Annotated in this window: 54 protein-coding genes and 1 riboswitch; of the genes, 21 read left to right on the top strand and 33 right to left on the bottom strand. The window is 71.2% G+C overall.

The genetic code is table 11. The annotated features are described in order from the left end of the window. Positions 1-1107 (top strand): serine hydrolase (locus ACWCSD_RS07460; protein ID WP_449913556.1); only part of this gene is annotated, 1107 nt, incomplete at its 5' end. Here the strand turns inward: ACWCSD_RS07460 and ACWCSD_RS07465 are convergent. From ACWCSD_RS07465 to ACWCSD_RS07505, 9 genes are read right to left on the bottom strand one after another with little or no spacing between them, the layout of a single operon-like run. Beyond that, entirely contained in the window at positions 1102-2640 is a 1539-nt protein-coding gene (locus tag ACWCSD_RS07465) for an amylo-alpha-1,6-glucosidase (protein WP_449913557.1), read from the bottom strand. The genes ACWCSD_RS07460 and ACWCSD_RS07465 overlap by 6 nt on opposite strands. Then, entirely contained in the window at positions 2641-3462 is an 822-nt protein-coding gene (locus ACWCSD_RS07470) for a carbohydrate ABC transporter permease (protein ID WP_358288097.1), read from the bottom strand. Positions 3463-3472: 10 nt separating this feature from the next. After that, positions 3473-4402 (bottom strand): carbohydrate ABC transporter permease, encoded by a 930-nt coding sequence (locus ACWCSD_RS07475; RefSeq protein ID WP_358288100.1) that lies wholly within the window; start codon positions 4400-4402, stop codon positions 3473-3475. A gap of 3 nt (positions 4403-4405) precedes the next feature. Then, the gene (locus ACWCSD_RS07480) at positions 4406-5695 is read right to left on the bottom strand and encodes an ABC transporter substrate-binding protein (RefSeq protein ID WP_397166027.1); all 1290 of its coding nucleotides are present in this window, start codon (positions 5693-5695) and stop codon (positions 4406-4408) included. Positions 5696-5729: 34 nt separating this feature from the next. Then, complete coding sequence (locus ACWCSD_RS07485; protein WP_397166028.1) at positions 5730-6485, bottom strand: SDR family NAD(P)-dependent oxidoreductase; 756 nt, start codon at positions 6483-6485, stop codon at positions 5730-5732. Further along, positions 6482-7678 (bottom strand): ATP-NAD kinase family protein, encoded by a 1197-nt coding sequence (locus ACWCSD_RS07490; RefSeq protein WP_449913561.1) that lies wholly within the window; start codon positions 7676-7678, stop codon positions 6482-6484. The genes ACWCSD_RS07485 and ACWCSD_RS07490 overlap by 4 nt, the downstream gene beginning before the upstream one ends. A gap of 3 nt (positions 7679-7681) precedes the next feature. Continuing rightward, a complete protein-coding gene (gene gcvPB, locus ACWCSD_RS07495; RefSeq protein WP_449913562.1) occupies positions 7682-9238 on the bottom strand; it encodes an aminomethyl-transferring glycine dehydrogenase subunit GcvPB in 1557 nt (518 codons plus the stop codon). Continuing rightward, positions 9235-10566 (bottom strand): aminomethyl-transferring glycine dehydrogenase subunit GcvPA, encoded by a 1332-nt coding sequence (gene gcvPA, locus ACWCSD_RS07500; protein ID WP_397166033.1) that lies wholly within the window; start codon positions 10564-10566, stop codon positions 9235-9237. Before gcvPA ends, gcvPB begins: the two co-directional genes overlap by 4 nt. Next, positions 10563-12509 (bottom strand): beta-galactosidase, encoded by a 1947-nt coding sequence (locus ACWCSD_RS07505; protein WP_449913564.1) that lies wholly within the window; start codon positions 12507-12509, stop codon positions 10563-10565. The genes gcvPA and ACWCSD_RS07505 overlap by 4 nt, the downstream gene beginning before the upstream one ends. Positions 12510-12621: 112 nt before the next feature. Here ACWCSD_RS07505 and ACWCSD_RS07510 point away from each other — a divergent pair, with 112 nt between their 5' ends. The 4 genes from ACWCSD_RS07510 to ACWCSD_RS07525 all read left to right on the top strand — a co-directional run bounded on the left by ACWCSD_RS07510 (position 12622) and on the right by ACWCSD_RS07525 (position 15272). Further along, positions 12622-13260, top strand: a complete 639-nt coding sequence (locus ACWCSD_RS07510) for a GntR family transcriptional regulator (RefSeq protein ID WP_352326109.1) — start codon at positions 12622-12624, stop codon at positions 13258-13260. Between the two features lie 65 nt (positions 13261-13325). Next, entirely contained in the window at positions 13326-14297 is a 972-nt protein-coding gene (locus tag ACWCSD_RS07515) for a pirin family protein (RefSeq protein ID WP_449913566.1), read from the top strand. Positions 14298-14361: 64 nt separating this feature from the next. Beyond that, complete coding sequence (locus tag ACWCSD_RS07520; protein ID WP_397166037.1) at positions 14362-14910, top strand: MarR family winged helix-turn-helix transcriptional regulator; 549 nt, start codon at positions 14362-14364, stop codon at positions 14908-14910. Beyond that, positions 14907-15272: a hypothetical protein gene (locus ACWCSD_RS07525; protein WP_397166038.1), complete on the top strand. Its 366-nt coding sequence runs from the start codon at positions 14907-14909 to the stop codon at positions 15270-15272. The genes ACWCSD_RS07520 and ACWCSD_RS07525 overlap by 4 nt, the downstream gene beginning before the upstream one ends. On the opposite strand, the gene ACWCSD_RS07530 is transcribed toward ACWCSD_RS07525, so the two are convergent. The 6 genes from ACWCSD_RS07530 to ngcE form a co-directional block, all read right to left on the bottom strand. After that, positions 15265-15603: a nuclear transport factor 2 family protein gene (locus ACWCSD_RS07530; RefSeq protein ID WP_397166040.1), complete on the bottom strand. Its 339-nt coding sequence runs from the start codon at positions 15601-15603 to the stop codon at positions 15265-15267. The genes ACWCSD_RS07525 and ACWCSD_RS07530 overlap by 8 nt on opposite strands. Beyond that, positions 15600-16670, bottom strand: a complete 1071-nt coding sequence (locus ACWCSD_RS07535) for a low temperature requirement protein A (RefSeq protein WP_358288130.1) — start codon at positions 16668-16670, stop codon at positions 15600-15602. Before ACWCSD_RS07535 ends, ACWCSD_RS07530 begins: the two co-directional genes overlap by 4 nt. Before the next feature lie 84 nt (positions 16671-16754). Beyond that, positions 16755-17294 (bottom strand): superoxide dismutase family protein, encoded by a 540-nt coding sequence (locus ACWCSD_RS07540; RefSeq protein WP_397166044.1) that lies wholly within the window; start codon positions 17292-17294, stop codon positions 16755-16757. Positions 17295-17380: 86 nt separating this feature from the next. After that, positions 17381-18235, bottom strand: a complete 855-nt coding sequence (locus ACWCSD_RS07545) for a carbohydrate ABC transporter permease (protein WP_352326101.1) — start codon at positions 18233-18235, stop codon at positions 17381-17383. Then, complete coding sequence (locus ACWCSD_RS07550; RefSeq protein ID WP_352352001.1) at positions 18235-19152, bottom strand: carbohydrate ABC transporter permease; 918 nt, start codon at positions 19150-19152, stop codon at positions 18235-18237. The genes ACWCSD_RS07545 and ACWCSD_RS07550 overlap by 1 nt, the downstream gene beginning before the upstream one ends. Before the next feature lie 4 nt (positions 19153-19156). Beyond that, positions 19157-20605, bottom strand: a complete 1449-nt coding sequence (ngcE, locus tag ACWCSD_RS07555; protein ID WP_358288139.1) for an N-acetylglucosamine/diacetylchitobiose ABC transporter substrate-binding protein — start codon at positions 20603-20605, stop codon at positions 19157-19159. Between the two features lie 154 nt (positions 20606-20759). On the opposite strand from ngcE, the gene ACWCSD_RS07560 reads away from it, so the two are divergent. Continuing rightward, the gene (locus ACWCSD_RS07560) at positions 20760-22025 is read left to right on the top strand and encodes an alkyl sulfatase dimerization domain-containing protein (protein WP_397166048.1); all 1266 of its coding nucleotides are present in this window, start codon (positions 20760-20762) and stop codon (positions 22023-22025) included. A 33-nt stretch (positions 22026-22058) separates the two neighbouring features. Here ACWCSD_RS07560 and ACWCSD_RS07565 read toward each other — a convergent pair whose 3' ends face one another. Beyond that, on the bottom strand, positions 22059-23024 hold the full coding sequence (locus tag ACWCSD_RS07565; protein ID WP_397166049.1) for a hypothetical protein: 966 nt from the start codon (positions 23022-23024) through the stop codon (positions 22059-22061). Further along, positions 23021-23563: an RNA polymerase sigma factor gene (locus ACWCSD_RS07570; RefSeq protein ID WP_358288148.1), complete on the bottom strand. Its 543-nt coding sequence runs from the start codon at positions 23561-23563 to the stop codon at positions 23021-23023. The genes ACWCSD_RS07565 and ACWCSD_RS07570 overlap by 4 nt, the downstream gene beginning before the upstream one ends. Positions 23564-23655: 92 nt before the next feature. Here ACWCSD_RS07570 and ACWCSD_RS07575 point away from each other — a divergent pair, with 92 nt between their 5' ends. Beyond that, a complete protein-coding gene (locus tag ACWCSD_RS07575) occupies positions 23656-24099 on the top strand; it encodes an NUDIX hydrolase (RefSeq protein WP_397166051.1) in 444 nt (147 codons plus the stop codon). Between the two features lie 9 nt (positions 24100-24108). Here the strand turns inward: ACWCSD_RS07575 and ACWCSD_RS07580 are convergent, their stop codons facing one another. The 4 genes from ACWCSD_RS07580 to ACWCSD_RS07595 form a co-directional block, all read right to left on the bottom strand. Further along, positions 24109-24447: a hypothetical protein gene (locus tag ACWCSD_RS07580; RefSeq protein ID WP_449913569.1), complete on the bottom strand. Its 339-nt coding sequence runs from the start codon at positions 24445-24447 to the stop codon at positions 24109-24111. 202 nt (positions 24448-24649) lie between these two features. After that, positions 24650-25498 (bottom strand): hypothetical protein, encoded by an 849-nt coding sequence (locus ACWCSD_RS07585; RefSeq protein WP_449913571.1) that lies wholly within the window; start codon positions 25496-25498, stop codon positions 24650-24652. 461 nt (positions 25499-25959) lie between these two features. Further along, the gene (locus tag ACWCSD_RS07590; protein ID WP_397166057.1) at positions 25960-27174 is read right to left on the bottom strand and encodes an aminotransferase class III-fold pyridoxal phosphate-dependent enzyme; all 1215 of its coding nucleotides are present in this window, start codon (positions 27172-27174) and stop codon (positions 25960-25962) included. Beyond that, complete coding sequence (locus tag ACWCSD_RS07595; protein ID WP_449913572.1) at positions 27171-28091, bottom strand: carbohydrate kinase family protein; 921 nt, start codon at positions 28089-28091, stop codon at positions 27171-27173. The genes ACWCSD_RS07590 and ACWCSD_RS07595 overlap by 4 nt, the downstream gene beginning before the upstream one ends. Before the next feature lie 72 nt (positions 28092-28163). Here ACWCSD_RS07595 and ACWCSD_RS07600 point away from each other — a divergent pair, with 72 nt between their 5' ends. Together ACWCSD_RS07600 and ACWCSD_RS07605 are read left to right on the top strand one after the other, a co-directional pair. Further along, positions 28164-28748, top strand: coding sequence for a TetR/AcrR family transcriptional regulator (locus ACWCSD_RS07600; RefSeq protein ID WP_357998699.1), 585 nt, complete (start codon positions 28164-28166; stop codon positions 28746-28748). Positions 28749-28791: 43 nt separating this feature from the next. Further along, positions 28792-29430: a class II aldolase/adducin family protein gene (locus ACWCSD_RS07605; protein WP_387670789.1), complete on the top strand. Its 639-nt coding sequence runs from the start codon at positions 28792-28794 to the stop codon at positions 29428-29430. Positions 29431-29453: 23 nt separating this feature from the next. Here the strand turns inward: ACWCSD_RS07605 and ACWCSD_RS07610 are convergent, their stop codons facing one another. Then, a complete protein-coding gene (locus ACWCSD_RS07610; protein ID WP_397166059.1) occupies positions 29454-31022 on the bottom strand; it encodes a DUF885 domain-containing protein in 1569 nt (522 codons plus the stop codon). A gap of 23 nt (positions 31023-31045) precedes the next feature. Here ACWCSD_RS07610 and ACWCSD_RS07615 point away from each other — a divergent pair, with 23 nt between their 5' ends. Beyond that, a complete protein-coding gene (locus tag ACWCSD_RS07615; RefSeq protein ID WP_387670792.1) occupies positions 31046-32263 on the top strand; it encodes a DUF4032 domain-containing protein in 1218 nt (405 codons plus the stop codon). Here ACWCSD_RS07615 and ACWCSD_RS07620 read toward each other — a convergent pair. Further along, complete coding sequence (locus ACWCSD_RS07620) at positions 32257-32859, bottom strand: NAD(P)-dependent oxidoreductase (RefSeq protein ID WP_449913576.1); 603 nt, start codon at positions 32857-32859, stop codon at positions 32257-32259. The genes ACWCSD_RS07615 and ACWCSD_RS07620 overlap by 7 nt on opposite strands. Positions 32860-32913: 54 nt before the next feature. Between ACWCSD_RS07620 and ACWCSD_RS07625 the strand changes: the two genes are divergently transcribed. From ACWCSD_RS07625 to ACWCSD_RS07645, 5 genes are all read left to right on the top strand, one after another. Beyond that, on the top strand, positions 32914-33264 hold the full coding sequence (locus ACWCSD_RS07625; protein ID WP_358288175.1) for a winged helix-turn-helix transcriptional regulator: 351 nt from the start codon (positions 32914-32916) through the stop codon (positions 33262-33264). A gap of 137 nt (positions 33265-33401) precedes the next feature. Next, on the top strand, positions 33402-33776 hold the full coding sequence (locus ACWCSD_RS07630; RefSeq protein WP_352352017.1) for a roadblock/LC7 domain-containing protein: 375 nt from the start codon (positions 33402-33404) through the stop codon (positions 33774-33776). Positions 33777-33779: 3 nt separating this feature from the next. Continuing rightward, on the top strand, positions 33780-34604 hold the full coding sequence (locus ACWCSD_RS07635) for a DUF4388 domain-containing protein (RefSeq protein ID WP_397166062.1): 825 nt from the start codon (positions 33780-33782) through the stop codon (positions 34602-34604). Positions 34605-34636: 32 nt separating this feature from the next. Beyond that, positions 34637-35008, top strand: coding sequence for a roadblock/LC7 domain-containing protein (locus ACWCSD_RS07640; RefSeq protein ID WP_449913577.1), 372 nt, complete (start codon positions 34637-34639; stop codon positions 35006-35008). A gap of 26 nt (positions 35009-35034) precedes the next feature. Then, on the top strand, positions 35035-35406 hold the full coding sequence (locus ACWCSD_RS07645; RefSeq protein ID WP_352352019.1) for a hypothetical protein: 372 nt from the start codon (positions 35035-35037) through the stop codon (positions 35404-35406). Positions 35407-35448: 42 nt separating this feature from the next. On the opposite strand, the gene ACWCSD_RS07650 is transcribed toward ACWCSD_RS07645, so the two are convergent. The 4 genes from ACWCSD_RS07650 to ACWCSD_RS07665 form a co-directional block, all read right to left on the bottom strand. After that, positions 35449-36324, bottom strand: a complete 876-nt coding sequence (locus ACWCSD_RS07650; RefSeq protein WP_358288184.1) for an alpha/beta fold hydrolase — start codon at positions 36322-36324, stop codon at positions 35449-35451. 54 nt (positions 36325-36378) lie between these two features. After that, complete coding sequence (locus tag ACWCSD_RS07655; RefSeq protein ID WP_387670800.1) at positions 36379-37086, bottom strand: hypothetical protein; 708 nt, start codon at positions 37084-37086, stop codon at positions 36379-36381. Positions 37087-37261: 175 nt separating this feature from the next. Beyond that, a riboswitch (cyclic di-AMP (ydaO/yuaA leader) is annotated at positions 37262-37396 on the bottom strand. A gap of 165 nt (positions 37397-37561) precedes the next feature. Continuing rightward, on the bottom strand, positions 37562-37762 hold the full coding sequence (locus ACWCSD_RS07660; protein ID WP_352323331.1) for a DUF5302 domain-containing protein: 201 nt from the start codon (positions 37760-37762) through the stop codon (positions 37562-37564). Between the two features lie 47 nt (positions 37763-37809). Then, positions 37810-39264 (bottom strand): MDR family MFS transporter, encoded by a 1455-nt coding sequence (locus tag ACWCSD_RS07665; protein WP_449913579.1) that lies wholly within the window; start codon positions 39262-39264, stop codon positions 37810-37812. Positions 39265-39320: 56 nt separating this feature from the next. Between ACWCSD_RS07665 and ACWCSD_RS07670 the strand changes: the two genes are divergently transcribed. The 4 genes from ACWCSD_RS07670 (at position 39321) to ACWCSD_RS07685 (ending at position 42019) form a co-directional block, all read left to right on the top strand. After that, entirely contained in the window at positions 39321-39818 is a 498-nt protein-coding gene (locus tag ACWCSD_RS07670) for a PadR family transcriptional regulator (RefSeq protein ID WP_358288189.1), read from the top strand. Positions 39819-39902: 84 nt separating this feature from the next. Next, positions 39903-40898: a rod shape-determining protein gene (locus ACWCSD_RS07675; protein ID WP_449913581.1), complete on the top strand. Its 996-nt coding sequence runs from the start codon at positions 39903-39905 to the stop codon at positions 40896-40898. Further along, positions 40895-41464, top strand: coding sequence for a DUF421 domain-containing protein (locus tag ACWCSD_RS07680; protein ID WP_397166067.1), 570 nt, complete (start codon positions 40895-40897; stop codon positions 41462-41464). The genes ACWCSD_RS07675 and ACWCSD_RS07680 overlap by 4 nt, the downstream gene beginning before the upstream one ends. 90 nt (positions 41465-41554) lie before the next feature. Beyond that, a complete protein-coding gene (locus ACWCSD_RS07685) occupies positions 41555-42019 on the top strand; it encodes a hypothetical protein (RefSeq protein WP_449913582.1) in 465 nt (154 codons plus the stop codon). A gap of 15 nt (positions 42020-42034) precedes the next feature. Here ACWCSD_RS07685 and ACWCSD_RS07690 read toward each other — a convergent pair whose 3' ends face one another. Genes ACWCSD_RS07690 through ACWCSD_RS07705 form a run of 4 tightly spaced genes read right to left on the bottom strand, consistent with a single transcriptional unit; the run spans position 42035 to position 45700 of the window. Then, positions 42035-43249, bottom strand: coding sequence for an ABC transporter permease (locus ACWCSD_RS07690; protein WP_449913583.1), 1215 nt, complete (start codon positions 43247-43249; stop codon positions 42035-42037). Then, complete coding sequence (locus tag ACWCSD_RS07695; protein ID WP_397166152.1) at positions 43249-43995, bottom strand: ABC transporter ATP-binding protein; 747 nt, start codon at positions 43993-43995, stop codon at positions 43249-43251. The genes ACWCSD_RS07690 and ACWCSD_RS07695 overlap by 1 nt, the downstream gene beginning before the upstream one ends. A 59-nt stretch (positions 43996-44054) precedes the next feature. After that, positions 44055-45185, bottom strand: coding sequence for an efflux RND transporter periplasmic adaptor subunit (locus tag ACWCSD_RS07700; RefSeq protein WP_397166072.1), 1131 nt, complete (start codon positions 45183-45185; stop codon positions 44055-44057). After that, entirely contained in the window at positions 45185-45700 is a 516-nt protein-coding gene (locus ACWCSD_RS07705) for a hypothetical protein (protein ID WP_358288207.1), read from the bottom strand. The genes ACWCSD_RS07700 and ACWCSD_RS07705 overlap by 1 nt, the downstream gene beginning before the upstream one ends. Before the next feature lie 135 nt (positions 45701-45835). Here ACWCSD_RS07705 and ACWCSD_RS07710 point away from each other — a divergent pair, with 135 nt between their 5' ends. Both ACWCSD_RS07710 and ACWCSD_RS07715 read left to right on the top strand, forming a co-directional pair. Continuing rightward, on the top strand, positions 45836-46492 hold the full coding sequence (locus ACWCSD_RS07710; protein ID WP_352352030.1) for a response regulator transcription factor: 657 nt from the start codon (positions 45836-45838) through the stop codon (positions 46490-46492). After that, entirely contained in the window at positions 46489-47679 is a 1191-nt protein-coding gene (locus ACWCSD_RS07715) for a sensor histidine kinase (protein ID WP_397166074.1), read from the top strand. The genes ACWCSD_RS07710 and ACWCSD_RS07715 overlap by 4 nt, the downstream gene beginning before the upstream one ends. Before the next feature lie 5 nt (positions 47680-47684). On the opposite strand, the gene ACWCSD_RS07720 is transcribed toward ACWCSD_RS07715, so the two are convergent. After that, positions 47685-48632, bottom strand: a complete 948-nt coding sequence (locus ACWCSD_RS07720) for a hypothetical protein (RefSeq protein ID WP_358288212.1) — start codon at positions 48630-48632, stop codon at positions 47685-47687. After that, positions 48629-49366 (bottom strand): SbcC/MukB-like Walker B domain-containing protein (locus ACWCSD_RS07725; RefSeq protein ID WP_449913585.1); only part of this gene is annotated, 738 nt, incomplete at its 5' end. The genes ACWCSD_RS07725 and ACWCSD_RS07720, both read right to left, overlap by 4 nt.

Below are 49366 nucleotides of genomic sequence, written 5' to 3' on the forward strand. Positions count from 1 at the left end.
CTGCCAGGAGGCGCTGGAGCGCACGGCGTCCGCGCTGGCCGCGCAGACCTACCCGGCCGAACTCGTCGAGATCGTGGTCGCCGACGACGGCAGCAATCGGCGACCGTCACGGCGGCCGGCAAGGCGTTCACCCTCGCGCTCGGGGTGGACGGCACCGGGAAGGTCGACTACATCCAGTTCACCGGCGTCGCGCCCGCCAGCTGGCCGGAGCTGGACCAGCGGCTGCGCCAGGCCGCGCCGCGGGCCGGCTTCCTGGCCGCCGAGCTGACCGGCGATGGCCGCTGCCGCCCGGTCCACGCGGTGGCCGGCGAGAAGACGTTCCCGCTCGGCTCCATGTTCAAGCTGTACGTGCTGGGCGCGGTGGCCGAGCGCATCAGGAGCGGCGCGTTCGGCTGGGACACCGAGCTGACGATCAGGCCCGAGCTGAAGAGCCTGCCGAGCGGCGAGCTGCAGGACCGCCCGGACAACAGCAAGGTGACGGTGCTGGAGGCGGCCCGGCTGATGATCTCCATCAGTGACAACACCGCCACCGACCTGCTGATTCACCAGGCCGGTCGCAAGGCGGTCGAGCGGGTCGTGCGCTCGTGGGGCGGCGACCGGCGCAACGTGCCGTTCCTGACGACCCGGGAGCTGTTCGTGCTCAAGGGCGCCGACTACCCCCGGCACGCCGAGCGGTACCTGTCGCTCGGCACGTCGGCGCGCCGCGGCTACCTGGCCGGGGTCGTGGACAAGGTGCCGCTGTCGGAGGTGCGGCCGTGGACCGAGCCGCGCGAGCTGGACCGGCTGGAGTGGTTCGCCACGCCCGCCCAGGTCTGCCGCGCCTACGCCGGCCTGGCCCGGCTGAAGGACGCCCGCGTCGGCGAGGTGTTGTCGATCACCGACGCGGGGCTGCGGCTGGACAGGAACCAGTGGCCCGTCGTGTGGCACAAGGGCGGCTCGGAGCCGGGCCTGCTGGCCATGAGCTTCCTCGCCCGTACGGCCGCCGGCCGGACCTACGTGGTGTCCACGACGGCCGTGAACCCGGACGCCCCCTTCCAGCAGGGCCCGGTGGCCCAGGAGCTGCTGGTGCTGACGCGGGGGGCGTTCGGGCTGGTCAGGTCCTCATAGGGCGGCGTGGGCGAGGTCGACGAACAGGGCCGAGGACCAGCCGAAGCCGGTCGTGGCGCGGCCCGCCCGCCGTCCCGTGAGGGGGTTCCAGTACTCGTACAGGCCGCCGCCGTCGCGCACCATGGCCAGAGTGCGGGCGGCGAGCTCGGCGGCGACGTCCGGGTGGCCGGAGCGGCGCAGGCCGTCGATCAGCAGGTAGTTGACGTTCAGCCAGACCGGGCCGCGCCACATGGCGTCGGGGTCGAAGCGCGGGTCGTCGAAGGCCACCGTGGGGACCGGCCGCTCGCCCCAGAAGGCGGGCGAGGTGAGGTCCTGGACCAGCCGGTCGGCGATCTCGGCCGGGAGGCGGCCGGTGAGCAGCGGCATGAGGTCGAGCGGCGTCCGCACGTCGGCGTCGGCCGCGCCGGCGACCTTGGTGACGAAGCGGCGGCCGTTCCAGCGGCGTTCGACCATGCGGTCCACGAGCGCCTGGGCCCTGGCCCGCCACTCGCCGGCGTCCTTGCCGAGCGCGGCGGCGATGTCGCCCAGGCGGTCGTACTGGAGGGCCAGGTAGGAGTTGAGGTCCGGGGGCTCGGCGCGCGGGCCGCCGTCCCAGATGGGGCTGTCGTCCAGGCCCGAGGAGTACGGGTGCAGGTACTCGGCCAGGCCGTCGCCGTCCGGGTCGGAGTGGGCGAACCACCACTGCTGCGACCTGACCAGCGGCTCGTAGACCTCGGCCAGGAAGCCCGGGTCGGGGTCCACCTCGTGGATCTTCCACACCGCCCAGGCGGTCAGCGGCGGCTTGGTGACGGGCACGGCGTGCGCGATCGGCTCGCCGCCGACGTGCTGGGCCAGCCGGGCCAGGTCGGAGCGGGGCAGGTCGGTGGTCTCGGCGAGCACGCCGTGGTCGTGCACCACGTCGGGGATCAGGCCGTCGGGACGCTGGTTGTCGAGCAGGATGCGGATCTGCTCCCTGGCCAGGGCGGGGTCGGCGTGCCGCAGGGCGATGGCGTGGAAGTAGGAGTCCCAGTTCCACAGGCCGACGTAGCCGTACTTGGAGGGGATGAGGGATTCCCTGCCCTGGATGCTTACCAGGTTGACGGCCAGCGTCCACCAGGCCTGCTCGGCGCGTTCGCGCAGCTCGCCGGGGACGGCGGGCATCCGGGCGAACCAGGCGGCCCAGCGTTCGGCGGCCTCGGCCAGCACCTTCGCGCCGTCGGTGACGGTCCGCTCGCCGGCCAGGGTGAGGCAGCCGTCCACGGCGGCCTCACCGCCGTCCCAGACGGCCCTGGCGCCCTCGCCGACCGCGACGAGGGTGTCGGGGTCGGCGAAGGCCAGGGTCACGTCACCGTCGAACTCCACCCGGTGGGGCAGGGCCCGGCGCACGCGCAGCTCCCGGGAACCGGCGTAGAACCGCAGTCCGGCGCGGACGGTCGTGTCGTCGAGCCGGGTCTCGTAGAGCGCCTCGGCGACGCGCAGCGAGCCGTCGTCGGCCGCCATGACGAGCAGCCGCGAGCCGCGCTCGGTGAAGGGACGTTCGCGCAGGTCCAGCACTTACTTTCCTCCCAGGCCGGAGGCGGCCATCGAGTTGATGATCTTCCGCTGCCCGATCAGGAACGCGATCAGCGTCGGCACCACGGCGATCGCCGAGGCCGCCAGGATCTGCCCGTAGTCGGTCGCGCCGTGCTGCTGGGCGAACTGGCTGAGCAGCAGCGGGACGGTGGCCAGCTCCGGCGTGTTCAGGAAGATCAGCGGGAACAGGAACGAGTTCCAGGACGCCAGGAACACGATGATGCCGAGCGCGCCGAGCCCCGGCCGGATGTTGGGCAGGACGATGCTCCAGAAGCACCGCCACCGGCCCGCGCCGTCGATCCTGGCCGCCTCCTCCAGCTCGATCGGCACCGCCCTGATGAACTGGCGCAGCAGGAACACCGCGAACGGGTTCGCGATCGTCGGGATGATCAGCGACAGGTGCGAGTCGATCCAGCCGAACTTGGCCAGCATCAGGTAGAGCGGCACGATCGTCACCTGCGCCGGCACCATCTGCGTGGCCAGGAACAGCACGAACAGCACGCCCGAGCCCCTGAACCTGATCCGGGCGAAGGCGTAGGCGGCCATGGCCGAGGTGAGCAGGGTGAGCACCACGTTGAGGGCTGCGATGTAGAAGCTGTTCCAGTACGCCAGCCCGAACGGCATGGTCGACAGCGCGTCGGGATAGTTCTGCCAGGTCCAGGGGTTGGGCAGCCAGGCGGTCGGATCGTTGATCATCTGCCGCACGCCCTTGGCGGAGGTGAACAACATCCACACGAACGGGAACAGCATCAGCAGCCCGCCGACCGTGAGCGCGGCGTGCAGACCGATCTGCCGTGATCTCATGCGTACCGCCTCACGAGTCGTAGTGGACGAAGCGCTTCTGCGCGGCGAACTGGACCAGCGTCACGAGCAGCGTCAGCACCAGCAGGATCAGGGCGGCCGCGCTGCTCGGCCCGAACTCGAACTTCTTGAAGCCGAGATCGAAGATGTGGTACACGATCGTGCGCGCGCCCTCGTTGTCCTTCGGGTCCACCAGCACGTAGATCTGGTCGAACGCCTGGAACGAGCTGATCACCGCGACCACGCTGGAGAAGAAGATCGTGGGCGACAGCAGCGGCAGCGTGACCGACCGGAAGATCCGGAAGGAGCTCGCGCCGTCGATCCGGGCGGCCTCGACGACCTGCGGCGGGATGGTCTGCAGCCCGGCCATGAAGATCACCACGTTGAGGCCGAGCGAGGACCAGATCGTCACCACGGCGATCGCCACGATGACCCAGCCGGGGTCGAGCAGCCAGTCGGGGCCGCTGACGCCGAACCAGCTCCTGAGCGAGGTGTTCAGCACGCCGTTCTCGTCGCCGGCCAGGATGACCTGCCACATCAGGGCGACGGCCACCGAGCTGGTGACGACCGGCATGAAGTACACGACCCGGTAGACGTTGCTGCCCTTGATGCTGTTCAGGGCGACCGCGATCAGCACCGCCAGGGCGAGCCCGAACGGCACGGTCAGCAGCGCCAGCTTGACCGTGTTCCACACCGCGCGGCCGAACAGCGGGTCGGTGAGCTGGGCGGCGAAGTTGGACAGCCCGGCCCACGACTTCTCGCCGAGCCCGTCCCAGTTCATGAAGGCCAGCACCACGGCGAACCCGAGCGGGATCACCAGGAACACCACCAGCGCGCCGACCTGCGGCGCGAGGAAGATCGCGGCCCACCAGCCGTCGCGGTCGCGCAGCTTCTTGGCGGGCCGCGCGGCGGTCTTGCCGCGCGGCCCGGCGAGCACGGCCATCCGCTAGCCCAGCTTGCCGTCGACGAGGGTCTGCAGCTCGGTCATGCCCTGCTCGAAGCCGAGCTTGCCCTGCCAGACCTTCATCAGGTGCTCGTTGATCGAGGCGGTCAGGCCGGGCACCGCGACCTCTTCGGGGTAGTTCGCGAAGCCGGTGTCCCGGACGTCGAGGAACGTCTGGGCGTGCGCGGGGTAGTTGCCGTCCAGCACGACCTGCTCGGCGCCCTTGATCGAGGGGACCGCGCCGCCGTTCTTGAGCCGCAGGAGCTGGCCCTCCTTGCTGACGAACTCCGTCAGGAAGGTGAAGGCCTCCTTGGGCTGCTTGGTGCCCTTGTTGAGCGCCAGGTAGGAGGCCGCCACGGCGCCGGGCATCGGCTCGCCGGTCTCGGACGGGAACGGGACGATGTCGTAGTTGTCCAGCTCGCCGCCCTTCTTGACGATGTCGATCATCCAGCGGCCACCGGCGAAGAAGCCCGCCTTGTGCTTGATGAACTGGGTGTTCGCGCCGTTGCTGGCCGGCAGCACGTCCGCGCTCAGGAACGTCTTGTCCTGGTAGCCCTTGGCCAGCGTCTCCAGCGCCTTGCGGGACTTGGGGTCGGTGGTGGCGACGAACTTGCCGCCGTCCCAGACCTTGCCGCCAAAGCCGGAGACGACCGAGTACGTGGATCCGTACCAGTTCCAGTAGATGGACCCGCCCAGGCCCGCGGCCTTGAGCTTGGCGTTCATGTCCAGGTACTTGGCCATGGTCCACTGCTTGGACGCGTTGAGGGTGGCCGGGTCCTCGGTGATGCCGGCGGCCTTCAGGGCCTTCTTGTCGTACCAGAGGACCTCGGGGTTGGTGTCGTTCGGGACGCCGTAGATCTGGCCGTCCTTCTTGGCGCCGCCGTACACGCCCTCGAAGAAGTCCTCGGGCTTGCTCTTGGAGTCCGGGCCCGCGAGCTGGTCGTTGAGCGGCGCGACGACACCGGCGGAGACGAACTTGCCGATGTTGTCGTCGCCCACGAAGAACACGTCGGGAGCCGTGCCGCTGGTGAGCTGGGCGAGCAGTTTGGGGTGGTAGTCCTCGTACTTGGCGACGGACTCCAGCTTGAGCTTGATGTTGGGGTGACGCTGCTCGAAGTCCTTGGTGAAGGACTCGTAGAGCTTGACGTCCTCCGCCGATCCCCACGTGGACCAGCGGATGGTGACCTGCCCTGCGGCGGCGTTCCCGCTCACGCCTGGAACGTTCCCTCCACCGCCGCTGCAGGCGGTGGCGGCGGTGGCGAGCAGACCCAGTACGGCCAGCGCACGCTTCATGATGGGCTCCTTCGGGGGGGTGGTGCTGTTGGGGCTACGCGAGCCCGCCGCCGTCGACGACGAGAGCGGAACCGGTGATGTAACTGGCGGCGTCGCTCGCCAGGAAGAGGACGGCCTGGGCGATCTCCTCGGGGCTGCCCGAGCGGCCCATCGGCCGGTCGGCGGCGTCGGCCTCGAAGGCGGCCCAGTCCTCGTTGAGCTGACGGGCCTCGTCCCGCAGCATCGGGGTGTTCGTGTCGCCGGGGTTGACGGAGTTCACCCGGATCCCGGCCTTGGCGTGGTCGATCGCCAGCGCCCTGGTCATGTTGACGACGGCCGCCTTGGAGGCGCAGTAGGAGATCGCGTTCCCGCCGCCCTTGAGGCCCCAGCCGGAGCCCGTGTTGACGATCGAGCCGCCCTCGCTCATGAGCGGGATGGCGTGCTTGCACATCAGGAACACCGAGCGCACGTTGACCGCCATCACGCGGTCCCACTCGTCGGCGTCGAGGTCGAGCGCGGTGGTGCGGCGGATGATGCCCGCGTTGTTGAACAGGACGTGCAGACCGCCGTAGGTGTCCACGGCCGTGCGGGTGATGCGCCGGCAGTCCTCCTCCGCGGACACGTCCCCCTGGACGGCCACCGCGGCCGCCCCCGTCCGCGTGATCTCCTTGGCCGTCGCCTCGGCCCCGGCGCCGTCGATGTCGGCGACGACGACCTGGGCGCCCGCCTCGGCGAAGAGCAACGCCGTCGCCCGGCCGATGCCGGAGGCACCGCCGGTGACGATCGCGACCTTGCCATCGAGCCTGTTCATCCGTAGAACTCCTCACTTGCCGCACAAATGCGATAAATCGTGCTTTCGCGGTATCCGGTGATCACCCGTACGTGCCCGGCCAGCTTCCGGTCCAGTTCCTGGTCCCCGCTGTCGGCCAGCAGCGGCCGTCCGCCGAGCCCGGCCAGCTTCTGCTGGGTGGCCAGCACGACCAGCCGGTCGCCGGACCCGTCACCGAGCACCTCGTCGAGCACCCGCGGCGAGACCTGCTGGTTGCCGCGGCCGAGCACGAAGCCCTGTCCGCCGATCACCGACAGCACGATGACCGTCTCCCGGCCGCGTACCAGCTCGAACAGCTCCCCCTCGGTCACGTCGGCGGCCACCAGGTCGGCGCCACCGCCCGCGCGGGCCTCGACCACGTCCACGCCGAGCAGCGTGGTGGCGAGCCCGAGCTCCCTGCCCACGGCCGCCGTGGTGGCGCCGGGGCCGAGCACGTAGCGCGCCCCCGGCCGCAGCCGGGCCGCGACCTCCCGGGCGATGCCCTCGACCGTGGCCGGAGCCGCGTCCGAGGAGCCCGCCTTGCGTCCCGACAGGGCCGCGCGACCTGCCGGGACGCGCAGGCTACCGTAGAGCCGGGGGCTGACGAGCCCGCGGCGGTAGCGCTCCTCGTCCAGGTCGACCACCTCGGCCTCGACGCTGTCCGGCCGGGCCAGGAAGTCGGCGGCCACGAACCCGGCGGTGGCCGGGCTGAGCGCGAAGCACCCCGAGTACACCTTGACCCCGGCCGGGATCCCGAGCACGGGCGGCGCCTGGCCGCCCAGCTCCCGCACGGCGTCGAGCACGTCGCGCGCCGTGCCGTCGCCGCCGGCGAACAGCAGCAGGTCCACGCCGGCGAGCGCGGCGACGGCCGCCCGGGTGTCGGCGGCCGTGGTCGCGGCCGTGCTCATGCCATTGTCCTGGACGCCGGAGGGCGCCAGCTCGTACGGGACCGCGGCGGCGCGGGCGCTGTCCTCGCCCATCGCCCCCGCCACGGTCACCAGCCGGGCCCCGGGACGGCGGGCGAGCAGCGTGGCGACGGCCTGCGCGGCCCGCCGCCCCGCCTTGGGCTCGGCGCCCTTGGCCAGGGCCGCGCGCTGCACGTCGGCGCCGTCGCTGCCCTTGAGCCCCACGGACCCGCCCAGCCCGGCGACCGGGTTGACGACCAGCCCGATCACGCCGTTCCCTCCGGACGTCATGGCTCAGCCGCCCGCGGCCAGGTGCTTGCGCACGTACGCCCGCCAGGTCGGCGCCCACTGCTTGGGGTCGTCGAGCGGCGTCGGGTCGATCTTGTGGATCGTCTGGTTGTACGGCGCGCCCTTGACGAACTCCGGATCCCGCCGCGCCTCCGAGGCGACGTGCTCCAGGATCGCCGCGTACTCGTCCAGGTCCTCCCGCGAGTACGACTCCGTCGGCTCCAGCGTGAACGGCTCCGGCACCAGGTACGGGTGGTGGCTGGTCCAGTAGTGGACGCCGAAGTCGGCGGCGCGCACCCCGATCTCCTCCGAGTGCACCCCCGTCTCCTCCGACAGCTCCTGCCAGGAGTAGCGGACCTGCTCGATCCGGCGCTGGTTCCACGGCGCCGAGGCCCCGGGGATCTGCAGCACCTTGTGCATCAGGTAGTTGTTGTTCAGCGCCGATGTCTCGGCCACCTCGCGCAGCCCCTTCGCGCCCAGGGTCATGATCCAGGCGTAGGCGCGCACGATGTTCGGGGTGACGCCGAGGAACGGCCGGATCTTGCCGACGCTCTGCGCGGGCGTCTCCAGCCCGTAGGAGTCGCCGTCGAAGGAGACGACCGGGCCGGGCAGGAACGGCTCCAGCTCCGGCGAGACGCCGCAGGCGCCGGCCGCCGGGCCGCCGCAGGCGTGCGGCGTGGAGAACGTCTTGTGCAGGTTGAAGTGGCACAGGTCGAACCCGGCATCGCGGGCCCTGGTGATGCCGAGGATGCCGTTGGCGTTGGCCTGGTCGTAACAGGCCAGGCCGCCGACCTCGTGCACCAGGTCCACGAACTCCTTGATCCTGGAGTTGTAGATGCCGGTGTCCTCGGGGTTGGTGATCATCAGGGCGGCCGTGCGCGGGCCGACGGCGGCGCGAAGGGCCTCGATGTCGGGCAGGCCGTTGGCGTCCGGCATGAGGGTGATGACCTCGTACCCGGCGACCTTGGCGCAGGCCGCGTTCGAGGGGTGCGAGAACATCGTGGTGATGACCTGGTCCCGGTGGCCCTCGCCGCGGGCGGCGTGGTAGGCCCTGATCATGGCGATGTTGGCGTAGATCGCCGCCGAGCCCGAGCCGGGCTGGAGCGACACCCGCGACATGCCGGAGATCTCGGCCAGCATGCGCTCCAGCCGCCAGTAGATCTCCAGCACGCCCTGCACGGTGTCCTCGTGCTGCAGCGGGTGCAGCTCGGCGATCGCGTTGGCGAACTGGTCGTTGACCTTCGGGCTGTACTTCATCGTGCAGGTGCCCTGGCCGATGTCGATGTTGAGGTCGACGCCCAGGTTCTCCTGCGACAGCCGCAGGTAGTGCCGCACCACGTGCGGCTGCGACATCTCGGGCAGCTTCGGCGGGGTGGCCCGCCCGACGCCCTCGGGCAGCTCGACCTTCGGCGCGCCCGGCTCGGGCACGGCGATGCCGCGGCGGCCCGGGCTGGACAGCTCGAAGATGATCGGCTCGTCCCAGCGTGCCTGGTGGAAGCGGCGCAGCGGCGGCTTGGGCGCCACCGGCAGTTCCGCGAAGGACTCGGCTCCGTGCCCGCTCATGCCTGCACAACCTCCTGTACGGCTGCCGCGAGCCGGTCGATGTCGTCGATGGTGTGGCGTTCGGTCACGCAGACCAGCACCGTGCGCTCGTCCAGCGGGACGCCGCCGTAGATGCCGCGCTCGCGCAGCCCGGCGAGCAGCGCCGCGGAGTCGGCCACCTCGATCGCGAACTCGCGGAAGTGCACCGAGCCCGCGTGCCGGACGGTGACCGACCGGCCCAGGGCGTCCATCGCGTACCGGGTGCGGGCCAGGACGGTCTCGCCGAGCTCCTTCATGCCCTGCGGGCCCATGAGCGCGAGGTAGACCCCGGCCGTGATGCCCCACAGGGCCGCGGCCGTGCCCACCCATTCCTTGCCCTCTTCGCGCAGGGCGAAGGAGGTGCGGTCGTAGAAGACGTCGCCGAAGCCGTACTCGCCGGGGACCTTCGTCGGCGCGATGCCGAACAGGCGCGAGGGGAACTCGGCGACCAGCGGCTCGTGGTCCTGGGTGGCGATGTAGCCGGCGTGGCCGCCGCCGTAGTTCTGGTGGATGCCGAGCGACTGGATGTCGCCGCAGACGATGTCGGCGCCGTAGGAGGCGGGCGGGGCCAGCACGCCCAGGGAGATGGGGTCGGCGCTGACGACCAGCAGCGCGCCGGCGGCGTGCGCGTGGTCGGCCAGCTCCCGGCCACGGGTCTCGACGACGCCGTAGACGTTCGGGGTCTCCAGGTACAGGGCGGCGTAGGAGTCGTCCAGCGCGACCTCGCCGATCTGCCCGTCCTCGGCCACCGGGGCGAGCTCGATGGTGATGTCGGGGGCCAGGAAGTCACGCAGCTTGCTCAGCTTGTCGGCGCCGATCGCCCCGGTGACCAGCACCTTCGACCGCTTGGTGTAGCGGCAGGCCATGCGCAGCGCGGTGCCCGAGGCCTGGAAGCCGTCGTAGGTGGGGACGTTGACGACGTCCATCTCCAGCAGCTCGCCCATCATGCTGACGTACTCGAACAGGGCCTGGAAGCGGCCGTGGTCCTCGTACGGCTCGCCCGCGTACGCGGTCAGGAACTCGCTCCTGGAGTTGACCTCGTCGCAGACGGCGGGCACGTGGTGCGGGTAGCAGCCGTGGCCGAGGAAGCTGAGCGCCTCCTCGGTGTCGGTGTTCCGGGCGAACAGCCCCCTCATGTGGCGCACCAGGTCGCGCTCGGCGGTGAACGGCGCCGGCAGGTCGAGGGGCCGGTCGAGCCGCAGCTCCGCGGGGATGTCGGCGTAGAACTCGTCGACGCTCGACGCGCCGACCGCCGCGAGCATCTCGGCTCGTACGCCCGGCTCGGCGTTGGGTATGTACGGGTGCGTCACTTGTCTCCTTCGATCCTGAGCACGACGGCGTCGCGCGGGGCCAGCTCGATGCCGCCCCGCAGTTCGGCCCCGGTGAGCAGGTCCGTCCCCGGGTGCGGGAGCGTGACCGGCTGCGGGGCGGTGGTGTGGTTGAGGAGGAACAGGTGGCCGCCCCTCCTGACGGCCTCCACGCCCTGCGGCACGTCGATGCGGTCGATGCCGTCCAGCAGCGGCTCCAGCACCGGCGTCACGTCGTCGAGCAGGCAGCCGACGTAGGTGGCCGTGCCCTTGCGGGTGACGGCGGGCAGTCCGTCCAGGTCGCCGCCCTCGAACAGGGCGACGGGCTCGGCGCCCTCCAGCCTGATCCACTCGGCCCAGGTGCGGGCCTCGCCGAGGCCGGTGCGCTGGACGTCCCCGTCGGCGAGCGGCCAGAACTCCTCCACGGCGATGCCGAGCAGGTCGCCCAGCGGGCCGGGCGCGCCGCCCTCGTGCACCTGGTCGCTCTCGTCCACGACGCCGCTGAACGGGCCCACGACGAGCCTGCCCTGGTACGCCTCCAGCGCCTTGGCCTGCTCGGCGGTGCACATGTACAGGTTCGGGGCGATGACCAGCTCGTACGGCGACAGGTCCCGGCCGGGCGGCACCAGGTCGACCGCGATGCCCCTGGCGTGCAGCGGGGCGTACCAGGCGAGCAGCAGCTCCTTGAGCCTGAGCCGGTTGGACGGCATGGACTCGGGGGCCTCCAGGGCCCACCAGCTCGGCCAGTCGAGCACGAGCGCGACCTGGGCGCGGGCGTCACTGCCCGCGACCTCCGACAACCGCCGCAGGTCGGCGCCGAGCGCCAGGGTGTCCCGCCAGCCACGGGTACGCGTCCCGCCGTGCGGCAGCATCGCCGAGTGGAACTTCTCGGGGCCGTACTTGGCCTGCCGCCACTGGAAGAACATCACGCCGTCGGAGCCGTGGGCGAGCGCCTGGAGGCTGTGCAGGCGCATCATGCCGGGCGGCTTGGGGACGTTCACCTCGCGCCAGGACACCGCGGACGGCGCGGACTCCAGCAGCAGCCAGGGCCCCTGCCGCAGCGAGCGCATGAGGTCGTAGCTGAGCGCCACCTGCACGTGCGAGGTCGGGTCGGCCGGGTCGGGGTAGGCGTCGTCGCTCACCAGGTCCTCGGCCGCGGCCCACTTCCAGTAGTCGAGGCCGTGCAGGATGCTCATGAAGTTCGTGGTGACCGGGACGTCCGGCGTGATCGCGCGCAGCGCCGCCTTCTCGGCCAGGAACAGCTCCAGGAGGGCGTCGCTGCAGAAGCGCCGCCAGTCGAGCAGCTGGGCGGGGTTGACCGGGCCCGGGGCCGTCCTGGGCGGCTCGACCTGGCCGAAGGACGTGTAGTGCTGACCCCAGCAGGAGGTGCCCCAGGCGGCGTTGAGGCCGCCGACGGTCGCGTACCGCTCTTCCAGCCAGCGGCGGAAGTGGGCGGCGGACTCGGGGCAGAAGCACTCCAGCGTGTGGTCGGCGTACTCGTTGCCGATGTGCCACATGGCCAGCGCCGGGTGGTCGCCGTAGCGCTCGGCCATCGCGGTGGCCATCCGTACGGCGTGCTCGCGGTAGACCGGCGAGCTCGGGCAGTAGCCCTGCCGGGAGCCGAACTCCAGCCGCACGCCGTCGGCGTTGACCGGCAGCATCTCGGGGTGCTCGCGCACCAGCCACGGCGGCGGCGTCGCGGTGGCGGTGGCCAGGTCGGCGGCGATGCCGTGCTCGTGCAGCAGGTCGATGACCCGGTCGAGCCACCCGAAGTCGTAGACCCCGCGCTCGGGCTCCAGGCGCGACCAGGAGAACACCGCGACGGTCGCCATGTTGACCCCGGCCTCGGCCATGAGCCGCGCGTCCTCGGCCCACACCTCCTCCGGCCACTGCTCGGGGTTGTAGTCTCCGCCGAACAGCAGCCCCGGTATCCGGGTCAGCCCCACTCGAACTCCTCGATCATGCAATGTAATATTTTGTATGCCGAATTCATAGTGCAGTATTTTGCATCACGTCAAGGGTTAAGATTCGGTTGTCCTGAACGAGAGGGAGTCCCCCATGCCGATCGAGCGGCGACCGTTGCGCGAGCAGATCAGGGAAGAGCTGCTGAGCCGGCTCGACCGGGGCGACTTCGCCGCCGGCACCGACATCAACGAGGCCTCCCTCGCCGCCGACCTGGGCGTCAGCCGCACCCCCCTGCGCGAGGCGCTGATCACGCTGGCGGGCGAGGGCGTGCTGGAGAGCAACCAGGGGCGCGGTTTCCGGTTCGCCCCGGTGAGCCGGCGCGAGTTCCGCGAGCTGTGCGAGATCGTGGCCGCCCTGGAGTCGCTGGCCCTCGACTGCTCCGACCCGGCCCACCTGCGCTCGATCGCCCCCGACCTGCTCAAGCTGGCCCAGGACTTCCCCGACAACGTGGCCGAGCAGCAGGTCATCGAGCGCCACGACGACGAGTGGCACGACCTGCTGCTGAGCGGCTGCCGCAACGAGCGCCTGCTCGACCTCATCACCAGCGTCAAGGCCGGCATGCGCCGCTACGCGCACCTGATCGCCGGCGACGACGCGCCCCTGGAGCGCGAGGCCGCCGAGCACCGCCGCATCGCCGAGTTCCTGCTGGCCGACGAGCCGGCCAAGGCCGTCCAGGCGCTGCGCGACAATTGGATCAACGGCATGGAACGGATGATGTCCCGCATCCCGTGACGCGACGGAATAGTTGAAATCTCAACTTGGTTGCATGGGGCAGATCCCGCTGGAAGGAGCGCGACATGCCCGCCGTAACCGTTGAGAACCCGCTCACCCTCCCCCGCGTGCCCGCGCCCGTGGCGGGGGTCCCCGAGCGGAAGGTGCTCGCCGTCGAGACCGCGCCCAGCGGGTTCGAGGGCGAGGGCTTCCCCGTGCGCCGCGCCCTGGCGGCGATCAAGCTCGAATACCTCGACCCGTTCGTGATGATGGACCAGATGGGCGAGATCGACTACGCCGCCGGCGAGCCCAAGGGCACGCCCTGGCATCCGCACCGCGGCTTCGAGACCGTCACGTACATGATCGACGGCGTCATGGAGCACCTCGACTCCAACGGCGGCGGCGGCACGATCAGCAACGGCGACACCCAGTGGATGACGGCCGCCTCCGGCATCCTGCACAAGGAGGCGCCGCCGGAGTGGCTCGTGCAGAAGGGCGGGCTGTTCCACGGCATCCAGCTCTGGGTCAACCTGCCGGGCGCCAAGAAGATGATCGCGCCGAAGTACCAGGACATCGGGCGGTCCAGCGTCGCGCTGCTGAGCAGCCACGACGGCGGCGCGCTGGTCCGGCTGATCGCCGGCGAGCTGGCCGGGAACACCGGTCCGGGCAGCACGCAGACGCCGATCACGCTGCTGCACGCCACCATCACCCCGGGCGCGCGGCTGACCCTGCCCTGGCGCAAGGACTACAACGCCCTGGTGTACGCCCTCTCCGGCCGCGGCACGGTCGGAGCCGAGCGGCGTCCGCTGAACAGCGGGCAGCTCGCGGTCTTCGACGGCTTCGGCAACCGGCCGGGCCTGACCACCCTGGGCGAGACCATCACGATCGAGGCCAAGGACACCCTCGACGTGCTCGTGCTGGGCGGCGAGCCGATCGGTGAGCCGGTGGCCCACCACGGCCCGTTCGTCATGAACACCCGCGCCGAGCTGGTCCAGGCGTTCGAGGACTTCCAGGCGGGCCGCCTCGGCACGATCCCGGCCGAGCACGCCCACTCCTGACCGTCCTGCCGCGAAGGCCCGTGCGTTCCGCACGGGCCTTCGCTTTTTCTGGTAGACATTCATTGTGAAGGACGTACATAAATTTGACCAGGAGCCGGACGGCTCCCTCTTCGACCCACGGGCCAGGGCGGCCATGAGCGAGTTCGCCGGCGGCGGCGACACCGCGGCCTTCGAGGCGGCCGCCGCCGTGCGGACGGCGTACCAGGCGGTCGAGCGCATGCGCGCACACGGCAGCGAGGGCCGCGGGCTCAGCTCGGGCGCGATGGACGTCCTGCTGCGCCTCGGCGCGGCGGGCGCCGGCGCCGGCATCAGCATCGGCGACCTGGCCCAGGCCGCCGGGGTCAGCTCGCGCAACGTGACCGGCCTGGTGGACACCCTGGAGCGCGACGGCCTGGCGCGGCGGGTCCAGGACAGCCGCGACCGGCGCTCGGTGCTGGCCGTGATCACCGACGAGGGCCGGGCGTGGATCGAGGCGTTCCGCACGCCGTCGCAGCTGGCGATGCGGGCGATGTTCCAGGGCTTCTCGGCCGCGGACCTGACCGCGCTGCGGCACCTGTGCCTGCGGCTGGCCGACAACGAGCAGCGGCTCGCGGCACACCTGGAGGGGCGATGACGGGCACCCGTGAGGTGGTCAGGGCCTACCACGAGGCCAGGCTCCGCGGCGACGTGCCGGCCGCGGCGGCGTTGATCGGCGAGGGCTTCTCGTTCAGGAGCCCGTTCGTCTCCTCCTCCGACGCCGCCGGTCACCTGGCCGGCATCGAGGCCCTGGTGAGCGTGGTGACCGGGGTCGACCTGATCAGCGAGCTGTACGGCGAGTCGGAGGCGACCCTCGTCTACGACCTGCACACCGCCACGCCGGCCGGCACGCAGCGCACGGCCGAGCACTTCAAGCTCGGCCCCGACGGGCGGATCCGGACCATCATGCTGATCTTCGACGCCGCGCCCTGGCAGCCGATGGCGGCGGCGATCAGGTGAGCGGCAGGGCGGCGGCGGTCTGACGCCAGATCCTGCCGTCCCTGACGACCAGCGTCCCGAACGTGGTGACCCGGTTCCCGCCCACGGTCATGACCGCGTTGTAGAAGATCACGTCGTCCTCGACGCGCAGCGACGTGATCTCCTCCACCCGCGGCCCGGCCGCCAGGTAGCCGGTGAACAACTCGCGGATCTCCGCGGCGCCCCTGGCCGCCCGGTCGAACCGGACGACCACCGCCTCGTCGTGGTACTGGGCGAGCAGCGCCGCCAGGTCGCCGTCGGCGATGGCGGCGAGCTGGCGGTCGAACACTTCCTGGGTCACTTCCTGGGTCACGGTGTGCCTTCCGGGGAGGGGCGCAGCAGGTCGTAGCCCACCTGCGCGGCGCCGTACAACAGCAGGAGCGGGAGCGCCGCCGCGACGGGCAGCGCCGAGGAGGCGAGGGCGAGCACGGCGGCGGCCAGCCGGACGGCACCCGCCCGGCGGTCGGCCGAGCACAGGTGCTGAAGGCCGAGCACGGCGAAGACCACGGCGGCCGGCACCCCGACGGCCCAGCTCGCCCCCGACGGGTGCATGATCGCGTGCTCGATCCCGATGCCGAACGCCACCAGGCCCATCGACAGCGGCAGGTGCGAGTACACCCACACCTGCCCGGCCAGCTTGGTGCGCAGCACGACGGACTCGTCGACGTGGTCGAAGTACAGCCACCAGAAGGCCATCGCGATGGCCACCCCGGCCAGCGCGACCAGCAGCACGGACGGGGTGACCTCGTGCCCCTTGAGCCCGGTGACCACGGCGGCGACCACCTCGCCGAGCACGATCACGACGAACAGCCCGAACCGCTCCGGCAGGTGCTCGCTCTGCGGCGGGAGCCGGCTCTGGTGGCCGCGGCTGAGCAGCGGGGTGGCCAGGTCGATCACCAGCGCCACGGCCCACAAGGCGTACCGCTGCGGCGGATCGACGGCGAGGGAGGCCACCCAGATGACCGCGGCGACGCTGAACCCGGCCGCGTACCGCACGGTGAGCGGCCTGGCCTCGGGGACGTGCCGGCCGGCTCTGAGGTAGGCGACGACCAGCAGGATCCGGGCCGCGGCGTAGGAGATCGCGAACAGGGCCGAACGTTGCTCGATGTCGCTGACGCTGGCCGCCATCGTGGCCACCGCGAGGATCTGCGGCAGCGCGAGCAGGCGGTGGCTGACGTCGTCGGTGTCGAAGCGGTTGGCGTAGAAGACGTAACCCGCCCAGGACCACCAGACCGGCACGAACAGGCCGACGAAGGTGAGGACGCGACCGGCGTCGGCCCCGCCGGCGAGCACGTCGGCCAGCTCGGCGACCGCGACGACGAAGACGAGGTCGTAGAGTAGCTCCAGCCAGGTGGCCCGGCGGTGCACCTGCTCGAACAACCGTAAACGGGGCGGCTGCCACTGGCGGCTAGTCAACGCGGGACCTCCACAATATGTAATTGTGTAATTATGCACGCCTTTCGGCTAGTGCAGCGTCAGGCAGGCCACCCGAGGGCCCGCCTCGCCCGCGTGGGCGCCGCTCTTCTTCGTGGCCTTGGCGTGGATGACCAGCGACTTCGGCAGGGCGGCGGGGTCGAGACTCCAGGGATGGCGGGCCGTCGAACGGCCCGCGCCCGACCCGTCGGTGGTGACGTCGAGCCAGATCTCGCTGGCCGGGTCGGCGTGGCCGGGGTTGTGCTGGTAATGGCCGCCCGCGGCGTCGGGGTCGGCGCCGCAGGGCGCGGTGTGCAGGTGGGCGCCGTAGTGGTGGCGGGGCAGGAAGCCCTCCACGACCAGCGAGGTGCGGGTCTCGCCGCCGGTGGACTCGGCCGTGAGGCTGGCCTGCGCGCCCTCCGGGGCCAGGCGGCGGTCGTAGGCGATCGCCGCGGTGTCGCCGGAGGTGAACTCACCGCCGCCGCTCAGCTCCGGCACGCCCGGCGGGCTCGGCTTGGTGACCTCCTGGAGCGGCGCCGGCGGCCCGGCGCAGGCGGCGGCCGTGAACAGGACGAGCAGAAGTGCGGGCACGCGCATGAGGGACCCCCCGGGTGTCTGGCGGAAGGTCCCCCACTCTAATGAGTAGCCGTACGGCTACACGCCGTGTTCGGCGAAACTCACTTCAGCGCCCCCGAGCTGAGCCCGGACTGGATCTGCCGCTGGAAGATGATGTAGACCACCATCACCGGCAGGATCGTCATGCTGAGCGCGGCGAACAGGCCCGGCCAGTCCGCCTCGTAGCCGGCCCTGGTGGAGATCCTGGCGATGCCGAGCGTGAGCGGCCACTTGTCCGGCGCGCCGCCCATGAGCGCCAGGGGCAGCAGGTACTGGTTCCATTGCCCCAGCACGTTGAAGATCGTGATGCTGACCAGGCCGGGCTTGGCCATCGGCACCATGATCTGGAAGAACGTCCTGGTGTGCGAGGCGCCGTCGATCAGCGCCGCCTCGGCGACCGCCTCGGGCAGGGTGCGGAAGAACGCGGCCAGGAAGAAGATCGTGAAGGGCAGCGAGTACGCGATGTAGACGATGATCAGGCCGATGTGCGAGTCGAGCAGCCCGAACTGCTTGACGACGAAGAACAGCGGCCCGAGCGCCAGGAAGATGGGGAAGGCGAGCCCGGCGACGAAGTAGTAGTAGATCAGCTTGCCGCCGAGGAACTTGTAGCGGGCCAGCACGTACGCCGCCATCGAGCCGAACAACATCGTGCCCGCCGTGCCGAAGAACACGACGATGACCGTGTTGAGCATGTACTGCCCGACGTGCGCCTTGTCCCAGGCCCGGCCCCAGGCGTCCAGCCGCAGCGCCCCGGGGAGCTGGAGCGGGTCGCCGAAGATCTCGGTGTTGCTCTTGAACGAGGCCAGGAACGTCCACAACAGCGGCAGGATGATCAGCAGGGCCCAGACGGCCAGGGCGACATGGGAGAGCCCGCTCAGCACGCCGGGCCGCGGCCTGCCCGCTCCACGCGAAGCCATCAGAGCTCAACCCTTTCACGCCTGGTCGTGCGGAGCGTCAGCACGGCGAACGTCACGGTCAGGAAGAACAGCACCACGCCCATCGCCGAGGCGTAGCCGACCTTGTGGTAGTCGAAGGCGGTCTTGTAGATGGTGATGGGCAGGATGGTGGTGGCCCCGTCGGGCTCGCCCCGGTCGCCCGCCAGCACCTGGATCAGCGCGAAGCCGTCGAAGGCGGCGATCCCCAGGTAGATCCAGCCGACCTGGAGGGTGTCGCGCAGCAGCGGCAGCGTGATGGAGAAGAACAGCCGCACCCGGCCGGCCCCGTCGATCGAGGCGGCCTCGAAGTAGTCCTTGGGGATGGCGGCCATGCCCGCGGAGAACAGCACCACGTAGAAGCCGACCGCCTGCCAGACCATCACCGCGATGATCGACCAGAGCGCGAGGCCCGGCTCGGTGAGCCAGCCGATCGGCTCGGACAGCCCGAGCCTGGCCAGCGTGCCGTTGATCACGCCGTCCTCGTCGGGACGGTAGATGGCCTGGAACAGCACGCCGACCACGGCCACGGCGAGAACCTGGGGGAAGAAGAACACCACCCGGTAGAAATTCGACCCCCACACCCCGCGCATTCCCGCGCCGCGGGTGCCGCCGCCGAGATTCAGCAGGAACGACAGGAACAATGCGATGACGATCGTCAGGAGCGGCAGCACCAGCAGGAGAATTCCGTGATTGCGCAGGGCCTGCCAGAAATTGTCGTCCTCGAACAACCGGCCGAAATTGTCCAGCCCCACGTATCGGACGACCGAGCTGACGCCGTTCCAGCTCGTCAGCGAGAGCTGGAAAGCCTGCACATATGGGCTGATCACGAAGACCGTGTAAAGCGTGACCGGGACGGCCAGGAACCCGATGACGAATCCGTACTTGCGCAACCGCTCCATGTGCTCAGGCGCTCCGCGTCTGCTTGGTGACGGAGTCGTCCTTCTTGACGTCGTCGGCCTTCTTCTGCATGCGCTCGCAGAACTCGTCGGGGGTGATGCGGCCGGACATCAGGACGTTGGTCTGCTCCCAGCCGTAGTCGAACAGCTCCTTGTACCAGCCCTCGAACCGGGCGTCGGTGATGATGTTCTCGCCGGCCGCCTCCTGCGCCTTGGCTGCGCTGACCAGGCCGGGCGGGAACTCGGAGCTGTCGGCGGCGCCGGTCACCACCGTGAGGTTGTTGGTCTTCTTGGTGAAGCCCGCCGCGCCCTCCTTCGACAACATGATCCGCAGGTACTCCAGGCCGCCCTGCGGGTTCTTGCCCTTCGCCGCGACGACGAAGTTCTCGCCCACGCCGACCTGGATCGCGCCGTAGGGCATCTTGTCGGAGGCGGTGACGTCGGGGATGGGGGCCAGGGCGTACTCGAAGTCGAGCGGGATGTCCTTGGTCATCTCGTTCTCCAGCCAGGAGCCGCACGGGTAGAACAGCACCTTGTTCTGCAGCTGCTTGACCTGGGTCTGGGTGTGGTCGAGGCCCAGGTACGCCTTGTCGCCGTACTTCTGCTGGACGTCCAGCCAGGCGGTGACCGCCTGCTTGACCGCCTCGCTCTTCCAGGCGTTGTCGACGAGGTTGTCGATGTCGATGATGACCTGGTTGCCGCCGATCTTGGCGGCCGTGTAGAGGACGTTCCAGAGCTGGTAGTACGGGCCCTTCTTGCCGGGATAGGCGAAGAGCACGACGCCTTCCTTCTTGGCCGTCTCGCCGAGCGCGGTGAACTCGGCCCAGGTCTTCGGCACGCTCCAGCCCTTGGCGGCGAACAGCTTGGCGTTGTACCACAGCGCCCGGTGGGAGACGGTGTAGTTGAGCACCAGGTCCTTGCCGTCGAGCTTGCCGTTCTGCAGCACGAGGGGCGTGATCGTGTCGCGGACCTTCTTGGACGGGTCGTCGAAGGAGGGCGCGTCGTAGAGCGGGGTCAGGTCGGCCAGGTGGCCCTCGGCGGCCAGCGCGGCCAGGTCGAGCGCCTCGGGGCCGGAGTTGTTGATCACGTCGGGCATGTCGTTGCCGACGATGCGCGGCCGGAGCTGGGTGCCGATCTGCTGGGTGGCGGTGTGCTTGACCGTGACGCCGGCGTGGGCCTTCTTGTACAGCTCTTCGTGCAGGTCCTTGGCGTAGGAGTCGCCGTAGCCGCCGCTGAAGATGACCACTTCGAGCGGCTTCTTGACGTCGACGCCGAAGGGGTTCTTGGGGTCCGCCGACGCCGCGATCGACGTGGCGGGCGCCGCCGAGGGCTGGTCGCCGCCACCGCCGCTGGTCGCGCAGGCGCTCAGCAGGCTCGCGCCGGGCCCGGCCACGAGCGCGGTCAGGCCGATGCGGCGGAGCAGCTGACGCCGAGTGATCTCGCCCGGGTGGGTCATGGGGGCTCCCGAAGAGGATTCAGTTAGGAAAGTTTCCTAAACGTTTGCCCGAACGTACGAACGCCCGCCGACACGCGTCAAGGGGGCGCAATCGAGACGTGACCTTGCCGTGATCCCTTGCCTAGAACGACGTTCTAGAAGCAGGGTGGGTCACATGATTATCGAGTACGCGGACCGGGTGTGGCGCGGCGAGTCTGACGACAGCATCGTGGACACCGGCATGGAGGGCAAGGGCGTCCAGACCGTGACGGAAGGCGTGGGCTGGTGGGCCGGGTTCGGCAACGCCATCGCCTTCGAGACCGAGGGCGAGCTGCTGCTCTTCGACACCGGCGGGCCGTGGGCCGCCGGACGCCTGCACGAGGACGTCCGCCGCTGGTCCCGGGCGCCGCTGACCACCGCGTTCTACTCGCACGGGCACATCGACCACGTCTTCGGCACGGGACCGTTCGAGGAGTCGGGCCCTCGGGCCACGGTTTACGCCCATCAGGCGGTGATCGATCGGTTCGACCGCTACCTGCTGACAAATGGTTACAACACGGTGATCAACCAGCGGCAGTTCCAGAACACCCGCCTGCGCTGGCCCGCCGACTACCGGCGGCCCGACGTCACCTACACCGACGCGCTGACCGTACGGCGCGGCGGGCTGACCTTCGACCTGCTGCACGCCAAGGGCGAGACCGACGACGCCACCGTCGGCTACGTGCGCGAGCACCGGCTGCTGCTGCCCGGCGACCTGTTCATCTGGGTGACGCCCAACTGCGGCAACCCCCAGAAGGTGCAGCGTTACCCGCGCGAGTGGGTGCACGCGCTGCGCCGGATGGCGGCCCTCGACGCCGAGATCATGCTGCCCAGCCACGGCGCGCCGGTCTTCGGCGCCGACCGCGTGCGGCAGGCGCTGCTGGAGACGGCCGAATGGCTGGAGTCGATCATCACGCAGACGCTCGACCTGCTCAACGCGGGCGCCCGGCTCGACGAGATCGTGCATTCGGTGAAACCTTCCGAGCGCCATTCCGACCGGCCCTATCTGCGGGCCCGCTATGACGAGCCGGAATTCGTCGTACGGAATCTCTGGCGCCTTTACGGCGGCTGGTACGACGGCAATCCGGCCAATCTCAAACCGGCCGCCGAGGCGGTGCTGGCCAAATCCGTGGCGGAACTCGCGGGCGGGCCGCACGCGCTCGCCGACGCGGCGCTCAAAGCCCTTTCCGAGGGCGACGAGCGGCTCGCCGGACATCTCGCGGAAATGGCCGCGCTCGCCGCTCCTGACGACTCGGGAGTACACCGGGTCAGGGCCCAGGTTTTCGCCGCCCGGGCGGCCGGCGAACAGTCATTGATGACGAAGGGCATTTTCACCTGGGCCGCCACGGAATCCTCGGCCCGGGCGGACCGGGGAACCCCGGCACCCCCCGAAGGCGCATAGGCGCCCGCGGGACCGGTGCCGGGGTTCACGGACTCAGGGACCGGTCCAGCCCTCCTGTGGCCGGTCGGCCCGCGGAAGGGAGTCCTTGGGGACGTCGGCGGAGGCCACGGCGTCCACCCTGACCGTGTCCGAGGCGACCTTCATCACGCTGTCGACGATCCAGTCGTCCTTGACGTGCTCCGCGGCCACGTCGTAACCGCTGCCGCTGCCGTCGGGGTTCTGCCACATCACCACGTACTCGATCTTGAGGCCGCGGCGCGACAGCTCGGCCCTGGCGTGCGAGACGGGCTTGCCCACGAGCTTGACGCCGGCCACGCCGTCGGCGGCCACACCCACCGTGCTCGGCGCCATCGCGGCATACCGCTCGCCGGGCTCGGCCGGGCGGCCGATCCCGATGACGACCTTGCCCTTGTACCCGGTCGGCATGGAGATCGTGCCGCACCACACCGACGCGCAGTTCTCGACGCCGCGAACGGTCACGCCGGTCCCCGGCGGGAAGTTCCCGGGGGTGGCGGGGCCGAACAGCATGCCCGCGTACTCGGGCGCGACCGGGATCTTCTTCACCGTGGCGTCCAGGCCGACGGCCCTGAACGCCTCGGTGTAGGCCGCCGCCTCCGCCTCGGGGTCGGTGATGACGACGTCGATGTAGTCGTCGCCGGTCTTGACGGTGACGGCGGCGTTGGCGTACTCGGTGACCGGGCCGAAGATCGGCAGCGTGACGGCGAGCACGGCGGCCAGCCCGGCCGCCACCGCCCCCAGCAGGAACATCTTGCGCGGCGCCCTGCGGCGCGGGCGCGCGACGAGCTCGCGCTCCCCGGCAATGATCGGCTCGGAGGTGATCGGCTCGAAGGTGATCGACTTCATGAGCGCCCGCGCCCCCGCGCCGGACGCCTGCCCGGCGGGCACGCCCGCCAGCTCCTCGTCGCGCACCCGGGCGAGATCGGCGATGTTCACAACGGACTCCTTGTCGTGCCCGCTCGCGGGATCTGGGATGTTCACAACGGGCTCCCTTCGAGGGCGACGGCCTGTGTGCGCTCGACCCCGGCCTCGGTCAGGCGGCGGGCGAAGCGCCGGCGGGCCCGGTACAGGCGGACCCGTACGGCGTTGCGGGTGATGCCGAGGGCGGTGGCGATCTGGCCCGTGTCCAGCTTCTCCCAGGCGACCAGGGCGAGCAGCTCCCGGTCGTCGTCGGAGAGCGTCTTGAACGCCCGGGCCAGCGGCGACAGGTCCTCGACGGACGGCCCGGCGACCACGGGCGCGGCGGCCAGTTCCGCCCGTAACGCCTCGGTGCGCCGCTCGTGGCGGCGCTCACCGCGCCGGTGGTTGGCCAGCACCTTCCTGGCCACGCCGTACAGCCAGAGCCGGGCCTCCTCCCCGCTCGGCACCTCCTCGATGCGCCGCCACGCGATCATGAACGTCTCGGCCACCACGTCGGCCGCGTCGTCGGGGTCGGGGCAGCGGCGCAGCGCGTAGCCGAGCAGGGGTCTGTAGGAGAATGCATAGATCTCCTCGAACCGGCTCTCGGGATCGGCTCCCATCCGGTCTCCTTACGTGAGCATCAACAACACTCACCCCATGTCCGGATTTTTGGCAGCATTACAGCTCTTGGCGGGAGGAGTCGGTTTTGACGGTGAATCGCATCGTAGGCGTCGGCGTGCTGCTCACGGACCCGGACGGGCGCGTGCTGCTCGGCGAGCGGGTGAAGGCGGGCGAGCCCCTGTCGTGGTGCCTGCCCGGCGGGGCGGTGGAGCCCGGCGAGACCTTCGAGGCGGCGGCCGTCCGCGAACTGGCCGAGGAGACCGGCATCCGCGACGCCGGACCGCCGGTCGTCACCGGCGTGGCCCTGGACCACCCTGAGGGAGCCGTACGGGTGACGGCGGCGGTCGCCATGCTCCGGGGCGCCGACGCTCCGGCGGTGACCGAGCCGCACGTCTTCCGTTCATGGCAGTGGTTCCCGTACGACGGGCTGCCGTCCCCGCTGTTCCCGGCGACCGCCCTCGTCCTGGCCGTCCCGGCCTCCGGCTCCGGCGACGGGCTCTACAGGATCACGCCGCCGCCCGTCGCCCGGCCGTGATCCCGGCCGTCAGGAGAAGACCTGCTGGAGAGATCGTCCGGCGTTCGCGCGGACGGTCCAGGCCACGAGGTGGTCGACCTCGGTGCAGGCATCGATCCGCTCACGGACGTCGTCCGGCACCTCGATCCCACGCTCGGTCAGCAAGCACTTGAGCACACATTTCATGCCAGCCAGCCGAGCGTGATCCTCGTATTCCTCCTTGTAGTTCTCTCCGTAGCCCTCCTTGTAGCCCGCCATGAACGCCAGCAAGCCGAGCATCCATTCGGGCGCCCAGTCAGCCACCGTGCGGCGCTGCTTGTACGCCTCGCGAACGGAAGGGCGGTACACCGGCCAGTTGATGGACGTCATGGTCTCCTCTCGAACGCCGATTGTCGTGAACGGGGTCGCACCGAGACTGATCATGTGCCCTCAGCCGGCCTCCGGGTGTCCGGCACGTCGCCACGCTCCGGCACCCCGTCATCCCGAGCACAGTCAAGATCTGCTGCTGAACCAGCAGACAGGACGATCAGAACCTGGACCGGGTGCACCTGAGTGCCCGGCGCCAAGTGCGTCAGCCGTCCGAATCGTCGAACAGGTCGCGGGCGGACTGAACACTGCTCGCGCGAACGGTCCAGTGCATGAGCAGGTCGACGTCGGTACAGGCGTCGACGCGCGCGCGAACGTCCTGGGGGACATCGATGCCACGCGCGTCCAGCAGATACAGCACGATTCTCCGTGCGGTCTCGTGGCTGCCCTGTGCGTGGCCCACTGCGTGGCCCCTGCCGAAGTGTTGGTGGGCGAAGCGGCTGTGGCCCGGCCAGTCGGTGGACGCCATGATCTCCTCCAAGATGAATTTGACCTCGGGTGCGGACATACTGCACGCGTATTCACTGTACTTCGCAGCGTGATCGCCGACGGTTTCCGCCAGCGCCGTCGCGAACGCCTCGATGACCTTCCGCTCACGCCCGTGGATCATGACGGACATGACCGCGAGTTCGAGGTGAGCGGCGGCCTCTTGCGGGTCGGTGATCGCCGGTACGTCGTCCGGGCCCAGCACGTACGCCTGGAGGCGGTAGCCGGTAAGCCCGGTGTCGATCGGCCGGGAGTAGTAGGCGGCGGCTCCCCGGTCCGGACAGACGACCAGGACTGTCACGTCGCAGCGCAGCATCAGCCACTGCGCGGCGGCGTAACGGGCCAGTTGCCGGGGGTCTTTGGACTTGTCCTGCTGGATCTCCACGATGATGGCGTGCGCGGGGCTCTGCGGCGGGCCGAGCACGATGCCGAGGTCCGGCTCGATGTCGTCGGAAGGCCGGGTGTTGAACAGGCGGTCCTCCTGCCGGACCAGCGACGTGGAGGGCAGGTCGACGCCCATCAGGTCACGCAGGATCTCCACCGCCACTTGAGGCCGGTCGGCGAACATCTGTCTGAGAGCGTCATGTCGGGGGGACGGCATGACACTTATTGTCACACGGCGAGCGCGTAGTGTGACCATCCTCGATAGAGGAGCGCTCGTCGCGGGGCTGCGAGCCGGATGCGACGCTACCGGGGGTGGGGAAGCACGCGGCCGAAGGGGCGCCACGGGAGCGCCTGAGAGGCCAGAGAGCCGTTCGCAGCGGGACTCCCAAGGCTCACCTCTGGTGACCCACCATGGGAGCCGAAAGCGCCGTTCGCGGCGGGGTCCTCACACGCCCATCCCGATACCCGGACAACAGGGTGGGTCAAGCCCGTCATAGGTGCCGTTCAGGGTCCGGGCGGGGTCCGGCACGCCCAGCCGGTAACCGGGCAACGGGTGGGCCCAAGGGCGGCGAAGGCGCCGTCCGGGGTGGGGTTCCGCAGGCCCACCCGGTGACCGGGCAAACGGGTGGGCCGTTCGGGTGAGGGTCAGCCGAAGTGGGTGCGGGTTTCGGTGAAGGCTTGGTCGGTGGCTTCCAGGGCGCGGGCCACGTCCTGCTCCGTCAGGGCCGCCGACATGAACCAGTTGTGCCACGGGTGCAGGTACACCCCGTGCCGCAGGCAGGCGTCGCTCCAGTACAGGGCCGTGGACAGGTCGGCGTCGCCGTCGAAGCTGAGCCACGGGATGGTCACCGGGCCGGTCTGGTTCACGACGAAGCCGTGGGACTTGGCCTGGGCGTACAGGCCCTCCCTGAGCTGGGTGCCGGCGCGTTCCATGGCGGCGATGCCGTCCGTGTCGCGCAGGGTCTCGATGGTGGCCTTGGCGGCGGCCATCGCCACGGCCGAGAACCAGAAGGAGCCGGTCGTGTAGAGGGTCTGGGCGGCGCCGCGCAGGGCGTCGGTGCCGGTGACGGCGGCGATCGGGTAGCCGTTGGCCATGGCCTTGGACCAGGCGGTCAGGTCGGGACGCACCCCGTACGGCTCCCACGACCCCCGCAGGTCGATCCGGAACCCCGCCCGCACGTCGTCGATCACCAGGGCCGCCCCGATGCGGTCGGCCAGGGCGCGGGCGCCGCGCGCGAAGGCGGGTTCGACCAGCTCCTGGTCCTCGAAGGAGTCGTGCTTGAAGGGGGTGCAGATGATCGCCGCGACGTCGCCCTCGACGGTGGCGGCGGCGGCCTCCAGGGACTCCAGCGAGTTGTAGGTGAACTCGACCAGGTCGGCGCGCTCGTTCGGGGTGGTGCCGGCGGTCGAGGGCGTGCACCAGGGGTCGGCGCCGTGGTACGCGCCGTGCGCCATCAGCACCTTCGTGCGCCCGGTGGCGGCGCGGGCGACCATGAGCGCCTGGGTGGTGGCGTCGGTGCCGTTCTTGGAGAACATCGCCCAGTCGGCGCTCGGCACGGTGTCGACCAGCAGCTCGGCCAGCTCCACCATGATCGGCCCTGGACCGTTGAGGCAGTCGCCGAGCGCGAGCTGGCGCGCGGCGGCCTCCTCCACGCGCGGGTGCCGGTGCCCGAGCACGACCGGTCCCCAGCTGCACATGAGGTCGATGTACTCGCGTCCGTCCACGTCCCACTGGCGGCAGCCCTCGCCGCGCTGGAAGAACTGGGGGTAGCCGGGGGCGAAGATGGCCGCGTTGAGGTGCCCGTACATGCCGCCGGGGACGACCTTCAGCGCGCGCTCGCGGAGTTCGGCGTCAGTCATGCGAGAGTCCTCAGGGTGGATTCGAGGTCGGTGAGGCCGGCGTCGGAGCCGAGCCCGGTGGCCACGCGGGCCGCCGCGGCGGTGCCCCAGCGGGCGGCCTCGACGACGTCGCGGCCGTGCAGCAGGCCGGTCAGGAAGCCGGCGCAGTACGCGTCGCCGCACCCGGTCGTGTCGGCGACCTCCGTCTCCAGCGCCGGCACCCGCTCGGGCCCGCCGCCGGAGGTCAGCACGAGGCTGCCGGCCGCGCCGAGGGTGACGAGCACGCCCTTGGGGCCGTCGGCGAGCAGGGTCGCGGCGGCGGTGGCCACGTCGGGGTCGCCGGTCATGAGCAGCGCCTGCGACTCGTTGGGCAGCACGTAGTCCACGTGGGGCAGGAACGCGCGGGCCATCGCCAGCAGGTCGGGCAGCTCCGACAGCAGGTCCATCGTGACGATCGCGCCGGTCGCGCGCACCTCGTCGAGGAGGGCGAAGAAGGCGGGGTCGCCCAGGCCGAAGGTGACGTCCATGCCGCCCAGGTGGATCGCCCTGGCGCGGCGCAGCACGTCGGGGTCCAGGTCGGCGAGGGTGACGCCGAGGTTGGCGCCGGGCACGTGGAAGCTGGGCCGGCCGCCGTCGGGGCGGATGGGCAGGATCGAGGCGGCGGTCTGCTCGCCGGCCCTGCGGACCAGGCGGGAGGCGTCCACACCGCGTTTGGTGAGGACGGCCACCAGGAAGTCGCCGAGCTCGTCGTCCCCGATCGCGCCCATGGTGATCACGTCGTTGCCGAGTTTGACCAGGTCCACGGCCGTTCCGGCGGCGGCGCCGGCGGCGGTGAGGCGGATCTGCTCGACGAGTACGGTGTCCTGGCCCTCGGGGATGTGCTCGACGGGCCTGGCGAGGATGTCGACGATGTGCACGCCGACCGTGGCGACGGTCATGGACTAAAATAGACAGACGTCCGAATAAAAAGTCAATATGGTGGGAGTCGCCGCGAGAAGAGGGGGATCCCGATGCCGAAGATCGTCGATCACGATGAGCGCAGGGCCGAGGTCCTGTCGGCGGCCCGCAGGGTGATCGTCAGGGACGGCATCGACGCCGCCACCACCAGGGCCATCGCCAAGGAGGCCGGCTACTCCAACGGCGTGCTCGCGCACTACTTCGCCGACAAGGACGAGATCCTGCTCTCGGCGCTGAGCCAGTCGCACCAGCGCATCAGGGAGCGGCTGACGCGTAAGGTCGAGGGCGTCACGGGCCTGGCCGCCCTGCGCGAGCTGCTGCTGGACAACCTGCCGCTGGACGCCGAGCGCACCCAGGAGAGCCGGCTGGAGGTCAGCTTCTGGAGCCGCAGCCTGGCCTCGGACCGGCTGGCGGAGGTCCAGCGGGCCGAGGCCGACGAGCTGCGCGCCGCCGTACGGGAGCTGCTGGGCCAGGCCCGCGCGGCCGGCGAGGTGCGCGCGGACGGCAGCCTCGACGACCTCGCCGAGCACCTGCTCGCCCTGGTCGACGGCCTCAGCCTGCACCTGCTCCTCTACCCGGGCCGGCTCACCCGCGTCGACCTCGAACGGCTCATGCTCCAGGCACTCGACCGCCTCTGAAAAGGCTGGAAGTATTTCGGACGACCGACTACTGTGCCCACCCATGAGCCTCCGCGAGCAGTTGTGCGAGTACGGCAGGCGCGCCGTCGAGCTGGGCCTGGTCATCGGCACCTCGGGCAACCTGAGCGTGCGCCGGGGCGACCAGGTGGCGGTCACCCCCTCCGGCGTGGCGCTCGACCGGCTGACGCCGGAGGCGTGCCCGATCGTGGACCTGGAGGGGCACCTGGTCGAGGGCGAGCTGCAGCCGTCGTCGGAGACCCCCATGCACCTGGCCGTCTACCAGGCGACGGGCACCCAGGCGATCGTGCACACGCATTCGGTGTTCGGGACGGTCGTGGCCACGACGATGACCGAGCTCCCGCCGGTCCACTACAACGCGCTGCTGCTGGGCGGCGTGGTCAAGGTCGCCGAGTACGCCACCTACGGCACGCCCGAGCTGGCCGCCAACGTGCGGGCGGCGCTGGCGGGCAAGCAGGCCGCCCTGATGGCCAACCACGGCGGGGTGACCATCGGGGCGACGATGGAGCAGGCGTTCGAGGCCACCCGCCTGCTGGAGTGGCTGTGCGAGGTCTACGTGCGCGGGCTGGCCGTGGGCAGGCCGGCGGTCCTGACCGACGAGCAGCTCGCCGCCGTCGTGGACCGCGCGGCCAACCCGCCGGCGTTCCCGCGCCGCCCGAGCTAGCCCGGGGAGCGCGAGCGGGCCGGTCAGGCCAGGGCGGCCTGTTCGGCCAGGCCCAGCGGCAGGCCGCCGGAGCCGGCGATCCGGTCGTGGAACTCACGCAGCGACCCGGTGAACGACTCCCGGATGCGGTCGATCTCGATGGCCCCCGTCAGGTACGACGGCGCCTGCGTCGGCCAGGCGCAGTAGCGGTTCACCTCGCCCCGGGCGGTGCCGGGCGACAACGACGCCTTGGTGGCCATGAACGTCTCGGCCTCCTCGATCGACATGTCCTCGCAGTGCAGCGCGGTGTCCACGATGATCCGGGCGGCGCGGAAGAGGCGGAAGTCTAGGTGGGCCAGCTCGGTGGCGGGGGTGTCGAAGTAGCCCTGCTCGTGCAGCACCTTCTCGACGTACAGGGCCCAGCCCTCGGTGAAGTACGGCGTCCTGAAGACCTTGCGGACGGTACGCGGATTGTCCGCCATGTACGACAGGTGCCAGTGATGCCCGGGATAGGCCTCGTGCACGGCGATCGAGGGCATCTGGGCGCGCGCGTTGGTGCGCAGGCGCTGGCGCACCTGCTCCTCGGTGAAGTCGTCGGGGGTGTAGGGGACGAAGAAGATGCCCGTGCGCGAGCTGCTGAGCGGCGGCGGCGCCAGGTAGTGGGCGACGTACAGCACCGGGCGGGCGTACTCGGCCGAGGGCAGGACCTCGCACTCCTCCCCCTCGGGGAAGGTGACCAGCCCGCGCTCGCGGACGAACTCGCGGGCCCGCCTGGTCTCGGCCTCGTACTCGGCCCGCATGTCCGCCAGGGTCGGCGGGTGGTCGTCCATGAGGGACTCCATGGCGGCCCGCCAGTCCTCGGCGCCGGTCATGCCGAGGGCGACCCGGCGCATCCGGGCGTCCAGGTCGGCCCAGGCGGCCCTGCCCTTCTGGTGCAGTTCGGCGGCGCCGTACGTGAGCATCTCGCGCTCGCGCAGCAGGGTGGAGTAGAGCTTCTCCCCCATCCGCCAGGTGCCGCCGCACTGGAAGCCTTCGAGGAAGGACACCAGCGCGTCGAACGCGTCGGCGGCGGGTCCGGCGGCCTCGGCCAGCCGGGCGCGCAGCGTCTCGTCGCCGACCATCGCGGGGAGCGTGCGGGTGAGGAAGTTGCGGCCCGTACGGGCCTGGTTGAGCCCGCGCGTGACCAGCAGCGGCGCGGCGAGGTCGGGGTCCAGGTTGGCCTGGCAGGCGGCCAGCACGCCGGGCACCTCGGCCAGGCGGGAGATCGCGGCGGCGACCAGTTCGGACTCCGGCTTGAGCCGCTGCTGGAAGGCGTTGAACAGCGACCCGAAGACGGCCGAGAGGTACAGGCCCGGGTTGCGCCGCCACTCGGGCCAGGATTCGAGCGCGACCGAGCCCCTCAGCTGGGACAGGACCAGGTCTCTGTCGATGGCGTCGTCGAGCGAGTCGGCCGGGGCGTCGGAGAGGCGGTCGATCCAGCGGATCTCTTCCCGGGCTCTGTTCTCCCAGGCGGAGGCGGTGAAATCGCCGAGGGTGTGGTCGTAGCCGTCGGCTCCCAATTGGCTGGCGACGACGGGACGGTCGGAAAAGTACCAGTTGAGAAACTCGTCCACCTACGCACCATATCCTGACGTTCATGCCCCTGCAGATCACTGGCGCGCTAGGCGACCCCGACCTCATCCGGCTCCCCTGGGACGTCCCGCTGGCCGACTGGCCCAAGCATCATCTGGTCGATCTGCCGCGCGGCATCTCCCGCCACGTCGTGCGGTTCGCCCGGCTCTCCGGCAAGGTCTACGCGATCAAGGAGATCAGCGAGCGGTACGCCAGGCGCGAGTACCAGCTCCTGTGGGACCTGGCCAGGCTGGACGCCCCGGCCGTCGAGCCCGTGGCGTACGTGACCGGCCGCGACGAGGGCCTGGACGCCGCGCTGATCACCCGGCACCTGCAGTTCTCGCTCCCCTACCGGGCCGTGATGTCCGGCACCCTGCGCCCCGACACGCTCACCCGCCTGCTCGACGCGCTCGCCGTGCTGCTGGTGCGCCTGCACCTGAACGGCTTCTACTGGGGCGACTGCTCGCTGTCCAACACGCTCTTCCGCCGGGACGCCGGCGCCTTCGCGGCCTACCTGGTGGACGCCGAGACCGGCGAGATGCACCCCATGATCAGCGAGGGCCAGCGGCTGACCGACATCGACGTCGCCCACACCAACATCTTCGGCGAGATGCTCGACCTGGAGGCCGGCGGGCTGCTGCACCCGTCGATCGACCCCATGGAGACCGCCGAGGACATCGTCACCCGCTACCACCGCCTGTGGGCCGAGATCACCGACAGCGAGATCATCGACGAGGTCGACTGGCACCGCGTGGAGCAGCGCATCCGCCGCCTGAACCTGCTCGGCTTCGACGTCGCCGAGATGATGGTGCGGCGCAAGGTCGGCACCGGCCGCCTGATCGTCCGGCCGAAGGTGGTGGACGCCGGCCACCACCAGCGCCGGCTGATCAGGCTGACCGGGCTCGACGTGGAGGAGAACCAGGCGCGGCGGCTGCTCAACGACCTGGACGGCTACCGGGTCGCCAAGGGCCTGCGCCACGAGGACGAGGCCATCGTCGCCCACCGCTGGCTCGCCGAGGTGTTCCACCCGACGGTCGACGGCATCCCCGCCGAGCTGCGCGGCAAGCTGGAGCCCGCGCAGCTCTTCCACGAGATTCTCGACCACCGCTGGTACCTGTCGGAGACGGCGGGCGGCGACGTCGGGCTGGCCACGGCGGTGAAGTCGTACGTGGACAACGTGCTGGTGCACAAGCCCGACGAGAAGGCGCTGCTGCCCGACGACCCGGACGAGGACGATCAGTAGGCGACCGTGATGCGGGTGCGCGGGTGGGCGTGCTCCTCCAGCTCGTCGGCGATCGCCACCGCGTAGTCCTCGGCGGTGATGAAGCTGCGGCCGTCGGCGTCGCTGAGCAGGTCGTCGCGGCCGATCCGGTAGACGCCGGTGCGCTCGCCGGGCGCGATCTCGGCGGCCGGTGAGACGTAGGTCCAGTCGAGGTCGGTCACCTCCCGGTAGAGCCCGAGCGCGGCCCGCGCGGCCCTGGCCTCCTTCTTGTAGATCTCCGGGAAGCCGGGCGTGTCGACCAGGTCGAGGCCGGGGCCGGCCTTGAGGCTGCCCGCGCCGCCCACGACCAGCACCCGGCTCACCCCGGCGGCGCGCAGCCCGTCGATGAGGGCGCGGTTGGCGGCCAGGAACGGCGGCTCGGGCTCGGTGCCGTCACGCGGCGGGGCGATGGCGCAGACGACGGCGTCGTAGCCCTCGGCGAGCGTGGCGGCGTCGTGGACGTCGCCCTTGACGGGACCGCAGCGGCTGACGCCGGTGACGTCGTGGCCGCGGCCGGTGAGTTCGGTGACGATGCGCTGACCGATCATTCCGGTCGCGCCGAACACGAGGATCTTCATGAGAAGCACAGTATCCAATGGATACTGGTTACTTCATCGTGCTATAAGTACCTTATGGATACCGGTGATGCCTTCGACCCGAACTGCCCGACTCGGCTGGTCCTCGACCGGATCGGCGACAAGTGGTCGGTGCTGGTGCTGCTCAGCCTCAGCGACGGGCCGATGCGCTTCACCGTGCTGCGCGGGCGGATCGGCGGGGTGACGCCGAAGGTGCTCACCCAGACGCTGCGGGCCATGGAGCTGGACGGGCTGATCACCCGCGAGGTCTTCGCCGAGGTGCCGCCGCGGGTGGAGTACGCGCTGACCGACCTGGGCCGCTCGCTGCACGCGCCGATCTCGGTGGTCGCGCGGTGGGCCGAGGAGAACGTGCACGAAATGCTCCGCCATCGTGAAAAAACCTCGTGAATTGATCATATTTCCGCACGAGTGATGCTTTTCTTCGTCCTAGCCGTATAAAAACGTATCCCTCGGTAAATCGCCTGCCTTCTGGTCTCTTGTGGCCCCCTACGCTTTCCCCGTCCCACGACGGAGGGAGGCTCGCGGTGCTGGGAGTGGACACCTGCCTGGCGGAGGTCATGTCGATACCGGGCGCGCTCGACGCCATGCTGGTCGACGGCACGAGCGGCATGGCGGTCGCCTTCAGCAGCGCGTCCGGCGTGGACGCCGACAGGTCCGCCGCCGCGCTGACCGAGGCGCTGCGCGCCACCACCGACGGGCTGACCCGGACGTGTCCCGGCGAGATCGTGCGCATCGACGACATGCTCGTCACCACCGACCGGGGGCACCACCTGCTCCGGCTGCTGGAGACGGTCTTCGAGGGGCCGCTGGTCATCTACGTCCGCCTCGACCCGGAACGGTCGAACCTGGCCCTGGCCCGGTACCGCCTGCGGGCCATCTCCGACCTGCTGACCACCTGAGCCATGGCCGCGCTCGACTCACTCCTCGCCGGACTCGCCCGCGAACGCGCGACGGGGGCGCTCCGCGTGGGCCGGAACGGCACGATCTACCTGTCGGACGGGCGCGTGACGTACATGGAGTGCGCCCAGACGCCGGGCGTCGAGCGGCTGTTCGCGGCCAGGGGGCGCGTGCCGGAGTCGGCCCTGCGTGCCCTGCAGGCCGACGGCGGCCGCGCCCGGCTGCTCCAGGACGGCCCGGTCACCCTGGCCGAGCTCCAGTACGCCGTGCTCGGCGTGGTCCAGGACGCCGCCTTCTTCCTGCTGCCGGTGACCGGCGTGCGGCCGAAGTTCCGGCCCGGCGAGGAGCACTGGCTGGGCGGGCAGTGGTTCTTCGACGTCCAGGAGCTGGTGCGGGAGTCCGCCCGCCGCCGGGAGCAGCTGGCCGGCATCTGGCCCTCGCCGGAGGTGGACACCCAGCCCGTGCGGCCGGTCCCGCGCCTGCCCGGGCACGGGGTGGCGCTCAGCCAGGTGCAGTGGGAGGTCGTCGTACGGGCCGACCACAAGGCGACCCCGCTGGAGCTGGCCCGGCACCTGGGCCGGTCGGGCTACTCGGTGCTGGTGGCCGTCAGGAGGCTGGCCGCCGCCGGCCTCCTCGTCCCGCCGGACCCGCTACGGCCCGCGCAACGCCGTCCGGACGACGGGGAGGCGCTGCCCAGGCGGGTGCCGGGCGCGGTGGCAGTTCCCGCCGGGAACGGGCGGGCGGGGGCCGCCGGGCCGGTGCCGACGGGCGACCCGACCGATCTGACGCTGCTGCTGCGGCTGAAGAAGGCGCTGGAGGAGATGCCGTGAGGTTCCCCTCACGACGCAGGAGGAGGCCACCCGTGGAGCTACGGCAAGAGGTCCTGGCGGAGATGGGGCTCCTGCGCGGCCGCACGCCGGACGTCACCGGCAGCGTCGCGTGCACCGTCGACGGCCTGCGGATCGCCTGCGACCTGCAAGGAGACACCGGCGAGCAGGTGGCGGCGCTGTCGGCGGCGCTGCTCGCGATGAGCGGCCGGATGCTGACCATGGCGGGCCGCGGGACGTTCGAGGAGACCCTCGTGTCCGGCACCGCCGGGTTCGTGGCCTTCTACGCCGCGGGCCCCACGATCGTCCTCACGGTTCTGGCGGGACCCGGCGCCAACGTCGGACTCCTCCGGCTGGAGGGCAGGAAGACGGCGGCCTCCGTGGCCGCCGTGGCACGCAAGCACTGACCATCCCCACCGAAGCGGAGGAAAGCATGGCAGGCATGGACGTCTCCCTCAAAGAGATGATGAGCATCGACGGCACGATCGGGGCGGCGATCGTCGACCACGGCAGCGGCATGGCGCTCGGCACGCTCGGCGGCTCGAAGGAGCTGGACCTGCAGGTCGCGGCGGCGGGCAACACCGAGGTCATCAAGGCCAAACTGCGCACGATGGACTCGCTGGGCCTCAAGGACGGCATCGAGGACATCCTGATCACGCTGACCGCCCAGTATCACATCATCCGCCCGCTGACCGGCCGCAGCGGCAAGGGCCTGTTCCTCTACCTCGCCCTCGACCGCAACCGGGCCAACCTGGCCTTGGCCCGGCACATGCTCAAGGTCATCGAGGAGAAGCTGGAGCTCTGACCGGCCCGCGCAGCGAGGCTCCGCGGCGAGTCATGCGGCGGGTCACGCGGCGGGCTCGGGCCGGGCGGGCGTCGCGGAGCCGGTGTGGGCGGTGATCTCGGCGACGATCGCGGGCCAGAGGGCGCGGGGCAGGTCGTGGCCCATGCCGGGGTAGGTGACCAGGCGGGCGCCCGGGATGGCGGCGGCCGTGGCCCGCCCGCCGGCGAGCGGCACGAGCTGGTCGTCCTCGCCGTGGATGACCAGCGCCGGCACCTTCAGCCCGCCCAGCGCGGACGTGCGGTCGCCGGAGGCCATGATGGCGGCGAGCTGGCGGGCCGTGCCGGCCGGGTCGTGGCAGCGGTCGAAGGCGAGCCCGGCCAGCCTGGTGACGCGTTCGCGGTCCAGCTCCCAGCCGGGGGACCCGAGCACGGCCCAGGTCGTCAGCGCGCCGGCGACGACCCCCTCGCGGTCGGTCGCGGGCTTGGCGAAGAGCACCGCGGCGGCCGCCTCGGTCGGCGGGGCCGCCTGCGGGCCGGGCGTGGACATGATCGAGGTCAGGCTCAGCACCCGAGCCGGGTGCCGGATGGCCAGCGCCTGGGCGATCATCCCGCCCATCGAGGCGCCGACGACGTGCGCGGCGGGCAGGCCCAGGACGTCCATGAGCCCGGCGCTGTCGTCGGCCAGGTCGTCCAGCACGTACGGCGAGGGCGCGCCCCATGCGGGCACGCCCTCGTCGTGGAGATGGGTGGACAGGCCCGCGTCGCGGTTGTCGAACCTGACGACGTGGTGGCCCTGCTCGGCCAGGAGTTCGCAGAACTCGTCGTCCCAGTGGATGAGCTGGGCGCCGAGTCCCATGATGAGCAGCAGGGGCCTGCCCGCGGGTGAGCCGAAGCTCTCGTAGGCGATCTCGATGCCGTTGGCGGCTGCGCGCTGGATCACAGCGACCAGAATGACATTCTGGTCGCGAGGCGTAAAGAGCGGTCTGTCCGGAGATCAGTCGTTGAGGAGCTTGCGCAGGCGCTCGCCGCCGAGCACCACGCCGCCGCCGGCCAGCACGAGCACGCCGGCCATGACGGTGCCGCCCATCGCGACGGTCTTCCCGACCTGGCCGCCGGCGGAACCGGCCGCGTCCTCGGCGGGCTTGTCGGCCAGCACCTTGGGAGGCTCGGCCGGGTTGTCGTCGAACCTGCCCCACGCGCCGGTGGAGAAGGCCACGGGGTAGTTCTTCTTGCCCTTGCCGTCGCCCCACTTGGTGATGACGTAGTCGATCTTGATGTGGCCCTGGCCGCCGTTGCCGTCCACGCCGAGCGTGTCGGGGTTGAAGGTGCCGCCGGTCAGCTCGGCGAAGGTCTTGGCGTCGAGGTCGAGCATGACGCCACGGCTGGAGGGCTCGCCGGGGCCGCGGTCGCCCACGAAGAACGGCATCTTCTTGCCGTTGTAGGTCACGTAACCCTCGGTCATGAGGGGCCAGCTCGGGCTGGCGGCCAGGCCCTTCTGCATGGGCTTGCCGCTGGCGGGGAGGCCGGTGTCGCCGGCCCGGCCGGAGGAGTCGTCCCAGAAGTAGGAGGCCTTCGTGGAACCCTTGAGCAGGATCTTCTGGTCGTCGCCGGTGTCGGCGTGGGCGCCGGTGGCGGAGATCGTCAGCGCGCCCATGGCGGACACGGACAGCAGGGCGAGAGAGCGCAGGCCAAATCGAGACATGAAGCAGTGAAGTCCTTCGCGAGGGGACAGGGGGAACGCGCGTGACTACGGTGCGTAACCGGGCAGAGCGCCGAAAAGGTGGTTACGCGGCGCGTGGGGGAAGTCAGGGAAGAGACCGCTCAGCAGGCGGTCGTCACTACACTGTCCGGGGGTACGACGAGGTGGTACATGCGTGAAGTCCTCTCCATCTCGCCTACCGGGTTAGCTGACGGGTTCGGGCGTGGAGATGCCCTACCGGCACATGGCCGGATTCACCCCAATGAGATGGGTCCCCGGTTCCCGACAAGTCGGGATTCGGCGCCAGCTGTCGTCCCTCTCCTGGTAGGGACTACGCCACCAGCTGGTAATTGGTTAAGACGGTACCCAGAGATTCGGACAAATACAAACGAATCGTCATGAACCGGGTAAAGATCTACCTATCGAGGTAAAGAGAAAGGGGGCACGGCATGCCGTACCCCCTGCTAAATCGGACCTTTCAGCCGCCGCTCTTGCGCCTGAAGGATCTTTTACTCGCTGCCGGACCGTGCGCCCCGTGGATCTTCGACGGGTCCACGCCCCTGCCACCCGCGGCCGAGTCGGCCTGCTGCCCGCGCTTGCGTTCCAACGCCTCGCGGAACTTGCGCTTCATCTCGTCCTCGGGAGTCTCGCTGACTTCCGGCTCCGGTGTTTCCGCCATGAGGACCTCCTGGTTCTGGGGACATCCACAGCTTCGCACGACGTCGCTTACGACGCGAAACCGGCCTCCACTCTGCTTTCCGCCGCGGGCGCCTGCTCCAGCCGCCTGCCGGGCATCATGACCAGCGCGACCAGGGCGATCACCGCGCCCGCCACGCCCAGCGACGGGATGACCACGGCCGCCGCCGAGGCGTGCGCGGCCGCGAGCCCGTGGACCGGCGCGTCCGTGGTGATGACCGACGTGTACGCGGTGCCGGCCAGCGCCAGCGCCACCGAGCCGCCGATCTGCCGGAAGAAGGTGAGGTTGGCCGAGGCCGTGCCGATGTACCGCGGCGCGACGGCCTGCTGCACGGCCACGGTCAGCCCCGACAACATCGGCCCCATGCCGAGCCCGAGCAGTGCCATCCACCCGGCCAGCAGCAGGCCGTCGGTGCGCACGGTGAGGTTCAGGCAGAGCAGGCTGCCGGCCACCAGCAGGAACGGCGCCCCGACCAGCCACGGCTTGTACGTGCGCGTCCTGGACATCAGCGTGCCCATGAGCGCGCTGCCCGCCACCATCGCCAGCGTCATCGGGTAGATCCTCAGCCCGGACTCGGTGGCGCTGACGCCCAGCGCCTGCTGGAAGTAGCGCGGCAGGAACACCACGCCGGCGTACATGCAGAAGGCGGTGAAGAACGAGGTCGCGTTGACCAGCGTGTACGTGCGGTCCCGGAACAGGTGCATCGGCATGACCGGGTTCGCCGCCCGCAGCTCGACCAGCACGAACGCGGCCAGCAGGACCAGCCCCAGCAGGATCGGCCCGGCCACGGGCGGGGAGGTCCAGGAGTTGCCGTCCAGGCCCTTCTCGGTCAGGCCGAGCAGCAGGGCGCTGATGGCCACGCTGAACACCGCGATGCCCGCGTAGTCCGGCCGGCCCCCGCCGCCGGTGCCCGGACGGAACGGCAGCCGCAGCACCACGATCGCGATCAGCACGATCCCGAGCGGCACGTTCACGTAGAAGGCCCACCGCCAGCTCGCGTGGTCGGTGAACAACCCGCCCAGGAAGGGCCCGGCCAGGTACGTCAACGCCATCACGCCGCCGAGTGCGCCCTGCACGCGGGCGCCGTTGCGTCCGGGCGGGAACATCTCCATCACCAGGGCCAGCGACAGCGGCAGCAACGCGCCCGCGCCCAGCCCCTGCACGGCGCGGAAGGCGATGAGCTGGGTCATGTCCTGGGCGAGCCCGCACAACGCCGATCCGACGACGAACACCGACATCCCGACGAGCAGCAGCGGCTTCCTGCCGTGCTGGTCGGACAGCCTGCCGTACAGCGGCACGGTGACGGTGGAGGTGAGCAGATAGGCCGTGACCACCCAGGTGTAGAGCCGGGTGCCGCCCAGCTCGCCGGTGATGCGGGGCAGCGCGGTGCCGACGATCGTCTGGTCGAGCATCGCCAGGAACATCCCGCCGAGCACCGCCAGCAACACCAGCCCGTTGCCCTTGGGCTTCATGTCATAAGTCACAGGTGAAGATTGATATGTAAGAGCTGACATGTCAAGCCTTCGCTATGCTGGCGGGCATGTCCCTGCGGATCGCGCTCCTCGGCCTGCTCGCCACCAAAGGCCCGGCCAGCGGCTACGACCTGGCCAAGAAGTTCGAGCACTCGCTCAACCACGTCTGGCAGGCGGGGCACACGCAGATCTATCCGGAATTGGTCAAGATGGCCGCCGACGGCCTGGTGACGGTCGAGCACGAGGGCGCCCGGGGCCGCAAGATCTACGCCATCACCGCCGAGGGCCGCGCGCTGGTCACCGAGTGGCTGGTCGGCCACGACCCGTCGGCGACCGTGCGCAGCGAGACCGCCCTCCAGGCGTTCCTGCTGGCCCTGCTCGACACCGGGCAGGCCGTCGCCGTGGTCGAGCGCATCAAGGCCCACTTCCAGGCCCGCCTCGCGACGCTCGACTGCCGGCCCGGGGGCCTGTTCGGCCAGTACGCGCTGTCCCTCGGCCTGCACCAGGCGCGCTCCGGCATCGAGTGGGCCGACGAGACCCTGGCCGCCCTGCGGCGCGAAGGGTAAAACGGAACTCTGCGGTTCCTGGTGTTGCGTTGGAGAAGCGCCGGATATACACCCAGGCATGATGCTCAACCTCCCAGTACGGCGATGAGCCTCCTGGGTCGTGACCTGGCGATCGACCTCGGCGCGGCCGGCACGAGGATCTACGCCAAGGGCAGGGGCATCGTGCTGGACGAGCCGTCGGTCGTCCTGCGCGACAGGCAGACGGGCAGGGTCGTCCGCTTCGGCGCCGAGGCCCTGGACGGCGCGGACGGCGCCGACGGCACGGACGGCGAGACGTACTGGCCGATCAGCGACGGCCTGCCCCAGGACGGCGAGCTCGCCCGGCGCATGATCAGGCACTTCCTGCGCAAGGTGCACCGGCACCCGTTCCCCCGCCCGCGCCTGGTGATGGCCGTGCCCGACGAGTTCACGCCGATCGAGCGGGTGGCGCTGCGCGACGCCGGCTTCGAGGCGGAGGCCCGCGGGATCCTGCTGGTCAAGCACGCGATCGCGGCCGCGCTCGGCGCGGGCCTGCCGGTCCGCGACGGCACCGGGCACATGGTCGTCGACATCGGCCGGGACGCCACCAGGGTCGCCGTGCTCTCCTGCGGGGCCGTGGTCGCCGCCGGAACCGTGCGCGGCGGCGGGAACGCCGTGACCCGCGCGGTCGCCCGCCTGGTCGAGGACGAGCACGGCCTGCTGGCCGACGAGCGGGAGGCCGAGTCGGCCAAGCTGCGCGCGACGCGGGAGCCGGCCGGAAACGTGCTGATCCGCGGCAGGGACTCCGGCACCGGCGAGGAGCGCGCGGTGGCGCTGCCCGCGGCGCGCGTCCGCGAGGCGGCCGTCCAGCCGGTCGAGCACATCGTGCGGGCCGCGGAGCACACCATGGAACGCTGCCCTCCCGAGCTGACCGCCGACCTGGGCGAGCGCGGAATGGTGCTGGTCGGCGGCGGCGCGCTGCTGCCCGGCCTGCGCCGGCGGCTGCAGGAGGGGCTGTCCATGCCGGTGCGGCGCGCGGAGCGGCCCAGCGACTCGGTGGCCCTGGGGCTCGGACGCTGCGTGGAGGACCTGGGGCTGATCGCCAAGCTGAGGCGCCGGTGAGCGACCTGTTCGACCTGGGGGTCTCCGTCGCCGACAAGACCGTCAGGACGATCGCCGTCTACGTGACGATCGCCGTGCTGCTCCGCATCACCGGCAAACGCGGCATCGCGCAGCTCAACAACTTCGACTTCGTGGTCATGCTGCTGATGAGCAACGTCGTGCAGAACGCGATCATCGGCCCGGACAACTCGCTGATCGGCGGCCTGGTGGGCGTGGTGATCCTGGTGGCGGTCAACTCGGTCGTGGTGCGGCTGGCGGCGACCGTGCCCTCGGTCGGCAGGGCGTTCGAGGGCACGGCGGTCGTCCTGGCCCGCGACGGGCACTTCATCCCCTCGGCGCTGCGCCGGATGGGCGTCCGGCAGGCCGACCTCAACGTGATGCTCCAGCTCCGGGGGGCCGAGAGCGTCACCGACACCGACCTGGTACGCCTGGAGCCCGGCGGCTCGCTCCTGGTTCACCTGCGTCCCGAGGAGGAGGGAGCCGAACGCGGTGACCTGGAGGACCTGTGCCGGCGCCTCGACCGCATCGAACGCAAGCTGGACGAGCTGAGAACCGGCCCCTCCTGAGAATGCGCGGCCGGATTGCCTTTTGATATCGGCCATTAATATTGCGTTAATCCCCCTGCGCCCGGAATTGATCTCCGATATCGTCCCAACGTGCGCCTGGCTGGTCGCTCGGTCGTGATGTCCGCGGTGCTTGTATGCGTCGCGGTCGCGGCAGCCTGTACCTCCGGCCGCCAGTCCTCCTTCGAGGAGGCGGCCAGGCAGCTCACCGCCGACACCGACACCCTGCTCACCAGCGCCGCGCTGCGCGTGTCGCCGGCCGACCGCTCCGACGAGACCGAAGACCGCTCGTGCGTGCCCGGCCAGGTGCGCCGGCTCGTCCGGGCCGAGGGCGAGACCGCCGACGCCCCCGACGGCCTGCTGCACACCCTCCAGGACATGGGCTACGACCAGATCGTCGAGGATCTCGACCTGCGTGACGAGACCCCTGTCGTCTCGGTCGTGCGCAACCCCCGGACGAACCTGACGTTCGAGCTCACCGTGCTCGACGGGCCGAACGTCAGGATCGTCGGCAGGACGACCTGCTACTCCCCCGTCCCCGAGTCCACTCTGTCCTGACCCGGGGCGCTTGTCTCAGGGCGCCGACAGCGCCTCCGTCGGCGACAGCCGGGAGGCGCGCACGGCCGGGTAGAGCCCGGCCACCGCGCCGATGAGCAGCGTGGCCGCCAGGCCCCCGACGGTCGCCCACGCGGGCACCACGGCCGGCCATCCGCGGGAGAAGGCGTAGGCGACGGTGACGCCGGCCCCCAGCAGGATCCCGCCCGCGCCGCCCAGCGCGGACAGCAGCAGCGACTCGGCGAGGAACTGGGTGCGGATCTGGCCGCGCGTCGCGCCGAGCGAACGGCGCAGGCCGATCTCCGCGCGGCGCTCCAGCACCGAGATGACCATCGTGTTGGCCACGCCGACGCCGCCGACGAGCAGCGCCACCGCCCCGACGCCGAGCAGCAGCCCGGCGAAGGCCTGGCTGGTCGCCTGCTTGGCGGCCAGCGCGTCGGACGGGCGGGAGACGTCCACCTCGTTGGGCGCCTCGGGGTTGGCCGTGCCGGCCAGGACCGACCGCACGTCCTCCAGCCTCGCCTCCTGCGAGCGGGTGTAGAGCGTGGTCGGATGCCCGTCGAAGTCCAGCCTGGACTCCGCGACCGGCCAGCCGACCAGGGCCGCGCTGTTCAGCTCCTCGGCCAGGGGCACCGGGTCGAGCAGCCCGACCACCGTGAACCGGATGCCGCCGATCACCACCTGGGTGTCGGGGGTGACCGTGCCGATGCCGAGCCGCTGGGCGGCGGCCGAGCCGAGCACCACGGCCGGGTAGCGTTCGGTGGCCGCGTTGAGCCAGGTGCCGCGGCGGACCGTCGCGCCCACGGTCGGCAGCAGGTCGAGGCGGGCGGCGATCGTGACCAGGCCGTTGGTCTGGGGCGTCGGGATCTCCTCGCTCCGGTAGACCTTCGCCTCGGGCACCTTGCCCGTGGACGAGACCGACTCCACCGGGCCGATGCGCTCGATCATCGCCTCGGCGTCCGTCGGCATCTGGGCCGCCTCGCCCAGGAGCGTGGTGCCGGAGGCGACGGTGAGCAGGTTCGTGCCCAGCGCGGACAGCGTCCGGTCCAGCTCGGCGCTGGAGGAGGACGAGATGCCGACCACGCCGATCATCGCGGCGATGCCGATCGCGATGCCGAGCGCCGACAGGAACGCCCGCAGCGGGCGCGTACGCAGGCCGACCGCGCCCACGCGCATCACGTCGCGCGGGCGCATCCTGGCCGGGGAGAGCCGGGGACGCTCCAGGGTCGCCATCACGCCACCTCGGATTCGACGGGCTCGCGCACGCACCGGCCGCCGCCCTCTTCGCCGCGCCCGCGCAGCTCCGCACCGGGTTCAGAGCCCGAGTCGGAGACGATCCGGCCGTCTCGCATGCTCACCTGGCGGGGGAGGCCGGCGGCGATCTCCCGGTCATGGGTGATGATCACGATGGTGGTGCCGCTCCCGTTCAGCTCGTGCAGCAGGTCCATCACGCCGGCGCCCGACACCGAGTCCAGCGCGCCGGTGGGCTCGTCGGCCAGCAGCAGCGGCGGATCGCCGGCCACCGCCCTGGCGATGGCCACGCGCTGCCGCTCGCCGCCGGACAGCTCGTGCGGCTCGTGGTCGACGCGGTGCCCGAGGCCGACGCGGCGCAGCGCCGTCCCGGCCCGGCGGCGGCGTTCGGCCGGCGGCAGGCCGGTGTAGATCAGGCCGTCGGCCACGTTGTCCAGGGCGGTGACCTTGGCGGCCAGGTGGAAGTGCTGGAAGACGAAGCCGATCGTGGTCGCGCGCAGGGCCGAGAGCTGGTTGTCCGACAGCTTGGAGACGTCGTGGCCGTCGATCTCGACGCGGCCCGCCGACGGACGGTCGAGGGTGCCGACGACGTTGAGCATCGTGGACTTGCCCGAGCCCGACGGGCCGACGATGGCGACCAGCTCGCCGTGCCGGACCTCCAGCGACACCGAGTCCAGCGCGGCCACCCCGCCCGGATAGGTCCTGGACACGTCGGTGAGCACGATCATGCCCCGCCCCGCATCCGCGGGGGACGGGGTGGCGGGCTCGGAGGGGGTCGGGGTGGGGGTCATTTCGGGATTCCCACTGTCATGCCGTCGGTGAGCCCGTCGCCGGAGATCTCGACGCGGCCACCGGCGAACAACCCGGTCCGCACGGCGACGTACCGCGACCTGCCGCCCTCCACCACCTCCACCCCGAACCCGCCCTCCCGCAACGCGACCAGCGCCGACACCGGCACGGTCAGCACGCCCTTCCGCCGGTCGGCGGTGAACGTCACCTTCACCGCCGCCCGGTCCAGCCCCTTGGCGGCCTTGGCGTTCCCCAGCGAGACCTGCACCTCCAGGCGGGTCTCCGGGTCGGCGTTCTGCCCGTCACCGGGATCGATGATCGTGGCCACCTCGGTGATCCGGCCGGTCACGTCCTTGCCGTCCGGCATGGTGACCGAGACCTTGGTGCCCTTCCTGGCCATCCGCTGGTCCTCGGCGGCCAGTTCGGCGGTGACGACCTTCTTCGTGCCCGTGTAGGTGAGGATCTTCTGGCCGGGGCCGGTGGGCTGGCCCTGCTCGGCCTCCAGGCTCTCCACCCGGACCTTGCCGGGGGCGAAGACGACCCGTCCCAGCTCCACCACGCCGGTCTCGTCGAGGCCGCGGTCCTCCTGCCACTCCCGCACCGCCTGGGCGGTGTCGTAGGTGTACTCGTCGTCCACGGTGAAGCCGTCGTAGCCGAGCTTGCGCAGGTTGCGCTCCAGGTTCTCGACGTCCTTGCCCTCGCTGCCGATCCGCAGGTCGCGGTAGGCGGGGGTGGTGCCGTACAGGAGCATGACCGGCTTGTTGTCCAGGCGGTACAGGGACCGGCCGCGGGTGATCAGGTCGCCGCTGTCCGGGAGCCAGGTGACGGTGCCGGCCTTCCTGGCCATGGCCGTGGTGACCGGGCCGTAGCCGAGCTCGCCGTCGGCGTCCCTGGTGTCGTTCAGCGTCTGGCGGGTGACCGGGGTGGTGGCCGGCGGCAGCGCGCCGGCCGACGCGGACGGGGCGGCGCCGCCGTCCAGCACCCCGCCGGGATTGACCGCCAGGACCGCCGCCCCCGCCACGGCGGCCACCCCGACGAGGGCGAGGACCGCCCGCCCGCCACGGCGGCGGCGGGCGCGGGGGGAGGGAGCGTCCGGCTCGGCCTTTCCGTCGATGGTGGCCGTCCCCATCAAGAGCCCCCCTGTCCCCCGCCGATGTTCATCCGGCACTTCTCCTGCGCGGCCTTGAAGTCGGGGTCCTCGCCCACCTCGGGCGTGATGCGCATCATGCCGCCCTCGGGGTCGGGGAACGCCTCCACGCCGTTGTCCCGCATGCACTGCGCCTGCTTGCGCATGTTCTCGGCCTGCTTGGGGTCGCCGCCCTTGCCCAGGTTCATGCCCGCGGGCTGGAGCGCCTTGCAGGCGTCCATCGCCTTCTGGACCTTCTCCGGGCCGCCGGAGCCCTTGTCGAACTTCATCTGGATCCGGCCGTCCGGGCCGGGGTCGGCGATGTCCAGGCCCTGTTCGCGCAGGCAGGTGGTGTACTTCACGGCCTGCGCGTTGCGGTCGGCGGTGGCCGGGGCGCCGGCCGTCGGCTTGGCGCCGGTGCCGGTCACCGACGCCACGTCCGATCCGCCTTCCTGGGCGCCGCACGCCGTCAGGAACAGCGCGGCCGCGGCCAGCGCCATGAGGGATCGTCCTCGCATGAATGTTCTCCTCCATCGAAAGCCGGTGGCCTTACGAGGGGAGATGCAATACGCGGACGTGTTTCTCCAGCGTTTCCATCTCCGGCTTATCCGGATCAAATACCACCCGCGCAAGAATCGAGCCGGAGGTACGGAATGCGGGTGCTGGTGGTGGAGGACGAGCGCGTGCTCGCCGGCGCGATCGCCGAATGGCTGCGCGACGAGACCCACGCGGTCGACCTCGCGCACGACGGCGCGGCGGCGCTGGAGCGGATCGCGGTCAACGACTACGACGTGGTCGTCCTGGACCGCGACCTGCCGCGCGTGCACGGCGACGACGTGTGCAGGGAGCTGGTCGCCTCCGAGTCCGACGCGCGGGTGCTGATGCTCACGGCCGCCGCCCAGCTCGACGACCGGGTCAGCGGGCTGTCCATCGGGGCCGACGACTACCTGTCCAAGCCGTTCGCCTTCCCCGAGCTGGCGGCGCGGGTCCTGGCACTGGGACGGCGCTCACGGCCGGCCACTCCCCCGGTGCTGCGCCGGGCCGGGATCACGCTCGACCCGGGGCGCAGGGAGGTGTTCAGGAACGGGCGGTTCGTGCCGCTGTCGAAGAAGGAGTTCGCCGTCCTGGCCGAGCTGATGCGGGCGCAGGGCACGGTCGTCTCGGCCGAGCACCTGCTGGAGAAGGCGTGGGACGAGCACGCCGACCCGTTCACCGGCGCGGTGCGGCTGACGATACTCAAGCTGCGCCGCAAGCTGGCCGACCCGCCGGTGGTGGAGACGGTGCCGGGAGTGGGGTACCGGATCGCATGAGACTGCCCCACCCCACCCTCAGGCTGCGCCTCACCCTCGTGTACGGCGCCCTGTTCCTGGTGGCGGGGCTGGCCCTGCTGGGCGTCACGTACCTGCTGTTCAACCAGCAGCTCGCGCAGTCGTTCGAGAACCGGTTCGTGACCACTGCCGGCACCCGCAAGAACGTGATCTTCCTCAAGCAGGACGGCGTCGAGCTGGTCGGCCCCGCCGCCGTCGACTGGATGCGGCAGCAGGAGGAAGGGGTGCGGGAGGCCGCCGTGACCTCGCTGCTCACCCAGGGCGCGATCGCGCTCGTCGTGGTGTGCGGGACCGCCATCGGGCTCGGCTGGGTGGTGGCCGGACGCGTGCTGGCCCCGCTGCACCTGGTGACCGAGGCCGCGCGCAGGATCGCCGCCGCCCCCATGGCCGAGCGCGGCCTGCACGAGCGCATCGCGCTCGGCGGCCCCCCTGACGAGGTCAAGACGCTGGCCGACACGTTCGACACGATGGTGGAGCGGCTCGACCACTCCTTCGACGGCCAGCGCAGGTTCGTCGCGAACGCCTCCCACGAGCTGCGCACGCCCCTGACGCTCAACCGGGCCCTGGTGGAGCTGGCGATGCACCGGCGTACCGCCTCCGACGACGTCAAGGAGCTGGGCGAGAGCCTGCTGCAGATCAACGCCCGCCACGAGCGGCTCATCTCGGGCCTGCTGCTGCTGGCCCGCTCCGAGCAGGAGATCGCCGACCGCTCCCCGGTGGACCTCGCCGACATCGTCTCGCACGTGGTCGCCCAGACCGCCCGCGCCGCCGCGGAGGCGAACGTCGTCGTGAAGGAGGAGGCCGGGCCCGCGCCGACCGCGGGCGACGCGCTGCTGCTCGAACGACTGGTGCACAACCTGGTCGAGAACGGCATCCGGCACAACCTCGGCGACGGCGGCGGTTGGGTCCGGGTGGTGAGCCGGACGGCGCCCGGCGGCCTGGCCGAGGTGGAGGTGACCAACAGCGGGCCGAGCGTGCCGCCGTACGACGTGCCACTGCTGTTCAAGCCGTTCCACCGGCACGGCGCCGAACGGGTGGTCACCGGGATGAGCGCGGGGCTCGGGCTGTCGATCGTGCGCTCGGTGGCCGTCGCGCACGGAGGCGACGTGACGGCCCGCCCGCGCGAGGGCGGCGGCCTGGTCGTCACCGCCACCCTCCCGGCCGGCTGACCCGGCTACTGGTGGGCGGCCGTGCGCAGTGAGCGGTAGAGCAGGCGCGGGTCGCCCAGGTGGTGGCGGAGCAGCTTCTCCAGGCCGCCGATCGGGACCAGGTTCTGGGGGGCGCGCGGGTCCTTGTAGTCGACGCCGGCCAGCGCCGGCAGGGCCAGCGTGACGGCGTCGGCCAGCTCGACGACCTGCGCGGGGTCGAGCTCGGCGCTGGCCTCGCAGCGGGCGATCCCCGCCCACGGCGCCGTCGACTGGACCGGCAGCCGCAGGTACCAGGCGTGCCGGCGCCAGCTGGTGCCCATGAGGAACACCGGCGTGCGCTGCCCCGGCGTGAGCGCGGCCACCACGGCCGACTGCGGCTGCGGCAGGTACGCCGCGTGGTGCGTCTTGATGTAGCCGACGGTCCGCGGCAGGTGGGTGCGCCCCCGCAGCGGGCCGTCCACCAGCAGCAGGTCGTCGCCCAGCGACCGGTGGCGGACCGCGAGGTCCACCTCCAGCTGGGTGACCTGGCGTTGCAGGGCGAGCGACAGCTCCTCGAAGCTGGAGTCGGCGGCCTTGTTCGGCAGGTAGGAGGCGTGCGCGGTCTTGACCTCCGGCGCGTACGGCGAGGCCGAGATCAGCGTCCTGTTGACCTCGATCGCGGCCAGCTCGGCCCCCTCGCGCCCGCAGCGGACGATCCCGGCGGCGTAGGAGGCGGCGATCCCGGGGACGGGCATCGGCAGGTCGGGATCGTGCACCCACACGCGGGCGTCGATCCGGCGCACCCCGTCGGCGACCAGCAGCGTCTCGGGGGCGGCGGCGCCGGGGCCCGGCGTGACCGGCTTCCAGTCGGCGGCCGGCCGCTCGATGTCGAGGACCAGCTCGGCGCTGGTGGCGCCCAGCTCGGACAGGGCCTCGACGGCGATCGCGGCGGCGTAACCCGGGTCCCAGGGGTCGACGGTGAAGCCCGGGTTCACGGCCCCACCTTGCGCACGTGCGAGCCCTTCGCGTCGCGCAGCACCTCGAAGCGCGCCGGCACCCGGTCGGCCAGCGCCGGGACGTGGGTGACGACGCCGATCATGCGCTCCTGACCGGCGGCCAGGCGTTCGAGGGTGGTGGCGACGGTGTCGAGGGTGGCCGGGTCGAGGGTGCCGAAGCCCTCGTCCAGGAAGATCGAGTCGAGCCCTCTGGCGACGGCCCCCGACAGCGCCAGGGCCAGGGACAGCGCGGCCTGGAAGGTCTCGCCGCCGGACAGCGTGCGGGCGCTGCGCCGCAGGCCGGCCTCGCCGTGGTCGATGACCTCGATGTCGCCGGTGCGTTCGCCGAGCGCCAGCTCGTACTGGCCGTCGGACAGCTCCATCAGCGTCTCGGACGCCGCGGCGACCAGCACGGCCAGCGCCTCGGCGCACAACCACCGCTCGAAGGCGTTGGCCCGCAGGCGCAGCGCCAGCTCGTGGGCGACCTTGGCCTCGTGATCCTTCTCCGCGACGACGGTCTCCAGCTCGGCGGCGCGCCTGCGTTCCTCGCGGACCCGTTCGAGGGCGCCGTCGGCCCGCGCGACCGCCCCGGCTACGGCCGCGCCGAGCTGGTCGGGGGTGGCGTTGCGCGGGACGGTGACGCCGTGCTCGGCCAGGCGTTCGGTCAGCCGGTGGCGTTCGGCGGCGAGCCGGGCGGTGGCCTGGGCGAGCTCCTGCTCCCGCTCGGTCAGGGC

It is taken from the genome of Nonomuraea sp. NPDC001684 (assembly GCF_053596515.1).

Excerpts from the sequence above, each read along its gene's own strand:
- ACWCSD_RS07620 (WP_449913576.1), bottom strand. The coding sequence starts at position 32,859 with ATGAAGATCCTCGTGTTCGGCGCGACCGGAATGATCGGTCAGCGCATC.
- ACWCSD_RS07600 (WP_357998699.1), top strand. The coding sequence starts at position 28,164 with ATGCCGAAGATCGTCGATCACGATGAGCGCAGGGCCGAGGTCCTGTCG.
- ACWCSD_RS07690 (WP_449913583.1), bottom strand. The coding sequence starts at position 43,249 with ATGGCGACCCTGGAGCGTCCCCGGCTCTCCCCGGCCAGGATGCGCCCG.
- ACWCSD_RS07655 (WP_387670800.1), bottom strand. The coding sequence starts at position 37,086 with ATGTCTCGATTTGGCCTGCGCTCTCTCGCCCTGCTGTCCGTGTCCGCC.
- ACWCSD_RS07570 (WP_358288148.1), bottom strand. The coding sequence starts at position 23,563 with ATGGGAGCCGATCCCGAGAGCCGGTTCGAGGAGATCTATGCATTCTCC.
- ACWCSD_RS07480 (WP_397166027.1), bottom strand. The coding sequence starts at position 5,695 with ATGAAGCGTGCGCTGGCCGTACTGGGTCTGCTCGCCACCGCCGCCACC.
- ACWCSD_RS07705 (WP_358288207.1), bottom strand. The coding sequence starts at position 45,700 with ATGCGAGGACGATCCCTCATGGCGCTGGCCGCGGCCGCGCTGTTCCTG.
- ACWCSD_RS07475 (WP_358288100.1), bottom strand. The coding sequence starts at position 4,402 with ATGGCCGTGCTCGCCGGGCCGCGCGGCAAGACCGCCGCGCGGCCCGCC.
- ACWCSD_RS07510 (WP_352326109.1), top strand. The coding sequence starts at position 12,622 with ATGCCGATCGAGCGGCGACCGTTGCGCGAGCAGATCAGGGAAGAGCTG.
- ACWCSD_RS07595 (WP_449913572.1), bottom strand. The coding sequence starts at position 28,091 with ATGACCGTCGCCACGGTCGGCGTGCACATCGTCGACATCCTCGCCAGG.
- ACWCSD_RS07490 (WP_449913561.1), bottom strand. The coding sequence starts at position 7,678 with ATGACGTCCGGAGGGAACGGCGTGATCGGGCTGGTCGTCAACCCGGTC.
- ACWCSD_RS07660 (WP_352323331.1), bottom strand. The coding sequence starts at position 37,762 with ATGGCGGAAACACCGGAGCCGGAAGTCAGCGAGACTCCCGAGGACGAG.
- ACWCSD_RS07670 (WP_358288189.1), top strand. The coding sequence starts at position 39,321 with ATGTCCCTGCGGATCGCGCTCCTCGGCCTGCTCGCCACCAAAGGCCCG.
- ACWCSD_RS07605 (WP_387670789.1), top strand. The coding sequence starts at position 28,792 with ATGAGCCTCCGCGAGCAGTTGTGCGAGTACGGCAGGCGCGCCGTCGAG.
- ngcE (WP_358288139.1), bottom strand. The coding sequence starts at position 20,605 with ATGACCCACCCGGGCGAGATCACTCGGCGTCAGCTGCTCCGCCGCATC.
- ACWCSD_RS07675 (WP_449913581.1), top strand. The coding sequence starts at position 39,903 with ATGAGCCTCCTGGGTCGTGACCTGGCGATCGACCTCGGCGCGGCCGGC.
- ACWCSD_RS07515 (WP_449913566.1), top strand. The coding sequence starts at position 13,326 with ATGCCCGCCGTAACCGTTGAGAACCCGCTCACCCTCCCCCGCGTGCCC.
- ACWCSD_RS07485 (WP_397166028.1), bottom strand. The coding sequence starts at position 6,485 with ATGAACAGGCTCGATGGCAAGGTCGCGATCGTCACCGGCGGTGCCTCC.
- ACWCSD_RS07645 (WP_352352019.1), top strand. The coding sequence starts at position 35,035 with ATGGCAGGCATGGACGTCTCCCTCAAAGAGATGATGAGCATCGACGGC.
- ACWCSD_RS07470 (WP_358288097.1), bottom strand. The coding sequence starts at position 3,462 with ATGAGATCACGGCAGATCGGTCTGCACGCCGCGCTCACGGTCGGCGGG.
- ACWCSD_RS07580 (WP_449913569.1), bottom strand. The coding sequence starts at position 24,447 with ATGACGTCCATCAACTGGCCGGTGTACCGCCCTTCCGTTCGCGAGGCG.
- gcvPB (WP_449913562.1), bottom strand. The coding sequence starts at position 9,238 with ATGAGCGGGCACGGAGCCGAGTCCTTCGCGGAACTGCCGGTGGCGCCC.
- ACWCSD_RS07635 (WP_397166062.1), top strand. The coding sequence starts at position 33,780 with ATGGCCGCGCTCGACTCACTCCTCGCCGGACTCGCCCGCGAACGCGCG.
- ACWCSD_RS07615 (WP_387670792.1), top strand. The coding sequence starts at position 31,046 with ATGCCCCTGCAGATCACTGGCGCGCTAGGCGACCCCGACCTCATCCGG.
- ACWCSD_RS07550 (WP_352352001.1), bottom strand. The coding sequence starts at position 19,152 with ATGGAGCGGTTGCGCAAGTACGGATTCGTCATCGGGTTCCTGGCCGTC.
- ACWCSD_RS07715 (WP_397166074.1), top strand. The coding sequence starts at position 46,489 with ATGAGACTGCCCCACCCCACCCTCAGGCTGCGCCTCACCCTCGTGTAC.
- ACWCSD_RS07625 (WP_358288175.1), top strand. The coding sequence starts at position 32,914 with ATGGATACCGGTGATGCCTTCGACCCGAACTGCCCGACTCGGCTGGTC.
- ACWCSD_RS07545 (WP_352326101.1), bottom strand. The coding sequence starts at position 18,235 with ATGGCTTCGCGTGGAGCGGGCAGGCCGCGGCCCGGCGTGCTGAGCGGG.
- ACWCSD_RS07695 (WP_397166152.1), bottom strand. The coding sequence starts at position 43,995 with ATGATCGTGCTCACCGACGTGTCCAGGACCTATCCGGGCGGGGTGGCC.
- ACWCSD_RS07710 (WP_352352030.1), top strand. The coding sequence starts at position 45,836 with ATGCGGGTGCTGGTGGTGGAGGACGAGCGCGTGCTCGCCGGCGCGATC.
- ACWCSD_RS07590 (WP_397166057.1), bottom strand. The coding sequence starts at position 27,174 with ATGACTGACGCCGAACTCCGCGAGCGCGCGCTGAAGGTCGTCCCCGGC.
- ACWCSD_RS07585 (WP_449913571.1), bottom strand. The coding sequence starts at position 25,498 with ATGTTCGCCGACCGGCCTCAAGTGGCGGTGGAGATCCTGCGTGACCTG.
- ACWCSD_RS07525 (WP_397166038.1), top strand. The coding sequence starts at position 14,907 with ATGACGGGCACCCGTGAGGTGGTCAGGGCCTACCACGAGGCCAGGCTC.
- ACWCSD_RS07700 (WP_397166072.1), bottom strand. The coding sequence starts at position 45,185 with ATGGGGACGGCCACCATCGACGGAAAGGCCGAGCCGGACGCTCCCTCC.
- ACWCSD_RS07560 (WP_397166048.1), top strand. The coding sequence starts at position 20,760 with ATGATTATCGAGTACGCGGACCGGGTGTGGCGCGGCGAGTCTGACGAC.